Below are 56,871 nucleotides of genomic sequence, written 5' to 3'. Positions count from 1 at the left end.
CCGCCCAAGGCAGCTGCAATGACTGTCTGCACATCGTCTATGGACAGTCCGTACCGCGCGATCTCGGCCCTCTTCGGTTTTATGTCGAGAAAATATCCTGTCATAACGCGTTCTGCATACGCGCTCCGCGTACCGGGGACACTCTTAACAGCATTCTCAATATCAATGGAGAGCTTTTCAATGGTTGACAGGTCAGGACCGAGCACCTTTACGCCCACAGGTGTCCTGATGCCGGTGGCAAGCATATCGAGACGTGCCTTGATCGGCATGGTGAATGAATTTGCGACACCGGGAATCTGGAGGGCATCGTTCAGCTCATTCTTCAGTTTTTCCGTGGTCATTCCAGGCCGCCACTCCGACTCAGGCTTCAGGTTTATGACCGTCTCGAACATCTCAAGAGGTGCAGGGTCTGTCGCAGTCTCTGCCCTGCCTGCCTTGCCAAATACCTGAGATACCTCAGGAATCGTCATCAGCAGGCGGTCCTGAAGTCTGAGGATCTTTGAAACCTCTGAGACCGAAGCGCCGGGGACTGTTGTCGGCATATAAAAAAGCGTGCCCTCGTCAAGAGGCGGCATAAATTCCTTGCCGAGTTTCATCAGCGGATAAACAGTTGCAGCAACAAGCAGAAGCGCTATCACGATAACAAACTTCGGGTGCTTTAGAGAGAACATCACCCGGGGCCTGTAGATCTTTTCAAGAAACCGGATGATCACATTATCATGCTCAGGCTTTATCTTCCCTCTGATGAACATGGTCATAAGGACCGGCGTAAGGGTAACTGCCAGGAACGCCGAAAAAAGCATGGCAAAGGTCTTGGTATAAGCAAGGGGCTTAAAAAGTCTGCCAGCCTGGGCCTCGAGCGTAAATACCGGGAAAAACCCGACAGTAATAACAAGCAGCGAAAAAAACAGAGACGGACCGACCTCTTTGCAAGCCTCTATGATCACGTCAGTCCTGCTGCCTGGTCTGTCTGCGTGCTCCCACTCTTCCAGCTTTTTATGGGCATTTTCTACCATGATGATCGAGGCGTCAACCATGGCGCCAACAGCAATCGCGATGCCGCTCAGGCTCATAATGTTTGAGGTAACGCCGAGGTAATACATGCAGATAAAGGAGATGATGATCGCAACAGGAAGCGTCAGGATCACCACAAGTGCGCTCGGCAGATGGAAGAGAAAGACGATGCAGACCACACTCACCGCAATGGAGAGCTTGATGATCTCCTCTTTCAGCGTATGTATGGACCTGAGAATCAGGTCAGAGCGGTCATAGGTCGTGACAATCGTAACGCCTTTGGGCAGGGACGGCTTGATATCCTTCTCGATCTTCTCTTTCACGCGGTCGAGGACCGTAAGCACATTTTCTCCAAACCGGACCACAACAATACCGCCTGCAACCTCGCCCTTGCCGTCGAGATCGGCAATGCCCCGTCTCATCTCCGGTCCCAACTGGACCGAAGCGATATCGCGCAGGTAGATGGGCGTTCCTGAAGGCCCGACACCGACTGAGATAAGTTCGAGGTCCTGCAGACCCTTCACATAACCTCTGCCGCGAATCATATATTCGACTCCAGACATTTCAAGGACCCTTCCCTCAACATCGCGGTTGCTCTTCCGCACTGCCTCCATCACATTCATGATTGAAAGGTTGTAGGCAGAAAGACGGTTAGGGTCGATATGCACCTGATACTGTTTTACAAAGCCGCCGATACTGGCAACCTGAGAGACGCCAGGGACACTCTCTATCGCCAGCTTGATGTTCCAATCCTGGAGCGACCGCAGCTGAGAAAGATCATGGGTGCCTGTCTCATCCACCAGCGCATAGGAAAAACCCCAGCCAAGGCTTGTGGCATCAGGCCCAAGCACAGGGTTCACATCAGCGGGCAGCTTGGAGCGGACTGACTGAAGATATTCCAAAACACGGCTCCTCGCCCAGTAAATATCAGTCCCTTCTTCAAATATCACGTAAATGAAAGAACTGCCAAGATAAGAAAAGCCGCGCACTGCCTGAACTTTAGGAGCAGCCAGCAAGGTAGAGGTAATCGGGTAGGTCACCTGGTCTTCGACCAGATCGGGGCTCCTGCCTCCCCACTCCGTAAAGATGATCACCTGCGTGTCGCTCAGGTCAGGTATGGCGTCCAGCGGCGTCCGCTGCAGAGACCAGTAGCCCCAGAGGCAGAGAAAGCCGACTAGAAGCAGGACAATGAACTTGTTCCTGCCGCTGAACTCTATGATTTTAGCAATCAATGGTTATGTCCGGAGGCAAGCGGTTTTACACCCTTCAGCTGCGCCTCGGAATCTATCAGGAAGATCGCTGAAGATGCGATCTTCTCACCGGCCTTCAGTCCATCAAGGACCTCTGTCAGCCCATCCACTCCCGCGCCTGTCTTTATCTCTCTTGGCTCAAAATTGCCGTCGCCCTTATCAACATACACAACCTTGCGCGTCCCCGTGTCCAAGACAGCCTCGGAGGGAACGGCAAGTTTCCTTCCCAGAGAAATAGCGATCTCCACATTCGTAAACATCTGCGGCTTCAGCTGATTTCCGGGATTAGGCAGGGTAAACCGCACCTTTGCCGTTCTCGTCTCTGCCGAGAGCGTTGGATAGATATAATCGATCACGGAGTTCATCTCCCTGCCCGGGAAATAACTCAGCGTTATCTTCGCCCGCTGTCCCTGCTTTATCAGCGGCAGTTCGCTTTCATAAATATCGGCAAGCACCCAGATATTGCTTAAATCAGCGATGTCGAAGAGCTTTTCACCTGGCATCACCCGCATTCCCCTGACCGCCATCTTCTGGACCACATATCCGCTTACCGGACTGTACAGCGTAAGAGTCCTTACCGGCTTTTCGGTCTCTTCTATTTTTTTAATCTGATCATCCGATATGTCCCAGAATTTCAGGCGTTTGCGCGCAGCCTCGACCAGAGAGGACGCGTCCTTTGACAGCAGCGTCTTCATCGTTTCGCTCTTTCCGTTATTATTGCTTTGATCAGCCCATCTGAGGGCATTGATAAACTCCTGCTGGGTTGCAACAAGCTCAGGACTGTAAATCTCCGCCAGTGCTTCACCTTTCTTAACATATCTTCCGCTGAAGTCGACATGGAGCTTCTCAATCCATCCTTCGAATTTGGCATTGACCGTTGCAATCTTCCTCTCATCGTATTCGATCCTGCCGACTGTTCTGATAATCTTCTTAAGTTCATGAACAGCGGCATCGACTGTCTTTACTCCGATCATCTGCTGTTTGTCTTCGGGTATCTCCACCGTGGCCGGCTCCGCTTGAACCTCCTGCTGTTTCGGCTTCTCAGCAGTCTGGGGATTGGCAGCCTCATGGCCCCGGTGCTCTGCTTCCTGCGTTGGAGTCCCTTTCTTCGCACCACTTCCGTTTCTGGCAGCGTACACTACTGCGACGAGTGCCATTACCGCCACAACAAGACCGACAAGATAGTGCCTCTTCATTGAACTGTTCCCCCTGTTTCATGCACGCCGGTCATCGCCTCGAACCGGGCTGAAGCCTTCTCGTGCTCGGCGACCTGCACCCAATACTGCGTTTCGAAATCTATCAGCGCCTTCAGCCTGTTTATGACCGTGATCGCCTCTGTTTTTCCAGTGCTGTAGCCTGCCAGGGCCGATTCAAAGTCCTGGTATGTCTTGGGCATAAGTCCGTTTTTATAAAGGTCAATCAGTCTTTCAGAGGCTGCATACATGGAATACGTATCCCTGATGGAGGAGGCGGTCATAAGACGCGCCGCCTCAAGTTCTCTCTGCGCCTCCGCAAGCATGGCCTCTGCCTCAAGTACTGCCTGCCTCTGTTTTGTCCTGTAATAAAGCGGTATATTGATGGTAGTTGTCAGGCTCCACATATCCATGAACTGCCCGCCGCCTCTCGTGAAATAACTGGCAGCAACGGTAAAGTCAGGATAGTACTCTTTCTGTGCCATCTTGACTCTGGCCTCGGCAGCAGCAGCCATCCTCTGTTTGATCCGTATCTCGGGAGAATGTTCATAGGCCTTATGAAGCAGTTCATCCAGACTCCTGGCCCCAAGAGAAAACTTCTGTTCTGCCGGCCTGCCAAGCGGCACAGGCACATCCCTTCCGACCGTGGCATTAAGCATAGCCTCAAGAGACTGGACCTTCTGCTTCTGCATCTCTTCCTTTTCAAGCAGCATATACTTTTCGGTCTGCGCCATAAGCACCTCCTGCTGCATGCCCATGCCGGAGGAATACCGGGCCAGCGCAGCATCCTCGATGCGGGAAAAAAGTACGGTCCGCTCCCTTATGAGGTCGATGGTCTTATAGGCAAGGAAAAGATCGAAATAGAGTTCCCTGATCCGCGCGATGGTCTTGAGCCTTACCGATTCATGGAGTATGGATACCCCCTGCGCATCCTGCCTCGCCATCTCCTCTTTCAGGGACCTCTTGCCGGGAAAAGGGAACATCTGCGACGCAGAAAACATCCACTGGGCGTCCGGCTCCTTGGCAAAAGTATACCGCTCCCATCCTTCATTCTGATACCCGAACATGAACATGGGATCAGGAAGGCTTCCTGCCTGCGCCACGCGATGCAGGGCAGCCTGGGCGCGAGCCTCAGACGCACGGATCTCCGGACTGTTGTTCAGGGCTTCCTGGATAAGATCATGCAGCACAAGGCCATCAGCTGACGCGGGGATACAGGTATAGAAGAGAAAAAAAACAGGCAGAACCCGCAGCATACCAGCCATTACGTGATGGCAGCGATTCTGCAAGATGCCTGTCTGTCGCTTCATGGCTCGATATTACCTGGCGTCGATGCTGAATTTGGCGGTCGATGTCTTGCCTGCCTTGGAGATCTTTATCGCAATATTCCAGGGACCGGACATCGAAAGATTCATGGTGGCCTTATATATATTGCCCTTGAGTTCGGCATCCGTCTTATAATTCATGGCAGGCATTCCCGGCATTGCGGGCATGGAATAATCAACCAGCACCTTCGCATCGGCAACAGCCTTGCCTGCCTGCTTCACCTCTATGGCAATAGTATTGTCACCCACAACCGGCGGGTTCTTGTCTATCCTCACTTCCACGTCAAAATCGCCTGCCTTCTTTTTCACTTCGTAGTCTTTTGCCAGAGCAACGCCAAAGGCGAGAACTACCATAAGAACACCCATCAGTATTTTTTTCATCACATCCTCCTTTTGTAGTGCACGCGTTTCGTGCCTTGATATGCAATTATGATACTACGCTTTTTTGAAGAAATAATGAATATTATTCAATAATATTTTCAGCATTCGCCTATAATAGATTATGACTGACGAATTCGAGAAATTTGCGCAGCAGATCGGCAGAGGCAGCGCTGACAGCCCCTTCAATAACAGGATTCAGCAGTGCCCGCACTGCAAAGAAATCCTGAGCGACGCATATCTTGAGCAGAATCCATTTTCTGAAGTTCCCTGCTCCTCCTGCGGATCGTTAGTGACGATAAAGCGTCACGACGCCGAGAGTCCGTATCCGGATCAGAGGGTTGAAAGCCGCTGCCCTGTTTCCTTAAAGGTCTCCTACAGGACCTACAACGAGTTTATTGACGAATACACGAGAAACGTAAGCAGGCAGGGCATGTTCATCAGGACAATACGGCAGCATTCGATCCATGAGCTTGCAGAACTCCTGCTTCATGTACCTGATCTTCCTCATCCGGTCAGGATCAAGGGGGAGATCGTTCATATAAAACGCCATGCCCCGCATGCAGAGAACTGTGGTATCGGCGTCAAATTCATTGATATTGATGACCAGAGCAGAGAAGCGCTTATCTCCTTTATCAGATCCAGGGAAAACGGCGAATAGTCAGCGCGTTGTTCAGCCTCAATTCGTTCTCTCCTTCGCATAACGGTCTTGACGGAGAAGAAAATGTTCTGTTAGTCTAAGTAAATTCATGAGGGGAGCTATTATGCCAACGAAAAAAAAGAGCATTAAGACTGCAGCTAAAAAGGGTCCGCAGTCATCACATACTGCAAAAAAAACGGCAGCGGCATCACCGGTAACGGCGGCAAAAAAACCGGCGAGAAAAGTCGAACAGCCGGCAAAGGCAGTTTCGAAACAGACTCAAACGGTCAATGCTCCCGCGAAAAAACCTTTATTGAAAGGCCCGAGCAGTTCAAAGTTTCAAAAAATAAAAGGCATTCTTCTTCAACAGAAATCGGCACTTCTCAACGAGGCCGAGGTAGCGCTTAATGAACTTCCCGGACAGACTACGTTCCCTGATATGGGAGACCAGGCATCTGCCGAAACAGATACGAATTTTATGCTTCGACTTCGCGGCAGGGAACAGCGCCTCCTGAAAAAGATCGAAGAAGCCCTTGAACGCATCGACAACAACACCTTCGGCATATGCGATGATTGCGGACTTGAGATCGATGTAAAAAGACTTGAGGCCAGACCGGTAACTACCATGTGTATCGAATGCAAAATGCATCAGGAGGAGGACGAAAAACGCAGGGAAGTCTGATTACGTTCTTTTGAATTCCCGAGACCTGAGATTCTTTTCGGTAATATATCTGCTATGCTCGTCTAAAAGAAGAGACAGCTCTTTCACGATGCCTTCATCAGGCTTTAGTCTATCCAGTTTTGAGATCTCCCATTTCATCAGGCTCGAATAAAATGCCGTAACCCCCGGCGAAAGCCTGCTGCTTATATCTTCATCTTCCGAGCATTGCAGACACAGCACGGTTCCGTGAGACAGATGGAAGGCATTGCTCCTGCCGCCACACCGCCCACAACTATGAAGCCCCGGCAAAAAACCGGTTATTTCCAAAAGTTTAAGTTTGTAAAACAGCCCGATGAGCGGATTCCGGCAGCCTGCTTCCATGATCGCCAGTGTATTCATAAGAAGGGGAAAGACATTTCTGCCCGTATCCCTTTCAGGGACAAGATGCAGTGTCTGTTCAATAAGCTCAGACACCCTGATAAAACAGTGCAGCGATTCCCTCAGCGAACTGAACGGATGGACAATATCAGCCTGTGTCAGGCGGGGCTGGGTCAGGCGGGGCAAGGCAGCGTCCTCTTTTCCCCAAAATGCAATACGTGAGAAGGTCAATGGCTCAAGACTGCTGCCGAACCTGCTCTTTGTCTTCCTGGGGCTCTTAGCGAATACTTTTACGATTCCAAGGTCTTTGGTGAGATACGTGGCAATGAGGTCTGCTTCACCATACGGGATTGTCCGGAGTACGATGCCCTCGGTCCTCTGAAGCATTACATGATATTGCCGAAGTCTTCAGGCTTACGGTTCTTCAGCCATTCGTCACGTTCGTCAGCGGTCTTGGTGCCGAGGATCGATTCTTCCACAAAGATCGGCACATTGACCCTAAGCGCGATCGCCACGGCATCACTCGGCCGCGAATCGATCAGGGCCTCTCTCTGGCCGTCGGCAATATGGATGAGCGCATAAAACGTATTGTCAATGATCTCCGTGATAACGACCTTGGTAGCCTTCACGTTAAGACCGTCAATCACGTTCTTGACAAGGTCATGGGTAAGAGGCCTGGGCGTAGAAACCTTGCCGAGGGCAAGCGCTATCGAATCCGCCTCAGGCTTGCCTATCCAGATGGGAAGAGTCCCTGAACCTTCTACCTGCTTCAGCAAAAGTATGTACATATTGCTCCTGGGATCAAAGAGAAGCCCCTCAACCTTCATCTCGACAAACATTTACCGATACCCCAGTGTCTGCAGAATTTTTTTATCATCGCGCCAGCCTTTCTTCACTTTTACCCAAAGTTCAAGAAACACCTTTGAAGCGATCAGTTTCTCGATATCCCTGCGCGCCTGGCTGCCTATCGTCTTCAGCATTTCACCCTTCTTCCCGATGATAATACCTTTCTGCCCTTCCCGTTCGACGTAGATGGCGGCACTGATGCTGACGAGACCTTTTTTCTTTTCCTTCCATTCCTGTATCTCAACCGCAACAGCATGGGGGACCTCCTCAGAGGTGTTTTTGATGATCTTCTCCCGGATGATCTCAGCGGTCATAAACCGCTCATACTGGTCAGTGACCGTGTCATCGTCATAATATTTCGGCCCCTCAGAAAGAAGACCTTTTATTTTTTCGAGCAGAAACTCGATGCCTTTTACCTTGAGCGCCGACAGGGAGAGAAACGCGCTGAACGGAAAAAGATCGCCATACGCATGGATAATATCAGAGATCTCGGAGGGACTCTTTGTCTCAGCCTTGTTCAGCACAAACAGGACAGGCGTCTTCAGTTTCTTAAACAAAGCGATAATCGCAAGGTCTTCATCACGCTTGTCGGCGTCGGTCACGAAGGCAACAACATCAATATCCTGCATCGCCTCTTCCGCAGTCCTGACCATCGATTCCCCAAGGGCATGGCGCGGACTATGGATTCCGGGCGTATCGACAAATATCATCTGCGCATGCTCAAAGGTCTTTATGCCCAGCAGTTTATTCCGTGTTGTCTGCTGCCGGTTTGCCACAATTGCAATCTTCTGGTCGAGAATCGCATTGAGAAGCGTAGACTTGCCGACATTCGGCCTGCCGATGAGCGCAATAAAACCTGACCTGAAGGTATCGGTCATCTACTTCCTGAACTCAAGGTTCTGCAATGCCTGCCTGATCCTTTCCAGTCCCTTCGTGATAGCGTCCATGGACGTAGCATAGGAGATTCGCACATAGTTGTCGTCACCAAAGGCCTCGCCATGGACCAGCGCGACCTTCGCCTCTTCAAGGAAATAGAGCGCAAGGTCTGTCGAAGAGTTGATCGCTTTGTCCCTGAACATTGCCCCGTATATCTTTGCCGTGTTCGGAAAAGCGTAGAACGCACCGTTGGGCATGGTACAGCTCATGCCGGGAATCGTATTGAGTTCGCTCACAATACATTTTCTCCGTTTGTCAAACTCGGCACGCATGGTTTCGATAAAATCCTGAGGACCGTTCAGAGCTTCCACTGCCGCCTTCTGTGTCATGGAGTTGGGATTGGACGTTGACTGGCTCTGGATGTTGGTCATGGCCTTGATCACATCGGACGGCCCTGCCGCGTAACCAAGCCTCCATCCTGTCATGGCATGGGACTTCGAAAGACCGTTTACCACAATGGTCTTTGCCCTGACCTCTTCGCCAAGGGAGGCTATGCTGACGTGTGCAAAGTCGTCATACACCAGCTTTTCATAGATCTCATCAGATATCACATAAAAATTATGTTTGACCGCAAGCGCTGCGATCTTCTCAAGCGCTTTTTTGTCATAGAGCATGCCTGTGGGGTTTGACGGCGAGTTCAGGATCAGTGCCTTCGTATTTTTGGTGATACACGCCTCAAGCGCCTCAGGCCGCACCATAAACGAGTCAGACTCAAGCGTCTTCACAAAGACAGGCTTTGCGTCGTTCAGAAGGACCTGATCAGGATAGGACACCCAATACGGTACCGGGATGATCACCTCATCACCGGGGCCATAAAGCGCCTGGGCGATATTATACAGACTGTGCTTCGCTCCGCAGGACACAACGATCTCTTCCCGTTTATAGGTTAGGCCGTTGTCCCTTTGAAACTTCTCGATGATCGCATCCTTTAGCGGGTCAATGCCGCCCACCGCAGTGTATTTGGTAAAGCCGTCCCGGATCGCCTTGCAGGCAGCCTCTTTAATGTTGTCCGGTGTGTCGAAGTCAGGCTCGCCAACTCCAAAGTTAATGACGTCGATACCCGAAGCCTTCATGGCCTTTGCCCTCGAATCAATCGCGAGGGTCGGTGATGGTTTTATCTTCTGTGCCCGTGGAGAAAGCATGATTGTATCCTTTCTGCTGCGTGGTTTTGTTTATTGTAAAACATTTGCAGGAGGCATGAAAAGCCTTTACCGGATTTTTCGCGCTTCGTCTTATATTAATAAAATATCACTTGATAAAATTTCCGTAATACGCGATTATAAATAGAATTATGATCGAAGCACTTTTGCCATTAACCATAAAGGGAAAGACGATACCGGTACCCATCATCCAGGGCGGTATGGGAGTCGGCGTTTCCCTCTTTCCTCTTGCCAGTGCTGTTGCGAAAGAAGGCGGCGTAGGCATTGTTTCAAGCGCCTGCCTTGACCGTCTGGTGTCGGAGCGCACAGGCAAGAAACTCAATTCCTATGAGGCTGCGTATGAAGAGGTTTCCCAGGCTAAAGCCAATGGCGGTTTTGCCGGCATCAACATCATGTGCGCACTTTCCCGTGACTACAATGATTCGGTAAAAGGAGCCCTTGACGCCGGCGCTGATGTGATCATTTCCGGCGCAGGCCTTCCGGTTTCACTCCCTGCCATACAGGATCCGAAAGATACAGCCCTTATCCCGATCGTTTCATCAACGCGGGCTCTCGAGATCATCTGCAAAAAATGGGAGAAACTCGGTTACCGGCCTGATGCCATCGTGCTGGAGGGACCTCTTGCAGGCGGCCATCTCGGCTTTAAAATGGACCAGATAGACATTGAGGCGAACAAACTTGAAAACTTATTGCCGCCGGTCAAGGATGCAGCAAAAAAATATGGTGATTTTCCGATCATCGTTGCAGGCGGCATCTATACGCACGAGGATATTGCACGGTTTATGAAGGCAGGGGCTGACGGAGTCCAGATGGGAACCCGCTTCCTCGCTACCGAAGAGAGCAGCGCATCTCCGGATTATAAGCGCTCTGTCGTTACCGCTCAGGATGAAGACATTATCGTTGCCTTTGATCCTGGTTCGCCCTGCGGCCTTCCCTTCAGGATCATCAAGCAGTCTCCCATGTATGTCTCTGCACTTTCAAAGCTGCGAAAACCGAAATGCGACAAGGGATATGTATTGCAGAAAGACAGCGAAGGCAAATACAGCGTCTGTCCCGCAAAGGCCAGCAACGATCATCACTTCTGTATCTGTAATGGTCTGCTGAGTTCAGCCAACTATAATGCCGATAAAGAGGAACCTCTGTATACCGTCGGAACCAATGCTTCACGGGTAGATAAAATCGTCAGTGTTCAGACCCTGATGCAGGAACTGACTGGTAAGCTCTGACCCACCGCCTGATCCTTTTTAACTTTCTCGTTTCGCAATATTCGGGCCGCCAGCCTTAACCGTTCTCAGAAGAAAAAAACCTCCGATAAAAAACAGGGAAACAGCGAGTATTGCAGGCCGCTGACTGCCGAAGGTCGATGAGATATAGCCAAATACCAGAGGGCCGAGCACAGCAGACGATTTCCCGACAAGAGAGTAGACCCCGAAGTATTCGCTTTCTCTTCCGGCAGGTATGAACTGCGTGAAGAATGCCCTGCTTGCAGCCTGTACCGTCCCAAGCCCAAGGCCGGCAACTGAGGCAAGAATAAGAAACGGTCTCTTGGCCTCGATGAAATAGGCAGCCACCGCTACCGTAGACCAGAGCATCAGAGAAAGGGTCACGACCTTCTTCGGCCCCCAGGAGTCAATAGGCTTTGCCATAACAAATGCTCCGGCAAGGGCAGTCACCTGGACTATAAGATAAAGGCCAATCAGCTCCTGGGAGGAAAAACCGAGCGTTGTCGCGGCAAAGATGCTCGAAAAGACGATGACCGTATTGACGCCGTCCTCATAAACCAGGTAGGAGATCATGAACTTCCTTAATTGACGGGTTGCAAAGATCTCCCTGATGACTGACAGAAAATAGGTCCACCCTTTCATTGCAGAACCGACAACAGACAATCCTGTTGTTCTGTCTTTCGGGAGAAACAGAAACGCGGGAAGGGAAAATAACGCAAAGAAGAACGCCACCATGATCCAGGTCTCGGCAAACCGTCCTGCCTTTACCAGCGGAAGTGCAAAAAGCAGTGAAAGTATCGAACCGGCGTACCCTACGCCAAAACCCCATGCAGATACGCGGCCCTGGTATTGCCTCTGTGCTATCTCCGGAAGAAAGGAATTGTAAAAAACCAGACCACCTTCCATACCGATATTGGCAATGAGGACGAGGAAAAAACCCTCAAGCACCATCCCTTTCCCAAGAATAGGAAACATGGATATGGCAATGACACAGGCCATTGTGTAGAGAAAGAGAAGGCGCTTCCGCCTTCCGCTGTAATCAGCAATACCGCCGAGCAACGGAGAAGAGAGGGCAACGAATGCCATGCTGAGCGATATGGTCCTTCCCCACCAGACATCTCCCTGGCCCGAGGCATTGCCGACAATGGCGGAGACATAGAATACCGGGAATATGACTGCAGCGATGACTGCTGAATAGCTCGAATTCGCAAAATCAAAAAGACACCAGCTGAGGATCTGCCTGCGGTTATGCACGGTCAGGGGAATGTGGAGACTGCAGGCTGGTCATTTAGTATCAAGGTATATCCTGATATAGGCCTTCTTTCGGAGGTCGCTCAGAGTCTCCTTAAGACGCTCGTTCAGTTCCTTTTCGGTAAGAAACATGTCAATCTCGTCCCGCACATCCTCATACCCTTTATCCTGAAAATTCTGCATATTTGCGTTATAGAATTTTTCTATATCAGCGTCATTCACCCGGATAAAGGCACGGATCTTGATGTCAATATACTCTTTCAGCACCTCGTCGACCGTCGGGGCCTCAATGCGGTATTTCTTCGCCTCCTTAAGAAGAATCACCCGGTTAATCATGGTATTGAGGACTTCTTCACGCGTTATGCTGCGGGAAAGGATACTCGCAGCCTTGTAGCTCTCCTGCAGCTCGCTCTCGGTAATGGCATGATCGTCAACAAAGGCGATGACACGATCGCTGATGGCAGAGCAGGTGCCCGTGATGAGTGATGAGTGATCAGTGATGAGAAAAAGAACCATTAACGAGACTTTTAGTATCCTCATGAGCATTTTACAAACTCCCGTTTTTCGTCTTTCACTCATTACCCATCACCCATTACGGCCTCTAAAACGCATGTCCGATGCTGAAATGGATTGCGCCGCGGCTTTCCGGAGAACACTGCGGCGGCAGCGGGGGCGTCCGGTCAATGCAGACCACATCCCGCTTCAGCTTATATCCATAATCAACTCTTAACGGCCCGACAGGAGTAGCATAGCGCAACCCTACACCTGCAGTATATTTTATGTCAGTCGGCGAAAAATCATTCGTATTGATCCAGACATTGCCGAAATCAACGAATGGCACAATACTGATGCCCTTGCCGACATCTGTTCTGAGCTCGACGCTGCCCATAACAAAGGCATTGCCTCCTGTAGGGTTTCCGTCGCTGCCCTTCGGCCCGAGCATGTCCTGATCATATCCCCGCACGGAAGATCTGCCGCCCAGGAAATAACGCTCAACAATGGGCAGTTCTGTCGTTTTACCGAAACCATAGGCAATGCCGCCACGGGCAGAGATTCCAAGGACCACTCTCTTATGCAGTTGGTGGAAGAAGCTTGTAAACATTGTCACCTTGATAAAATGCGTTTCTGAAAAAAGCAGCGGCGAGGCAATCTTGGCCGTTATTCCGGCAAGCATGCCTTTTTGGGGTTCAAAAGGATTGTCACGCGTATCAAAATAAAGAGAGGACCGCACCGAACTGATCGCAAGAGTTCCGACGTCCTCCCTGCTCAGCACCACATCAGGCTGTACGTCAGTCGTCTTCACCAGAGAAAACTCGTAATAGAGTTCTCCCTTAAGAGAATCGGCCAGTTTCTTCTCAACGCCGACGTTGACCGTGTCGCGCTCGAGCTGATACCGGACCACCCTGTCGGGGATCCTGAGTTCCTTTTTGTTCTCATGCATGAATATCACCCTGAGCGGCAGTGAGGTCCCCAGGAACCAGGGTTCGTGATACTGCAGAATAAACCTTCGCTCAAGAGAACTGAGTTCAGTTCTGAAGAGCCCCTGCCGGTTGAGGCCGAATAAATTTTTGTAGCCTAATTCAAAATAACCACGAAAATGTTCATACTCGGCATACCCCAAGCCGAATTCAAAGGTGCCGGCATTGCCTTCCTTAACGCGGACAAGAAGGTCCTTCCGGTCACCATCGGCATCGGAGGCCTCTATCTCTACGTCGGTAAACAGACCAAGCCTGAACAGCTTCTGCCGTTTCTCGGCAAGGATGCTGAAACTGTAGGGAGAGCCTTCAGCATTGGCTATCTCTCTTTTGATGACCCCATACCGTGTCTGCTCGTTGCCTGCCACGACAGTCTTGCCGATTGTCTTTTTCCTGCCCTCCGAAACGGTAAAAAGGACCTGGGCGCGGTGATTCTCAATCGTACGCTGCACCAAAACGTCGATGTTGGCATATCCCTCCCGCGCGTAGAGATCGATAATTCTGAAACGGGCATCGGATATCTCGACCTCATTGTAAGGCTGCCCCTGCCTGAGCGCGATCAGGGCAAGCAGTTGTTCTCTTCTTGACGGCTCAACACCCCTGATATCAAGGATGTCAATGGTTGTGAGCCTGCCCTGGTCAATAGGGACGATCAGGTCTATCCTGCCGGAGGTCTCATCAGTACGCAGTTCTATCTCCCCAACCGAGGCTTCGAGATACCCCAATGCAGCATAGTATTCCCTGAGCGTATCCCTGTCGCGCTGTCTGACGTCCGGATTATATGGCGCGCCCTCTTTCAGTTCGAGCACACTCTGCAGTATGCGTGGAGGAAGCTCAGCACCGCTGAACTGGATCGTCCCGATCTTAGCCTGTCTGCCTTCATACACGAAAAAAGTCAGCTCGAGCTGCTGCTGATCCGACTGCACCACGGGCGCTATCTGGGCAAGGGAATACCCCTCCTTATGATAAAGGGAGAGCATCCTGTTTACCGCTTCATCAACAGACTCGTCATTAAAGACCTCGCCTTCAAAAAACGGCAGCTCCTTTACAAGACGCCCGGTCGATAGCGCACTATTGCCCTGAAGCTCCACCGAAAGCTTCTTGCCAGGTTCAATCGGCACGCTAAGGATACCATCCTGAAAAGAATAAGAACCTGCCTTCGGTTTGACATAGCCGTCCTTCTTCAGCCTCTCCCGTATCCTCTGCAGCTCTTTTCTGATCCTGACCTGATCGTAGATATCGCCGGAAGATACCCTGAGGTCGCCCGCCAGGACAAGGTCAGTGCCGGTGACCTTCACCTCTTTTATGACAAGAGGGGGACCGGCTTCGATTGTAACCGTAAGCGTTACCGCATGGTGATGCTCTGCAGTCCGGGACGCACTGATCCCGATCTTCGCCTCGGGAAATCCGAGGGAGGCAAACTGAGCCTTCAGCTCTGCGGCTGCCTGATCAATAAGGTCAGGGCGCATCACCCCGCCCTCCTTCAGTGCAAGCAACTCTCTTACCGTTCCGGCAGAAAGAGAATAGTTCCCCTGCACGTCAACCTTCCGGATCATATCCTTCTCGCGTATCTTCACCGTCACAAGGCAGGGCTCGCCGTCTGTGACCTCGATCGAAATATCATCGAAGATCCCCTTTCGGAAGGCCCGTTTAATAGCAGTCCTGATGATCTCGGCATCGACAGGATCACCAGCCCTGAGGCCGAGCATATCGACCATCTCCTGCTTTTCAAGCGAATGGAGCCCCTCGATCTCCAGCGTGCCGACGGTAGCGGCAGCAGCAGGAGCGGCAGACAAAAGCAGGCACAGGCAGGCAGAGAAGGTCGTGATCAGGGCGACCAGTCTGCTTACGCTGCGCGTCTTTATGTCAGTTCCTGCTTTCAACCGTTTCCTGTCCTTTAAACCCGTCTATTTTACTTAAACTCGAATCTGAAACGAATATCGCCGCCTGCGATGCCGCGCTCGTCGCGGATGCCGACCAGAGATATTTTTTTATTCACGAAGTATTCCAGCTTTACGATCTGCTCTTCCCTGCTGCCCAGAGCGCTTGAATAGGTCACAAAGAACTTTTCCCCAAGCATGCGCTTGGATACTGTCACCATGGGTTCGACCGTTCCCGTGGTCTTTGAAACATAGGGATCGATCTGAAAACGGTCGAGGCCGGTTATCGAACGCACCCGCTCCTCGATCACATCCTGCATCTTGCCGGTCACAAAAGATGTCGCCTCGCCGGCGCCTATGCCAGCCTCAAAGCCCTTGACGCCTCCTCCGGCCTGTCCGACCGTCAGCAGGGAAAGCACATCCATCTCCTTCAACGGCGGGTCCGAAACAAGTGACATATTAAAATGGTCAAGCTGCCCCTCAAGGTTCATCTTGATCCGGTAGCCCTTGACCGTTGTCTCGGCCGCGATGGCAATAACAGGATTGAGACGGTTCGGATCTGCAAAATCCGTGCTGGCATGCAGAATTTTAAATTCATTATTCCTGAAGTATACTGTCCCATCCTTTGTTTCGAGCCTGCCAAACAGTACCGGACGATTCAGGGTCCCCCGCAACACCATATCAGAACTTACGACCGCCCGCGCGACATTGTTATCAATCGAGATGTTATCCTTTCCGGTGATCTTGATATTCAGGTTCGCCTTCTCATAACTCGCAATGTCTGTCCGGATTTTTTCCGCCTTCTTTGCCTGGAGCAGCCAGCTCTTCCATTCCACGCGTTCCTTGTACCGCGCACGATTTATATCAATATTGCCCGATACTATCTGCGCAAGAGGAGTCCCCTTGTAAAGAAGGCTCCCGCCAAAGTTCACCGAAAACTCCGGTGATATGATGCTCGTGATATTATTCATCTTTGCTTCCACATAGAAGCGCGAGAAAGCGAACTTCTTCAGATACAGGACACCGGACAGATCCAGGTCTCCGCCGCCCAGTTTGCCGCGAAGGTCCTGGAGTACGACCCTGTCATTGTCCATATACAGATATCCCTTGAGGTCCGTAATGCGATAAGAGGGGTAATCCTTCAGTCCGATGGAGCCGTTGGCAAGACTGATGCCGCCGTTTACCTTGGGGTTTTCCCAGTCACCGTTTACCCCGATCACGAAGACAGCATCGCCCCTCAAAACACCAAGCCTGGTCGAAAAGCTTTTAAACGGAGAGAGTGCAGAACTGCCTTCCACCGAAATATTATAGCTCCTGCCAAAGTCAATACTGCCGCCGGCGCGGAAAACCGTGCTGCCGCTTCGCAGGGCCATTTTGCCCAGAGAAAGCGCCCGGTCTTTCAGGTCCAAAGATATCTCCTCCTCATTCGTAAAGCTGTAGCCATACATCGAAAGCACGACATGGCGAATCAATGCAGCACCCGCAATATGATTCCGGGTGCCGTGCAGTGAAACCGACCCATTAAGGTTCAGAATAAGATCCTCCGGGATATCCTTAAGCAGAGACGTTATCAGGAAATCGTATCTTCCTGTCTGAAAATCGGCAGAAGCCTCCCAGGGCATGAGGCCGTCCGTTCTGCCCCTGGCCGACATGGTGATGCGGTCATTGATGAGCTTTGCATTTGCAACAAACTCTTTATCCTTCAGCGAGGCGGTGATCACCCCTTTGCCGATCTGTTTCCCCTTAAGCGCTCCTTCAATCATCCTGGCATCGATCGAAATTGTCGGATTATCAAAGGCTCCCCGGCCTTCCGAGGTAAGAGTCGCGATCACCTCTCCCTGGAGTGGCCGCCTGATAATATCACTCAGTCTGATGTTGTCAGCCGATGCGGTATAGGAGAATGTCTCGTCCGGATAGATCGTCAGCTCGCCACGGGCAACAGACTCTCCCTGCCTGACCGTCATGGCGGTAAAAACGATTTTTGATGCTGCATACGCGAAATGAAAGGACGCTGCATGAACAGGGACATCGAAGACGGTGGCCGTCTCAAGCGATACCTCCGCCTTTACGTCAGGCAGTTTGCCGAAGCCTTCCAGCCGAGCCGTTGCAAAGAACCGTCCGCTGCCAGAATACCCCGGGAAAAATATCTTTACGAATTTCCCGCTCTCGATATTCTTCATTACGGCCCGCAGCCCCCAGGTGGGGCGTGCAATATCAAAGAGCTCTTTTGCATCCTTAAACGCTATGGTGCCGGATACATGGGCGCTGCCGCTGCCGTCGCCTGCGGCCAGATCCTTTACCTCAAGCAGATGTTTACGGTACGCGAGATCTGCCGTAATACGTTCAGCCGGATATCCTGAAAGGGAGGCCTTTGCAATCGCCGCTTTTCCGCTGATCATGGGGTCGTCAAAGGTCCCGGTCACCTTTCCTCTGAACTCACCCTCGCCCTTCAAAGGCTCAAAGTATGGAGCGGTTATTTCATGCAGGTCTGTAGTTGTCATCACGACAGGCAGGTCGAGTGTTTTGTGCTTAATATCAACCATACCGCCGGCAAGGGCCTCGGACTTTCCGGTCCTCACCGTAAGATCCCGAAGTGCCAGCAGATCACCTTCAAGGTCATAGCTTCCTGTCATGCTCCTGACACGTCCAAGGACGTCGTTGCCGGTTTCAGCGCTTACATAGTGAAAAATTCCCTTGGGGCTGAACCGTTCACCTGCGTGGTGAAGCGTGCCTTTCACTTTACCGGGCGGCACGCCCGGGTCCCAGCCGATCAGCTTGAAGAGGGGCTTGCTGTCTGCATCGGCAAAATCGATATCAAGCGTGAAATGATTGACAACAGGCAAGGCTATAGCAGCCGAGGCCGTCGCCCTTCCATTATACAGCCTGCCGTCGCCATCGAAAAAACGCATCGTCCCCTTTTCATAGTGAACTTTGCAGGCAACCTTATCAATCTCAACGTGGTACAGGTTTCCTTTTGTCATGACAGCGCTGCCCTTTGCCACGATATCCTTAAGCGGTCCCTTCACGTCTCCCTTGAACTCTACCAGGCCTTCCAGCTTTTCATTGACCTTAAGGAGTTCCATCAGGGTCTCGAGATAAAAATTGCCGGCCAGAGAAAGATCCAGGGTAGTATTGTCCTTTGCGTACTTCACCATGCCGCTCACGCTGACCTTCCCTTCACCGCTCTTCTTCAGGCCGAAGAGCTCCTTGACCGACGAGACGACAACCGAGGCAGCAGTCTTCAGGTCAGCGCCGCCCTGTTTAACATCGCCCTCTGCAGTAACCTGCGAACCGTGGGTTGTCACGGCGATCTTCTGAATAGAAACCGTATTGCCCTTGACAAGGACCCCTGCAGATATGGCGGCAGTCAGCTCTGGAAGCCCCTCCCTGCGCATTGAAACGCTTTTTGCGTCAACACGAAGCCGCTGTGTTTCGCTCAGAATGGCTTCCCCGCTTACCCCCTTTATATCCAGAGCGGTCTTGAGCTTAAGGGAACTGAGGCGCGCACTTCCCTGCTGCAGGTCCAGGGCAATCACCTTCACCTTCAGACTATCCTTGCGCGTTGTTGCAAGATAGTCCCGAATATTCTTTTCTATTGACTCAGCCTGCTCCTGAGTCGCCTCCAGGACCGGCTCCCTGATCACAAGCCGCCGGATCGTGAGAGACCGGTTGAAGAGTCCCGAAATGTCGAGATATGCCTTGACCCTTCTTGCAAGAAGGATCTTGTTTCCCTCGTCGTCAAATATTTTGAGGTCTCTTGCCTCGATAAACAACGGAAAGATATTGATATAGATCTTCTGGGCGATCACCTTTTTTCCTGTGGCCAGTTCCAGTTCAGGAAGGATGACCTTCTTGAGCGTATTGGAGATATGCGGGCCCCGGAGTACCAGGCCGATGACGAGCATGACCAGAAGAAATGCAATCAGCAGTGAATAGTTCTTCAGTTTTTTAGCATATTCCATAAGTCTCTCAGAATCTCAAGCGCCGTCTCATAATCCGCCTTATTGTCACCGCAGCGAATCGTGAATATGTCCTGCGCAAGGCCTGCCTCCGTATTGATGCGGGCAGATACAACGCCTGCCCCCTTCTGATAAAAAATCCTCGAAATATCATACAGTAATCCAATTCTGTCCTGCGAAAAGATCTCCACAAGCGTATATACATCCGAGGATTCGTTGTCGATCTCCACAAAGGCATCGAAAAGCCCGTGCTTCTCATGGGTCAGGCCGGTAAACGGTATATCTGTCCGCTTCAGCACCGCAGCTTCGAGGCCGACGACGATATCTGACTCAAGCCCGTCCCACCAGACGTCCTTCCAGTTGGAGACCGCAATTTTATCAATAACAATTCCGCTCTTTCCAGTAAATATTCTTCCATGAACAATATTTAATTTTTTCATGGACAGGAAGCCGACGATCCGCGAGAAGATTCCGGGAGCATCCGATGCACTGATAACGATCTCCGCAATGCCGTCGGGCATGACTTCAATGCGCACTGCTGCGCCCCGGTCCGAGGCCTTCTGGTAAAGCAGGAAATCCTCTTTCAGTCTTGCATCGGTCGTTGAAAGGAGATACCGCTCAGGCATGGCCTCAAGGAACAGGGAAAGACCCTTCTGCAGGGCAGTCTTGCCCGGAAAAAGGGCTGCGACATCATGGTTTTTTGCAACGCCCCCGGAGCCCGAGAGATACTGTGAGGTCCTCTCATACAGTTCCGACAGAAGAGAGGATTTCCAGGCATTCCAGAACTGGGGGTTCACCGCAGACATATCGGCATACGTAATAAGATAGATCGCCCTGAGGTTCTCACGGTCACCGACTGCATCGGCAAAAAGCGCGATCACCTCGGGGTCATCGATCTCCCTGGTCATGGCGATCCGCGACATCAGGACATGGTTTCTCACAAGAAACTCGATCCTGAGTCTTTTTTCCGGGGGCATATTCAGCCTGCCCATGATAGATTTCAGCCTCTTATATCCCTCTTCCTCGTGATGCTTTCCGACTGCCTTGCCGATGTCATGGAACAGGATCGAAAGAAATAGTACATCAAGCTGCCCCATGCCGAGAATAATCTCTTTCAGCGCTTCAAGACTTTTTACCGTTGTCGTCCTGAGGCGTTCCAGATTCCTGATCGCCAGGAGGGTATGCTCGTCGACCGTGTACATATGATATGCCTCATGCACCACAAGCGAACGCAGAGCGCCGAACTCCGGGATGAACCTGCCTAACACGCCGCTGTCATGCATCTCTCTGAGCGTCTCTGACACACGGCTCCCCTTCATGATCTCGCGGAAATGATGTACGGCAGCAGGAATGCTTCTGGTGCGGCTGTTTATCCTCGGCAGGCTGTCCCGTATCAGCGCGCGCAGCCTGTTGCTGAACCGCTTATCCGTTTTCGATAGATGGTAAAACGCCTCCATGATCTTCTCAGAATGGCCGGAAAAGACGGCTTCATTCCTGGCGATCAGTTTTCCCCCGGACAGGGAAAAGTCCCCGGTGATCTTCTTCTTCGTGAAATCCCTGAAGAGCGGTGCATACTGCCTGCTGCACTGTACCATAACCGCATGCGATATCTCCTTGATAATCCTGCCCTTAAGGTAGTAGTAGCGCATCATCCGCTCGGCTCCGCTGAATTTATTTGAATCGCGAAAGCCCAGTCGGGAGGCCACAGCCCGCTGATATTCGAAGGAGAGGATATCGTTCTGGCGTTTACTTTCAGCGTGGAGACAATACCGTATCTGAATCATAAAGTCATAGGCATCAAGAAAGCGTTTATAATCATGGCGGTCCAGGATTGCGCCGAGACCGTCAATATCCTTTATACGGAATACTACCCGGGCCAGCCACAAAACGGCATGAATGTCCCTCAGTCCGCCGTCGCCTTCCTTGATATGGGGCTCAAGAAGATAGATCGAATCTCCGGTGCTGATATGACGCTTTTCCCGTTCGGCGAGCTTTTCCGACACGAACTGCTTCTGCTTCCGGTGGGCAATAGCAGGATAGACCTCTTTCGTAAACCTCTCATAGAGCCTTCTGCTGCCGGCGAGATAACGCGACTCAAGAAGCGCAGTCCTGGTCCGGATATCCCTGAATGCCTCCTCAGTACACTCGTTGAGCGTCCTGAATGCATGACTGATGTCCAGCCGTTCGTCCCAAAGCCGGTACAGGACCTTTTCTGCTGCAGCGGTATTTTTCCTGCTCTCGGAAAGAAACATGATGTCAATGTCCGAATACGGTGCAAGCTCTTTTCTGCCGTAGCCTCCGGTCGCAACGAGAAGCAGTTCAGGATCATCCGCCAGGGAATTAAATATGCCAACGACCTTCTCATCCACAGAGGACGTATAGTGACCGGCCAGCTGCCTTCCCCGGAGGCCCTGATCCATCCATGCGACTATCCTGGTCAGCTCAGTGTCATTCATATCTGAGGGCAACAATCGGATCATACAGAGATGCCTTGCGTGCAGGGTAGACACCGAAAAACACGCCGACTGACGCAGAGAAGAAAAAGGCAAGCAGCACCGACCACCACGATATCTCCATCGGAAGATAGGGAATAAAGAGCTGAAATCCAAGCGACACCATGCCGCCAAAGAGCACTCCCCCCAGTCCGCCGATAAGACTCAGGGTCACGGACTCTGCCAGGAACTGGATAAGGATATCTTTGTTCTTTGCACCGAGCGCCTTCCTGATGCCGATCTCACGCGTCCGCTCACGCACGGACACCAGCATGATATTCATGATGCCGATGCCGCCCACAAGCAGCGATATGGCGGCGATGCCCGCAAGTACGGCAGTCATCACGCCCAGCACCTTGTTCATGACTCCCAGCATCTCATCCTGGCTCATCACCGTAAAGTCCTCTTTGTTTGCATGGCGCTTCATCAGGATCTGGCGGGTCTCTTCTATGGCAGGCTCTATTTCGGCGGCCGACTTCACCTTGATCGTTATATTAAACAGGTCGTCCGTATCCAAAAGCCCCTGCGCAGTCGTGGTGGGGATGAAGACGATGTCGTCAAAATCGATGCCGACTCTTTGACTCAATGTCAGAGTTACCCAGGAATCTGCCGGATTCGACCGAAAGGTTCCTCAGGTCGAAATAGGTCTCTGTGCAGCCGACCACGTTATTGTCCCTGCTCTGGTTGAGATATTTGACTTTTGAGGAGCCAAGGATCAGCGGCACGGCATCGGCAATATGACGGGCCCGCTTTTTTAAAATAATCGCATCATCGTACACCAGCTTGCGGACCGTGCTTGCCGTGGGAGGATGAATGCCTCCTTTGGTGGAGGTCTTGCCAGGCACAACGATAAGGATGTTCGTGCCGAGATTGCCCAATTCGCGGTGTATATAGGTCTTGGCGCCCGCCCCGATGGCAACCAGCATAATCACGGAGGCAACCCCGATGATCACGCCAAGCATGGTCAGGAGAGACCTCATCTTGTTGCTCAGCCGTGCGTCTTTCGAAAGGCTCAGGACCTCACGCGCATCCACTATAAGCACACTCCGTCGCGCATCGTTATGGTCCTCTTCGCAAAACCGGCTATCTCAAGCTCATGAGTCACCAGGATAATGGTAACGCCCCCCCGGTTCAGTTCGGAAAATATCTCCATAATCTCCCTGCCGACCTTGCTGTCGAGATTACCGGTAGGCTCGTCAGCAAGGATAATGACCGGGCTGTTGATCAGGGCACGCGCTATCGCAACGCGCTGCTGCTCGCCGCCCGAAAGCTCACTCGGTTTATGGTCTGACCGGTCACCCAGTCCCATGCGTGAAAGCATCTCGACAGCCTTTTGCTTCCGCATTCTGGGTTCAACTCCGCCGTACAGGAGAGGGAGTTCGACGTTCTTCCATGCCGGAAAACGGGGCAGGAGATTAAAGCTTTGAAACACAAAACCGATCGACCGGTTTCTGATCTCTGCAAGCTCATTGTCGTTTTTGGTAGATACGTCGATATTATCCAGAAGATAGCGGCCCGAGGTAGGCCTGTCGAGGCATCCGAGAATATTGAGGAGCGTTGATTTGCCTGATCCTGATGGGCCCATGATGGCGATAAAATCCCCCTGCTCTGCCTCAAGATTGATCCCCTTCAGAACTTCAACCGTGATCTTGGGAAGCTCGTAGGACCGGTATATATCCTTCAGGACGATCATTTCTCTGAAACAAGCACCTTTATCCGCGCATTATCCTTCAGACCGGCAATATCCGGATTGGTTATGACAATGTCCCCTTCCTGTAACCCCTCCGTCACCTCTGTATACGTCCAGTTGAATTGTCCTGTTTTTATCTGTCTGAATACTGCCTTATTGCCATTGCCGAGGTAGACGTATTTGGCGTTATTCTTCTCGACGATAGCCTGGGACGGAATAATCAGCACCTGTTCCTTCCTGCTCACCACCACCTCAACATCCGCTGACATGCCCGGCTTTGTCAAGATCTTCCTGTCAAGAAGTCTGACCCTCGCCTCAAAGGTTCGTGCCTCCTGCTTGTTGCCCAGGACCACGGGAGATATCAGATATACCTCTCCCTGCATATGCTTTTCCGGATACGCATCCATCGTGACATTCACCTGCTGTCCGATCACAATCTTGGCCGCATCGGCCTCGTCGATAAAGGCTTCGACATAGAGAGAATCGGTAGAGACCACCGAGGCGATCAGAGCACCGACAGGTACGGTCTCCGCAATTTTTACCGGCCGGCTTGTGACGATACCGGCAATGGGTGATTTGATAAACGAGTAGTCGAGCATGAGCTTTGCCAGATTGTATTCTCGCTGAGACTGTTCGACTGCTGCTGCCTGGGCCTTTATCTCTGCCTCCCGCGCTCCTATCTGCTGCCTGGCGGCACGGGCAGCCACAGAGGAGGCCTTGGCGACCTCATGCTCCCTTTTAACAACGTCAAGATCGCTCTGCGATACAAAGCCCTTATCTTTCAGTTCCTGGAAACGTTTTAAGCGCGCTTCAGCTTCATCGAAAACGGCCTCTGCCTTTATAATATTCGATTCTACATCGGCTTTAAACGACGTCAGCCCAAGCTTCAGACCATCGAGCTGGGCGTTCATCCGCTGCAGAAACGCTGAGGCAAGAAGGAGCCTCTGCTGCACCTCGTCAGACTCGAAATCGGCAATGCTGCTGCCGGCACCGACTCTTGTGCCCTCTTCCACATGGAGTTTTGCAATTCTGCCTATCCTCTGCGCCGAGAGCCTCACTTCATTGTCAGCCTTGATCGTTCCAGTGGATGTTCCGGTAACGCTGATTACCAGATCCTTCTTCTTCAGGAGGTACCCGTTGACATCCAAACCGCGTAATGTGGCTCTGTAGAGAAGAAAGGCAGGTATGATTATGACCATCAGAATAAGATAGAATGATATCTTTTTATAAAAAACCATAGCATCTCCCGAGCCTGATATTATACAAAAAAGTCCTTTTATTCAGGCATGTTACCGTATCAGCATGCATAGTAAATATCATACCCGATGTCACTTTATTAAGATAGACGAAAAAATCTCTTGACATCATCATATCATTATAATAATATGTTGTTATGATCCATTCTGAAACATCACTGTCTCAATCTAAAACAGTAGACAGATTCAATCAGGAGAAGCTCTACATCCAGCTTACCAGGATCCTTCTTGAGGAGATCAACTCAGGCAACTGGAAGCTCAACGACAGGATCCCCTCAGAGGATGAGCTGAGCAGGACCTATAACATCAGCAAGATCACGGTCCGTCAGGCCATCAATAACCTCACCGCAGACGGTTACCTCATGAAGATCCAGGGCAAGGGGACCTTTGTCACAAGCGTCCTGCCGGTCGTGGGCGTTGCCATGAGAACGATATTTACCGAAGAAATGTTTGGAAAGGAGGTGAAAGCAGAAAAGGAACTCCTGTTCAGGGGGATTAAGGAGCCTGCTCCGGACATCCGGTCCTATCTGAAGACTGACGGAGATATTTATTATATGCTCAGCAGAAGACTTCTTAACGGACACCCGGCGTATGTCGACGAATCCTTCATCCCATACCGCATTACCCCTGAGATAGACCGCCTTGATATCGCAGGAGTATCGCTCTATTTCTTTCTTCAGGAAAAGGCCCTGAAAAAGATCTTTAAAGTTATCCAGACGGTTGAAGTGTCTCAGGCAACAGGGGATGCAGCACGATACCTTGACCTTGAAGAAAACGTCTCCGTGCTGGTTGTGCACAGATTGCTTCTCAGTTCTGACAACACACCTGTCGCCTATACCAAGCTGCAGGGCCGAAGCGACAGCTATAAATTTCAGTCTGAATTTGAACGACTCAGATAATACACAAGGAGGTTTTACTATGAGTTTTCCGCGAAGGTTGTACGAGTTTCTCATGGCAGGTTCTGTTGCCTATGCCAAATGGGACTTCGAAGTCTCCATGAACATCCTGAAGAACCGCAAAAAGCTGCTGCTGCTGCTGGTAATGATACTGCCGATCCTGGTGGTCTCATCGCTGAACGCCGCAGACATGATCGGAGGCAAGACAGCGTATGCTCCGGCACACTATTCCAATCTCATCTTTATGGTATCCATTGCAGTGGGTCTCGCTGCAGGCCTCATCACCGGCTGTATCGGTGCAGGAGGAGGCTTTATCATCACCCCGGCCCTTATGGCTGCCGGCGTGAAAGGCATACTCGCAGTCGGCACGGACGTATTTCACATATTCGCCAAGGCGATCATGGGAACGACAGTCCACAGAAAACTGGGTAACGTCTCTGTCAAGCTTGCCGTATGGTTTCTGGTCGGCTCAGGCGTCGGAACCTTTGTCGGCGGCGCAATCAACAAGGCACTCTATAACAAGGACCCCTTGCTGAGCGAGGCTTTCATCAGCACGGTCTACGCTGTTTTGCTTGGGTTTCTCGGCTTCTATGCCTTCATTGACTTCATGAGATCAACCAAGAAAAGCGGTGACGGCGGTGCACACAGCGGACCAGACACGACACCGGCACTGGCCATGAAAGTCCAGTCTGTCAAGATCCCTCCTTACATCACGTTTGACGAACACCTTGTGGTAGGCGGCAAAAAGATATCTGCCATCTTCCTGATCATGGGGGGCTTCGTAGTCGGTATGCTTGCAGCGATCATGGGCGTAGGCGGCGGCTTCGTCACCTTCCCCATGTTCGTATACGTCTTCGGCGTCTCTGCAGGAACGACCGTCGGCACTGACATCCTGCAGATCATATTTACGGCAGGACTTGCATCAATCGCCCAGTATGCCATCTATGGCTATGTTTTCTACACGCTTGCGATGGGCATGCTGATCGGATCACTCATCGGCATCCAGGTCGGCGCGCTCGTAACAAAGGTCGTTAAAGGCACACATATCCTCGGCTTCTATGCGGTCTCGATCATTGCCGGCTTCATCAACAGGGTAAGCACCCTGCCAAAGAAGATGGTAGAACTCGAATATATTTCCATGTCAAAGTCAGTCGTGACCAACATCGAATTTGCCGGCAACATCATCTTCTGGATCGTGGTAAGTATCTTCGGCATCTGGGTCATGAGCAAATTCTTTCTTAATATCGGCAAACTCAGAGGGGAGGAATAGTCATGGCAAAGACAAACAAGACATCGTTAACAATAGGCGCACTGCTGGCCGCATCATTTTTTGGGGTGCTCCTGCTGATCTTCTCGCCGGTATTCGGCGATGGCAGAAACGGACTCACCTATGCTGACGACATGTTCAATACGCTCTCGAAAGGGTCATCCTATTTCATCCCTGAACTCAAAAAGAGTGCCGATAAATTCAACGGCCAGGTCCTTTCGGTAAAGATCAGCGGGGCAAAGGCAGATGACAAGCCGGGCGACACAGAGGCCCGGATCCAAAACATAAGCAAGGTCCTCACCGCTGCAGGCGCCAAAATCGAGGTGGCCGGAACAGACATGAAGATCGAGGGCGACCTCGGAGCGATACTCGCATCGGCGCTGCAGGATTCTGACGCCATGTATAAAAACCAGGGAGAGGCGGTCAAGACCCGCTACAGCCACGATGACGAGAAGAAGATCTTCAGGCAGTGGTATAACGCATTCACCGCCATGGATAAGGCGCTGAAGAAGGACGGCAAGGTCGAGCAGGCCAAGATCATCTCTGATGTATCAAAAAAGGCTATTGAAACTGCGTACAACTATTATAAGGTAGAGCCGGTCCAGGTGAAAGAAAAGGCCGTGCTTATGACAGCACTCCTCGTCTTCTACGTTATCTACACCATGTGGTGGGGATTCGCAATTTACTTCTTATTTGACGGCGTCGGTCTGTCGATGAGCAAGGCCAAACATTAATAAAAGGAGGAACACCATGAAAATACTCGTTCCGGTTGACGGATCAACATATTCGGCAGAGGCCCTCAAGATCGCTGCAGACTATGCAAAGACCAAGGGAGCAAATATCTGTCTCATCAATGTCATGCCGTATCTTGAGGTGTTCGAGACTGAAATCTCGGCGTCAGCGCGTGACAAGGTCAAAGAGTCAATGGAAAAACGCGCCGAGTTTATCGTTCAGCAGGCATGCGGCATCCTGACCATCGATGATATTAATGCTACCTGCCGGCATATTGTGGCTGCAGAGTCAGTTCCTGACGCCATCATAGAATATGCCGAAAAGGAGAAGATTGATCTTATTCTTATGGGCAGTCGCGGCACCGGCGCTTCATCAAGATTCAAAATGGGCAGTGTTGCATCCAGGGTCGTAAAGCACAGCCCTTGTTCTGTCTATGTCGTAAAGATATAATAACGCCGGAAGGAGAAAGGACACTAAGCGCCCTTTCTCCTTCCGACCCGGTTACCACACGATGAACATATTCAACAGGACATCCAACGCCGCACCTTCAGGTCGGCATAATTCCTTCAAGCCGCTTAATAAGTATTTTTCAAAAAATCCGATACGAAAGACCGTTATTATCTCCGTCGTCCTTCTGACGATTGTGCTGCTTTCAGGCTGGCAGTTTATGGCCAAGGTCAAGGAGGTCGTGACTGACGACTTCAACCAGCAGCAGCTCGTTCTGGCCCGCCATGCGGCAGAACAGATCAAACAGCATATTCAGACAGTCCATAAGGAACTGCTTCTTCTTTCGCTCTCCCCGTCAGTCCAGTATTATGAAAAAAGCTTCCTGCCCAAACGTATGCAGATAGCGTTTTCAAGCCTGAGACAGGAGGGAGCGATCGCGATCCGCTATATAGACTCAACAGGACAGCAGTCCTATACCGTCACCGATTCGCGTTTCGATATCCTGCAGACCGACCCCGAGGATATGAAATATTATCAGTGGGCAAAAGACAGCGTAAAGCGTGATGCCATTCTTGCAAGCGAGGTCTACCCCCTGCCGCAGGGCAATGACGAGCAGCTGCTGGTCATGAAGATAGCCGTGCCGGTCTGGCAGGTCTCTGTTGACGACTCGCACCCCGTTGCAACCGACAAGTTCGCCGGCAGTATCGTTATCGTCATTGACGTGACGTCACTGATACAGAAACTGACTGAAGGGATCAAGTCCGGCAAGACCGGATATGCCTGGGTCATCGACAGCAACGGCACCTTTCTGTATCACATAGAAAAAAACCTGATCGGCAGAAACGCCTTTGAAGCCAGAAAGGAGAAGATGTCGACCATCTCCTTTGCCCGCATAAACGAGATCCAGAAAAAGATGATGCTCACCGGCAAAGAGGGCACAAGCTGGTATGTTTCGGGCTGGCACAGGGGCAAAGAAGGCATCATCAAGAAGCTTATCGCATACAGCCCGATCGTGCTTTCAGACCTGGCTGAGACCAGGATCTGGTCGGTTGCTGTCGTAGCTCCGGTCAGCGAGGTGGAAGGCGCGATCCACGGAATCCAGATTCGGCAGTTCATGATGCAGGGGGTCCTGATCTTCATCATCCTTGCCGGCTCATTGACCGTCATCTCACTTATGGTCCGCTGGTCGTCGTCACTGCAGCAGGAGGTCTCACGTCAGACAAAGGAACTGAAGAAATCCGAACAGCGATACCGCTCTCTTGTCGAAAACGCGGAAGACATCATCTTTACCATAGACCGGGAGGGCAACTTCGCCTCCATTAACCGTTATGGCTCAAAACTCTTAGGCAGGCCTGAGGACCAGATCATCGGCCACAATATCGCCGAGATCTTTTCCTGGCCGACGGCCGAGATGCTCCTTCAAACCATCAAGGAGGTCTATGACATCAAGCGCGGCAGGCAGGTGACGCACCTGATCCGTGTCGGGGAAAAGGAGATCTGGCTGAACACCAACTTCAGGAGACTGCTGGACGATGCGGGCAATATCTACGCCATATTGGGCATCTCCCGAAACATTACCGAGCGGAAGAAGATGGAGGAGCAGGGCTACTACACGGAAAAGCTCGCCTCCATGGGTACGCTGGCAGCCGGTGTTGCCCATGAGATAAACAACCCCATTGCGATTATTCTCGGATTTACGGATATGCTTCTGGAGAAGACGCCGCCTGATTCGGAAAATCACGACATTCTCAAGACGATCGAGGGTCAGGGTTATAAGGCGAAAAAAGTGGTGGATAACCTGCTGACCTTCGCCAGGACCAAGGAACATACGGAAACGACCGTGGACATCAATAAAAATATCACCGAGGTCCTGACCGTGCTCGGCAACAACCTCCTTGTCCGCAAGGTATCGATTAACGCACTTGATCTGGGACAGGACCTCCCGCCGGTGAAAGGCGATCCGGATGAACTGCAGCAGGTATTTCTCAATATCATCAACAATGCGGTCTATGCCATGAAGGGCGGAGGAATGCTCTCTGTTTCGACTCGCGCGGTAAAAGAAGGGAAATGGATCGAGATCAGGATTACCGACACAGGCAGCGGCATCAGGAAGGAGCATCGAAAAAATATCTTCGATCCGCTCTTCACCACAAAAAAGGTCGGCGATGGAACAGGTTTGGGACTCTCCGTGTCATACGGTATAATAACCAGACATCGCGGGACCATAACCTTTGACACAAAAACAGCAGATGAGTCTGAATCACCAGGCACGACCTTCATCATAACGCTGCCGGCAATGCCTGACTCAAAAGACCCGAGAGGAAAAAATGCATAACCAGGAGGATACATTCATGTCTGCAAATATTCTGGCCGTTGACGACGAACCCGATATGCTGAAACTTCTCAGCATGATCATACGGGAAAAAACACCGCATACAATAGTCACCACAAACAATCCGCTTGAGGCCCTTGAGATCGCAAAACAGGGCGGAATTGACCTGTTGATCGCAGACCTTAAAATGCCGGGGCTCGATGGCAGCGAACTGTTAGACGCAGTCAAGGCAGTGAATAAGGATATCCCCGTGGTAATCATTACTGCCTTTGCGACTGAAGAGGCTGCGGCAGAGACGCTCCAGAAAGGCGGCTTCGACTTCATCATTAAGCCCTTTCGCAAAGAACAGATCCTCTCGACCATTGACAAGGCCCTTAAATGGACAGAGATGCAGAAAGAGAACAGGGAGTTAAAGGCAAAACTGAAAGGCTCAGAGGCATGATTCACTGAATATGTGGTTCAGTAATGCCGCCTGAAATTCATAGAGAAAAGGTAAGAGGCCTTGTATTTGCTTTTCGTTTATTCACGTATTGTTCTTAACCGCGTCACTTCATCATCAAAATCCGAGTTTATCTGGGCCGTCACCGCAAACCCAGACTGCTGCCGTTAACACTGTTCATAATTTAAACACCACCCGTTTATTTCTCTAAACCAACCGCTCGATCTCCAATTAATATTTATTTTTCAATGTATTAAATCTTACGTTCAGCATATGGACAGCGCATAAAATTACTGACTTTGCTGTTCATATTCTAAACACACGATTGTAACGAGCAATCTTTTCACTTTACTTTCAGCAAGTTACAGTCTGGCATTCAACATGCACTATACGTAATTGATTTTGGACCAAGGAGGTCAGCGATGAAACGAAATCTATTATTTGTAGCGTACAAAGAAGGAGGACTTGACGAGGGTCTTACCTATGCCCTTGATCTTGCAAAGATGATGGACAAGAACATGGCCGTGCTTTTGGTGAACAAGAAGAAGTTATCAAAGAAGATCGAGGACATCATGTCAGCGGTCGCCTTCGCAGAGGAGAACGAGCCTGCAATAGCGCAGCAGATTATGACGTCAGACGAAGACAGGACTGACATCAAGGACGCCATCGAAGAAACGTGCAGGACCTCGGGGGTAACAACCGCAATCTATACCGCGGTCCAGGATGCTGCGACTTCGCTGAAAGATTATCTGAAGAGCAACAGCAGCGTGGACATGGTGCTTCTGAGCCCGAACATTACAGAAGACGGAAACCTGTCTTCACGGCAACTGAGCAGACTGGTAAGGACAGCATCGCGGCCGATCGTGACCATGGCAAAGCAGCCGCAAACCGCATAATTACAACACCATAAAGGAGGAGTTTGATTGATGTATCTGTATCTGCCGGTAGCACTCACCAGCGTAAATATTCTCATCCCGGTCGGACTCGGGCTGGCTGTCGGCCTGCTCTCAGGCCTGTTCGGGGTCGGCGGGGGCTTTCTTATGACACCGCTTCTCATTATGCTCGGCATACCCTCAACCGTAGCAGCGGCAACGGATTCGAATCAGATCGTGGCAGCTTCTACATCAGGTACGTACGCACACTGGAAAGTCGGCAATGTCGATTTCAAGATGGGGGTCCATCTCCTTATCGGCGGCTTCATCGGCGGCCTGCTCGGCGTGCAGGCGATCAAGATACTCAAGGCCATGGGGAATGCCGATTTTGTGATCAAAATGACCTATGTGCTGATGTTAGGCTCTGTCGGCACCTATATGTTTATCGAGAGCCTCAGCGCCCTCCGCAAGAGCAAGAACCAGATTGAAACAGCAAAATCGACAGAAGAGAAAAGCAATGCCTTTACCCGGTTTTTACAATCCCTGCCTCTTCAGACACGTTATGAAAAATCAGGCGTGACACACTCAATGCTCCTTCCGATCATTTTCGGCGGCTTTGTCGGTGTGCTCGCAGCGCTCATGGGTGTCGGCGGCGGGTTCCTGATGGTCCCGGTCATGATCTACATCCTCAGGATGCCGATGCATGTGGTGGTCGGGACAAGCCTCTTCCAGATCCTCTTTAACTGCATCGAGGTTACGTTTCTTCAGGCGTACACAAACCACAGTGTCGATTTTATCCTTGCGGTGCTGCTTTTGATCGGTTCAACGGTCGGAGCACAGGTCGGAGCGGTCTTCGGCAGAAAACTCAAGGGCGAACAGCTCAAAATAATACTCGCGATAATCGTTTTGGTGGTCACGGTCAAAATCGTCTTCGATCTGACGCTCACCCCATCATTACTCTTATCACAGGCAGGAGGACACTAAAATGAAAGCAGTGATCAGCGTAAATATAATAAAACCGATACTCATCGTTATCAGCATGCTTGCATGCATCGGCACGGCATCGGCGGAACTGACCGCTAAGGCCAACCATGACCATATCAATATCGACTTCTTCTACCACGGCAGCACGGTAAGCGTCAGCGGCATCACTGACCCCGGCACTGACCTCATCATCAAGATTGCTTCTCCGGAAGGTCATGAAGCGCTGAAGGAAAAGGGCAAGGTCGGCGGCATTCTCTGGATGAACGTCGAGACCATGAATTTCGAATATGTGCCGAACCTCTATTCCATCCACAGCACCAGGAAACTTGAGGACCTGATCAGCAGGGATGAGATGGATAAATATGTTGTCGGGTATCCTGCACTCGGCAGGCATGCAGCAATCGAGCCCATTGCTAATGCTGTGGAAAAAGAAAAATGGTTCAGTGAATTCATCAAGTACAAAGAACAATCAAAACTCTACAGCACAACTGACGGCAAGATTGAGCTGAAGGAGAAGGACGGCAAACAGTCATACTACATCCTGACGCAGTGGCCGTATCAGGCGCCTCCCGGAGATTATATCGTGACCGTATACGCGGTGAAAGACGGCAAGGTGGTAGACCAGGCAGTCTCAAAGGTGCAGGTGGAACAGGCAGGAGTGGTAAAGACCCTTGCAGGCATGGCAAAGAACAGTGCGGCCCTGTACGGTCTGCTCTCGATCCTCTCTGCTCTTGGCGCAGGCTTTGGCGTCGGCCTGGTCTTCAGACAGGGTGGAGGTGCGCATTAATCATGTATGAAACAATGGTAGTAGGTTTCGATGATTCGCCGTCGAGCAAGGCAGCTCTCATCGAGGCATCCAATAGAGCCCGCAGGCAAGGCGGCAGCGTAATCATGGTGCATGCGGTCTTCTTCGATTCCGAGGAGTTCGGCATAGCTCCCGAGCAGCTCGACAAAAGGCTCACAATCGGAAATAAAGTATGCATGCAATCAAAGGAGATGGTCGCTTCAGAATTCGGCATAGAGGTGCAGTCGCTGCTCTGCGAAGGCGATCCTGTGGAGGTGATCCTCGACGTTGCACAGGGGAAGAAGGCAGACCTTATTGTCCTTGGCACCTACGGAAGGAAAGGTCTGAACAGGCTGCTGATGGGAAGCGTTACCACTGGAGTTATAGCAGGAGCTGCGACTGATGTGCTTGTTGTAAAGAAACCCTGCACCGAATGCACAGGAGAATATGCATCTATCCTTGTGCCCTATGATGGGTCGGACTTCAGCAAACTGGCAGTGAAGCGTGCCTGCGAGATCGCTAAACAGGACCATAGTTCGGTTACCGTTCTCTACGTTATCCCCCGCTATGAGGAGATGCTTGAATTCTTCAAGACAGATTCGATCCGCAGCAGCATGATGCAGGAAGCGGAGAAGATAACAAAATCTGCAAAAGAATTTGCGCTGCTCCAGGGAACAACAGTAAACACACACGTATCCGAAGGTCACGCTCCTGACCGTATTGTGGAGATGGCCAAAGAGCAGAAGCACGACCTGATCGTTATGGGCAGCCACGGATACCACGGAGTGAATAAGGCAATTTTAGGCAGCACAACAGAACGGGTCATCATGAATGCAGCCTGTCCAATTCTGGTAGTGAGGTGAATGCAATGAAAGGCTACAGAAAAGTCCTAATCGCAATAAAGGGCTCGAAAGAAGTGCTCTCGCAGGGGATCAACCTGGCCTGCGATGAAAAATGCTGGATAACGGTAGTCAAGGTCCTGCCGCCCAACGAAGGCGATCTGAACCTCGTTGGGATAAAGAATATCGCGGACGTGCTCGACAACGGGTCCCGGCTCGAAGCTGCCGAAATCAGAAAGCTTGCCGATACGGAAGGAGTAATGGTCAAAACAAGGATCGAGGAAGGCGATGCCTCACAAAAGATCCTCGAAGTAGCCGGGGAGGAACGGTGTGATGTGATCGTCATGGGAGCAAAAAAGCGGAGCTGGCTGAGAGGGATCTTCGGCGACAACACGGTCGGCAAAGTGATTCATCAGTCCCCCTGTCCGGTATTGGTAGTAGGCGCCTGATGTCTTTCAGCCCTCGTTAAGGGATCGCGTTTGGCGTCAGGGGCATTTTTATTTTTGCCGTTGATGGTGCTAATATAGCTCATCATGTCCCTGCAGAAGAAGATCATTCTCAGTTTTCTGATCAGTTCTACGCTCATAGCCATTTTGGCGATCTTCGCATATGTGAACTTTATCGAGATCAGAAAAGAGATACGGAATCTTGAATTGTCCGATACGCTTCGCAGCAAAACGCTCCAGCTCCGGCGCCACGAAAAGAATTTCCTCCTGTACAGGGATGTGCGCGAGATCGAAAGCGTCCATAGTTATATCAAAGAGATCAAGGACATCCTTCAACAGAATAAGCACCTTGATACCAATGGACAGATACGCAACCTTCAGGCAAGCATTGAGGATTACGAACGGCGCTTCAGCAGGATCGAAACCCTTTCATGGGAATTTCTCGACAATATAGGAAAACTGAAGGCCCGCAACACACACTATGCGATCTTTTTCCCGCTCATGGAGGCAACATTTCTCGAAAGCCCTGCCGTCAATGCCAGGCAGATCGAGATCCTGTTTAAGCCGGGATCAGAATCGGCAATCCTGGGTAACCTCAGGGATCTGGATACCGAGTTGACCGCGCTTCGAAAGATCGGCAGCGAGGAGATCCTGACGCTCTCAAAGGGCCTTGACACCGTGACACGGGAAAAGGTTGACCGCACGGTCAGACTTTCGCAGACCGCACTTCTTATTCTGTTCCCGCTCTTTCTTGTCGTCGGCTTTACCGCATTATTTGGGATTGTCCGCAGCGCAGTCAACCAGATGAAGATGCTCACGAGCGCTATCGAAAAAGCCGGCAAAGGGGATTTTTCTTCCCTCCCGGTCCCGGCCAAGCATGACGAAGTCGGTGTCCTGATCAGTGCCTTTAACAAAATGGAAAACGACCTTATCGAAAGAGACCACGAGATCGAAAAAAAGAACGAGGAGTTGCTCCAGGGCCGGAAGCTTGCCTCTCTGGGGACGCTTGCCTCAGGGGTCGCCCATGAGCTGAACAATCCGCTCAACAATATCTATCTTGCAGCGCAGATCCTCACAAAGGAGATCGATGCCGAGACCTGTCCCGGAATCATAAAAGAAACCGTCGGGGATATCTATTCGCAGACGCTGAGGGTAAAAAGAATCGTGAGCGACCTCCTTGCCTTTGCGCGCGAAAAGCCTCCAGAGCTTGCCCCGGTCCAGATCACCGTCCTGATCAAGGGTTTACTGACCCAGATGGCGGCGACCGACGATCTGGGAGACGTCCGCTACGAAGTCCAGGCGCGGGAGGATGCCACGGTCCTGGCTGACAGTCACATGATGGAGCAGGTCTTCATCAACCTGTTCAATAATGCCGTTGACGCGATGGAAGGCAAGGGGCTGCTGACCATTACGATTGACCGCGACGGTCCCCGGGTAAAGATCGCGGTCTCAGATACGGGCAAGGGAATCCCCGAGGAAAAGCTCCAGAGAATTTTCGATCCTTTTTTCACCACCAAGGACCACGGAACAGGCCTGGGCCTTGCCATTGTGTACAGTATACTGGAGAAACATAAAGGCAGGATCGAACTGAAAAATACATCAGAGAAAGGCTCGACCTTTCTGATTACGCTGCCCGGAGGAGTATGAGCCAGAGAATATTGATAGCAGAGGATGAAGCAATATCCCTGAAGCACCTTGCGTATGCCCTCGAAAAGGAAGGCTATGAAGTCACCGGCACAAAAGACGGCATATCTGCGTTCGCCCTTTTCGAAGCAAACTTCTATGACGTGATCATTGCGGATATCAAGATGCCGGGCATGGACGGACTGACGCTGCTTGAAAAGATCAAGACGAAGGAGCCCGACGCAGAAGTGATCATCATCACCGGTTTTGGCAGCATTGAATCTGCAATTGCCGCCATGAAAAAAGGTGCATCAGAATATGTGACCAAACCTTTTAATCTTGACGAACTGAATCTCAAGATCAGGAAAGTCCTGGAAAAAAAAAGGATAGAAAAAGAGAACACCGCACTTAAAGTCACCCTCGGCATCGATCAGGAATTTCCGTTCATCGCAAAAAGCCATACCATGCAGCGCGTTGTCGAGGTGATCAGGAGCATCACCAATTCCGACTGCAATGTACTGCTTACCGGCGAAAGCGGCGTCGGGAAAGGACTTGTCGCAAGGATGATCCATCATACGAGCGCCCGGGGAGATAAACCATTTCTCGGCCTCAACTGTGCCATCTTCACCGAAGAGCTTCTTGCCAGCGAACTTTTCGGCCACGAAAAAGGAGCTTTTACCGGCGCAGCATTTTCGAAAAAGGGACTGATCGAGGTGGCGGACACCGGGACTCTCTTCCTGGATGAGATCGCGGAAATGACGCCCTCGCTCCAGGCCAAACTCCTGAAAGTCATCGAAGACAAAGAATTCATGCGCGTAGGAGGGACACGCTCGATCAAGGTTGATGTCAGGCTTATCGCCGCTACAAACCAGAATCTTTCGGCGATGATCAAGGAAGGTAAATTCAGGGAAGATCTTTATTACCGCCTCAATGTCATGGATATATTTATTCCGCCCCTCAGGGAACGAAGAGAAGACATTACACCCCTTATCAAACATTTTCTGCAGAAGTATGCGAAGAAAGAGAACAAGAAAATAACCGCGTTCAGCAAAGAGGCCCTGGATATTCTGATCTCCTACGGCTTTCCTGGTAATGTAAGAGAACTCGAAAATATCATCGAAAGAGCGGTCATACTCGAAAAGTCCGCAACAATTCAGCCCGGCAACCTTCCTCAGACCATTAAGCTTTTCGAGGTCGAGACCATTTCACCCAACAGGGTCAGGACGATCGATGAACTGAACAGGGATTATGCAGAGAGGATTCTTGATTTCGTAGACAACAACCGCTCAAAGGCAGCCGAACTCCTCGGTATTTCGCGCACCAGCCTCTGGAGAATTCTGAAGAAGTAATGTCGTGCGTCTCACAGACTGTGCATAAGATAGACCGCCAGAAACACGCCGATAATCAGCATTGAGAGCATAAGCATCAGATCAAGAATGCGCGACGGCTGATAGGCATCCTCGTCAATCTGACGTTCTACCTTCTTGTAGCGTATGAACGCAAGCACGCCCATGACTGCGCCGAATGCAACGAGAAGAATGCCAAGCACTGAAGAATATCCCTGCGGCTGACTGACAGAAGTCTGCAGTTCTGCCTGTGGCAGATGTCCCGTCTGGGCAAGATAATAAGAGAACTGCCTGACAAACAGCCCGAACTTCTCAACCACAAAACCGAAAGCCATTATTGCAATGCTTGTCCTGATCCAGGCCAGAAACGTCCTCTCATTCGCCATATGCACGCGCCTGTTTCTGACCCTGTCTGCCTGCCCGTCTGCCGGGGAATTCTTCTCCATCGTGATTTCATTATACCTCCATCCGAAGCAATAAATATCTGAAATAGTTTCCCGTATCTGTTTCACGCCTGTTTCAGTATGAAACAATACCACAACCTCTCTATTTCATATTTTCCTTCTAATTCGAACAGTTATGTCATGGCATGAAGTTTGGAATATACATTACGCAATTCAAAAAAGGAGATAGGGAAATGAAAGATACGATCTTATTCGTAACCAAGGGAGGTGAGCACTGCGATGAAGGCTTCTCCTATGTCCTGGAACTCGCAAAAACGCTTGATGCAAGCGTTGAAGCACTGATCATGAGGCCAATACATCTTGCGGACAATTTCGAAGATATCATGGCCGCAGCCACGTTCGCCGAGGCAGATGACATGAAAACCGCAAAAGAGATTATGGAGTGTCAACAGAGCAACTGCAGGGAAAAACTCGAGGGTAGGATCAGGGAGTTATCCAATAAAGCTCAGATTGTCTCTGTCGATCTGCTCTGTCATGCGGCTGATGGAGACGTAGCAGCTGCAATAAAGGCGATTCTGAAAGAAAAAGCATTCATAGATATGGTGCTCTTAAGCCCTTCACTGTCAGAAAAAATGAACTCACTTGATATAAAAAGGCTTCTGAGAAATATTGCAAAACCCATCGTTCATATCTCAAGGCCGGCAACGGCCCTAATATAAAAAAGGAGATCATCATGAAAACATCAGTATTGAGCAAGTTTGACAGGCTTATGGCAGCAGTAACATTCGCAGAGGAAAATGAACACACAACAGCGCGGGAATTCCTGCAGGAAGAAGAAAGCCAGGACAGGAAACTCTCCGACAGACCGGAACTTTGGAAGCAGCAGCCCCTGCAGGAATCACGCTCATAATAACGGAGGAACAATGACATCAATCGAGCAGAAAAAAAGAAAGAAACCTGTGACACCCCTGATCTTGACCGGCCTGGTTTCCGCCGGACTGTATATCGCGTTACTCTTAAATCAGGATTTCCTCAATAACACCTTCGGCAAAGGCGGGCTCTTTGCCTTCCTGCCGATTATCGCGGCGTTTATCTTCTCATACTTCCACGGCACCTTTACCGGTCATTTCTGGACGATGCTTGGAGTTGAGGCATCAAAAAAGAAAATGGAGGTTAAGTAAGACATGCACGATTTAGCCCAAACAGCAGCGAATTTCATAAACCTTGATGCGATAACCATCATATATCTGTTTCTTGTCGGTTTTGTAGGAGGCCTTGTCAGCGGATTTATCGGCTCAGGAGGAGCATTCGTCCTTACCCCAGGCATGATGAGCATGGGCGTGCCGGCACTCGTGGCAGTGGCAAGTAATATGTGCCACAAATTTCCGAAGGCATTGGTCGGAGCCATTAAGAGAGCCAAATATGGTCAGGTCGATGTAAAGCTCGGTATTGCCCTCGGCGTTTCAGCAGAGGCCGGCGTTCTTTACGGAGCGCATATCCAGGAGAGTATTAAAAAAGCTTTCGGTGATGCAGGGTCAAACCTCTATGTCAGCGTTTCCTTTGTGGTGGTACTCGCCGTTGTAGGCATCTTTGTACTCAGAGATGCCTGGAAGACGTACAAGTCAGGGAATATGCATGCAGAAGAGAAGATGACCAAACTGGCGAAATGGGTCCAGTCAGTCAACATCCCCGGCACCATGGTATATTTCAAAAGTCTGAATGCAAGGATATCGATCCTCTTCACCATACCGCTCGGTTTTGCAACAGGCGTTCTTGCCGCAACGATTGCAGTAGGAGGCTTTGTCGGCGTTCCTTCCATGATCTATGTGCTTGGCGCACCGAGTCTCATGGCCTCGGCAACCGAGCTTGTCATCGCGTTTGTGATGGGACTTGGCGGCTCGTTCAAGTATGCGCTTCACGGCATGGTTGATATCCGGCTTGCCATGATCATTCTTGGCGGCTCGCTCTTCGGCATTCAGCTTGGTGCAATGGGCACCACCTATGTCAAACCCTTCATGATAAAAGTGGTAATGGGCCTGATCATGGTGATCGTGCTGTTCAGCCGTGCGCTGATGGTCCCGGTTTATCTTTCCCAGCTTGGCCTCATTTCACCATTAACCGAACAGACAACAAAGATGCTGAAAAGCACGAGCTTCGGCATAATGATCTTTGCCCTGGCCCTTGGCGCCTTTATCGTTCTCCGGGCCATGTGGCAGGGACGCAGGGCTGAACAACGTGAGCATCAGGAAGCACTTGCCCACTCAAAGGCGTAATCATGGGCAGATACCGGAAGATCCTCGTTGCCATAGACGGCTCGACGTCGAGCATGCATGCGCTCAGCGAATCCTTTAAATTTGCAGAGCATGAAAAATGCTGGATGACTGTGGTATCGGTCATCCCTCCGTACCTCGGCGATCTTGATACGACGAGTGTCGGTAATGTTATGGCAGCGATGCGCAAACCGTGCGAGGACTCACTTGCAGAGGCTGCACGTATTGCAGTGGGAGCGAAGATCATGGTCAGGACGGTCTGCGAAGAAGGCGAAACGCACGAGCGGATCGTTGACCTGTCAGATGCTGAAAATTACGACCTCATCGTCATGGGCAGGAGAGGTCAGCACAGGCTTGAGCGGGCCCTTGTCGGGAGTGTTACGGCAAGGGTCATCGGATACAGCCACAGGGATGTTCTTGTTGTTCCGAAGGACGCGGCAGTCGGCTGGCAAAAGATACTGATCGCAACGGACGGATCAAAATACAGTGACGCTGCAACGGAAAAGGCTATCGACTTTGCCCTGTCCTACGGGGGAGAGCTGATCATCCTGTCTGTGGTTGATATGCCGGCAGAGTTTTACGGGGAATCGCCTGAAGCCTGGGACAGGCTTGTTGTCAAGGCCCGATCATATGCGGACAAGGCAAAACAGAAGGCTGAAGCTTCAGGGATCAGGGTGCAGGCCTTTGTCAGAGAAGCAGAGACATGGCAGGCGATCATAGATATGACAGATGAAATGGAAGCGGATACTATCATTATGGGGTCCCATGGGCGAACCGGGCTAAAAAGACTTCTTATGGGCAGCGTAACAGAAAAGGTGATCGGTCATGCCCGCTGCCCTGTGCTTGTGGTAAAGGGATAACACAAAATAGGCTACGGCTGAAACTTTTTCGCCAAGGACAGCATAGGAGACCGCTATCAGAAAGACCGGGGTAAGAGCCAGAAAGGGCATGGTCAGGCTCAGAGGAGAACGTTTGAAGGCCTTAATATATAAAATGACAGTGATGAGTTCAAGGGGAAGCGCAGCGAAAAATGCCAGGTAGAAGTCCGCATCAAGCCGTGGCCATGGCACCAGAAACAATGTAACGACAAGGACCGGAAGCGTAAAGAGCATACGAAACCAGGTAACAAGGAATTCATTCTGGTCCTGCAGGGCCTTCTTGGCAAGCGCATCGCTCGTTGCAAGAAAAAAAGCTGATGTCCGCGACAGCGTAACCCACTCCACCGCACTATTTAAAAAGAAATGCGGGTAATTTGTGATAATATGGAAACATGAAAGCATTATATATTCTTGTTTGCCTTTTACCGGTATTATTTGTCGCCTGCACCGATAAGCCCAAGAACCCTGACGAGAAGCCAAATAACCCGATAGCTGTTCAGGGAGACAGGATGATCGATGCTTACCACCGGTCCAAGGACGCGCAGATTGAAGCAAACCTTGATGCAATCAAAAAAGCGATCCAGGCTCACCGGGCGGTAAACGACAGCTTCCCCCAGAGTCTTGAAGAGATCAAGCCGCTCCTCTCCGCACCTGAGCTCGATCTCTCAAAATACACGTATAACGCAGCTGACGGCTCAGTCGCCATAAAGAAGTAACTTCTCTCCTGCCGGGTGATGGTATGCAGTCCTGCTCAACAGGGGGTAATCCATCGTAAATTACGGTATCTTCTCAGTTTTTTGTCGTACCAGATGATTGACAAGGAAGGCTCTTTTGGTGTATAAAATATGTCTCTTGGGCGGATAGCTCAGCTGGGAGAGCGCTGCCCTTACAAGGCAGATGTCGCAGGTTCGATCCCTGTTCCGCCTACCATTTTTAATATATGTGGTGAATGGTAGTCAGTAATGGGCTGTAACACAAGGTAATTGAGTGTTTTCTGCTTTTTGCTATTACAGTTCACTCTTAAGAGTCTTTAAACGGGGGCGGTAGTTCAGTCGGTTAGAACGCCTGCCTGTCACGCAGGAGGTCGCGGGTTCGAGTCCCGTCCGCCCCGCCATTTTCCCTCTGGGTAGTACAGCATTCTCCTGAACCGCTGCAGTTTGCCCGTTCCCCTGAGTTCCTGTCCCTTTATGCCTGTTGCGTCTATTTTCTCTCGCATCCCGGACCATTCTATCCTATAATGCTATTAGGACAAAGACTTCGGTTGAGGAGGGATTTAATGGAAACGCACTTTGCATCGCCGGAGCGGTCAACGCCAGGAGAATTGTATCGTGATATCCACGAAGCGAGCAGTAACCCTGTTGTTGACGGCCTCCTCAAGACCGTAGGCGGCCTTATTGCCGTTTTGAACGAGCACCGCCAGATCCTCTCGGTCAATAGTGCTCTTCTTGATATGATCGGTATTGATGATCCCCGCAGCGTACTCAGTCTTAGACCCGGTGAGGCAATCGGGTGTATCCATGCCCATGATATGCCGGGCGGATGCGGGACCTCACGTTATTGCTCAACCTGCGGTGCTGCGATTGCCATTGTGACAAGTCTTTCCACCGATGGACCGCAGGAGCAGAAATGCGTTGCTACGGTCAGCAGGGATGGCAGACAGACAGATCTCTGCCTCCGTGTCAGGTCATGCCCGATATCACTGGAAGGAACGCGATTCCTTCTCCTCTTTGTACAGAACATAACCCTTGAGGAGAGCCGGGCGTCTCTGGAGCGCGCCTTCTTTCACGACATCAGCAATACCATCACGGCTCTGCTGGGAGCGAGCGAACTGATGGAATTTAAGGATCAGGAAGGCAAGAACAGGCTCGCCAGGCAGATACAGCAGATATCCTGTCACCTGGCAAAAGAAGTCGAAATCCAGCGGGCACTTTCGCAATCGGACCAGCAGACGTATGCAGTCAAAATGCAGGACTTCACGACTGATGACGTCATCAGGGAGATGCAGGCAGTCTTTACAGGCCACTGCGCTGCGAAAAACAAGATACTGTTTTCCCCGGAAGATGCTCCCTGCATCCCTGTCCGCTCAGATCTGCATCTGGTGCTGAGAATAATTACGAACATGCTCACAAACGCCTTCGAGGCAACGGAAGATGGCGGCACCGTAAAACTTTGGGTTGATCATGACCCGGATCTGACGTTTCACGTATGGAGTCGTCAGGCGATTGCCGATGATGTGGCGAGGAGGGTCTTTCAGCGCCATTTCAGTACCAAGGGCAACCATGGACGCGGCATCGGGACCTATGCCATGAAACTCTTTGGTGAAAGCGTGCTTGGTGGAAAGGTCGAGTTCACGACTTCCGGGGCCGACGGGACCACATTCAGGTTATCACTGCCCTCGCATCATATATCATGATGCTTACCCCTCTGTCATTCAAAATGTGATGAACCATGCCTGAATTCAAGGACCGTGAAGAATACGAGCGATGGAAAGCCGATAAACTCAAACAAAATGAGGCGAAAAGGAGTTCCGGAGATTCCGAAAAACCTCAATCCATTCCGCCTTCTTCATCTGATCAGGCTCGCCAGGCAGCTCCAAACGGCCTCCCGGAAATCGGTGACCTTCTCACCCGCTCCTGGGAACTCTTCAAAGCCCGGATCGGTGTATTGCTGCCGTTACAGCTCCTTTCGATAGCGGCCCTAATCGTCTGCATCGCTGCCGCTGCCGGCATCGGTGAGTTTTTTGCACTGCTGCTCCCTGCAGGTAAGACCCCCATCCTTGTGATATCGGTAATCACCGGAGTCACCGCAGGCATGACCGCCATGTTCTGGCCGATTGCAGCGCTCATCTTCGCCGTTGCAGACAGGTCACTGAGCGTCAGGGGGGCTCTTTCTGCTGGATGGAAAAAGTTTTGGGCTTTCTTCTGGCTTTTCTCGATCATGGCGTATGTGATTGCCGGAGGCTATCTTCTCTTTATCATCCCCGGTATCATCTTCACCATCTGGTTCAGCTTTTCGCAGTATATACTGGCAACCGAGAATGTATGCGGCATGAATGCACTGCTCAAGAGCAAGGCATACGTGAAAGACCGATGGTTTGACGTTTTTATCAGATTTCTTGTTATCTGGGCAATCTCAACAGGCCTCGGCATGATCCCATTTCTCGGCATAATCCTTTCCTTCCTGGCCGCCCCGTTCACCATGATCTACTCCTATCTCCTGTATGAGGAACTGAAGGCGCTGAACCCGGCCCCCCCTGACTACCCGAAAAACTCGGGGGAGAAACTTAAATGGATAGGCATTGCGACTCTCGGGTATATTGTCCTTCCCCTCATTATCATAGCGATTGTCGGCGCTGCCTGCATGCTTCCCTTATTGATACTTAAGGGCATAAACCTGCAACAGGTTCCGCCTCCGCAGCGCTTCTTCTAAGCAGTGCAGGGACAATTCCGAAGCAGGGAGATGCGCCGAAAACGAGCCCAAACTATATTCCTCTGAATCTTTCAGCAGGCATCCAGGGACCTTTTCATCCTGATTTGTATCTGCCCGCCTATGCCATCTGTTTCATCATCAAACTTCAGGACTTCCAGCGTGCCGCCTGTCGGCTTCCATACGCGCGGGTCAGTCGGGCCAAATAATACCACCCCTCTGCAATGCATAATGCCGGCAAGGTGGCTGATGCCGGAGTCATTGCCGATATAGAACCGAGACCGTTCAAGCAGTGCCGCTACACGTATCAATGGCACGTCATGCAGATGAACGATCCTTCTGCCCGTCCTTGCCAGCTGCTCCAGCATCCGTACTGTTTCCGCATCTTCTGCAGGACCTGACAACAGCAGGCAGAATAAAGACGGGTTGCTCATGACCAACGCGATCAGTTCAGCATACTCTTCAAGCGGCCAGCATTTTTTCTTCCCGCCGCTTCCGGGATGGACAATGAAGAGACCATGTCCGGCAGCAGCATAGCCCCGCCCGTTCAAAAACTCAGCCGCCCATACTTTTTCTTTATCCGAAATGCGGACCAGGACCTTTTGCTGCGCTTCGATCCTGCCAAATCCGCATTGCTTAACCCTGAATTCAGCCGCATGCTCAGGGATGTTGTCCGGTGGAATGGTCTGTATCGCCCGGGTGGCAGGAATGATGCGTCGAATAGTATGAAGAAGCGCGGATTCCGTATTGGCCGTAAAAAAAAACGATCGGTAAAAACCGGAAAGAAAAGACTTCATTGAATCATCCAATGATTCGGAATAGAGCGAGCTATACCGCAGGCTGTCGGCAGACGAAATCTCATCAACAATTCCGGCTTCTTTCAGAAAATGCACTACATCTCTTCGGCCTGCCAGATGTATTTGAGCGGCAAACTCCCTGATGATCTGAATGCAGGGAAGAGAAAGAAGCATATCACCTAACGCCCCATCATGATGAATGAAAATGTTCCCCGGTTTCATCGATACATAGCCTTTCCTTATAATTTTGCCAGGATTGAATATTACCATGCCCTGTGTCGGCACGGTAAACTAAGGGATAAGAGCCTCGACTCTATGATATAGTATATGGTAAAGCGTTCTCCCGTATAACTATGACAAAAAAGGTTACCGTATACACATTAAGCACCTGCCCCGTCTGCAAGAAGGTAAAGAAATTTCTTGAGGAAAACGGGATCAGCTATACGTTAATCGAGGTCGATACGCTCGATGGCTCGGAGCAGTGGGCCGCAACAAGGGAACTTGCCAAACATAACCCTCAGGCTTCATATCCGACCACCGTGGTAGAGGATGTAATCTCAGGGTATGATATCGATGCGTTGAGGGGAAAGCTGCAGTAGCATGACCGTCACGGCAGAGCATCTGTATGAAATCCTTTCGGGCTATGCAGCTTCACGGGGCATGCAGCTGAACAACGACAGAGAGTTCGTCCTCGACATTCTGGCGGGGCTTCTGAAAAACGAAGAGCGCTACGGGTATCGCTCCTGTCCCTGCAGGCTGGCATCAGGGTTCAGGGAACGTGATGAAGATATCATCTGCCCCTGCAGATACCGGGATGATAATGTCAGGGATTACGGGAGCTGTTACTGCTCGTTGTATGTTTCAGAGGCCTGGAATAACGAAACGGTCCCTCACGGCGTTGTCCCTGAGCGGAGAACACAAAGGAGATAGCAATGGATCAGGAAGATACCACCGAGAAAACCATCTGGGAGCTCCAGGGGTTGAATGAAATCAGGAAACGGCCGGACATTCATGCAAAGCTCAAGTATGATGTGACACCGCGCATGGTCATGGAACCGCGTTTTCACGCCAAGCCCGAAGATCTGGAGAAACTCAGACAGATTGCAGGCTACATGTTCTATATCGAATCACAGTGCAACCCGCCGGCCCTGATGGTCATGAAGGTCGGCAATACCGATATCACTACCACCATCGGCAAGATCGACGAGGTCCCGGCAGAACTGCTTGAAAAGGCCATTACAGATCCGGCTGAGCCGCCATCTCACGGCATGTACGCCATTACCGAGGATATAAGGGTATGGCTGAAAAAGGAACTGCAAGGGTAAGGCAGCATCGCCGGCTCAATCGGCAGCGTCCATGACAGGGCAACAGTATCCATGATTTCTGAGCATGAGTTCCAGGGGATTGGGATAGAGATAATACTGTGGTTCCACGACCTTAAGAATAGTAATTCTTTGTCGAAAATACTCCCGAGAAAACATCACCGGAAACAGCCAAGCAGGTCAATGAATTTTTTGCGACGTATCGCGTCTTGAAGGCTCTCTTCATCTTCAACTGCAACAAGAGGAAAGCGCGCCATAAATGCCGCACAGAAAATACCTGTGCCTTTGCTGATCGGCTGGCCTGAACGGTTGAAAACTTCAACGCCCTTTATGCCGCAGCTCGGAGATCTGCTCTTAAATACAAATCCGCAGAGGTCCTGGCTCTCCAACTCCCGGAGTTTTTTCCCCGACCATTCCTGCATGAGATCCGTGATGTCGATCCCTGTTTTGATTGTCACCAGACGCGGAGACCCGGGATCGCCGACAAGCCGCATTGCCTCGCGCGGAACAGGCAGCCCAGTTTCAATCTCAGGGCAGACAGCCTGCCACTCAACATATTCGCTGAGGGTATTTTTCAGAAAAGGATCAAGTTTGTGCCTGCCGTCGTAGCGGACATTTTCACCCAAAAGACAGGCACTGATGCCTAGGCGAATTTTATTATTCATATCACAGACCGTTCCACCTGCTCAAAGCCATTCAGCCTGATAGTAAGACGTCAATAATTTAATGGGAGTTATTTCTTTCCCTGGTTCGCGACCTTCTCCATGGCAGCGGCTATCTCCTGCTGATCGCCGAGGTAATAATGCCGGATCGGCCGGAGCGCTTCATCAAGTTCATAGACAAGGGGAATGCCGGTAGGGATGTTCATGCCAACAATCTCGCTATCAGAGATCGTGTCGAGGTGCTTGACCAGGGCTCGCAACGAATTTCCATGTGCTGCTATAAGCACCCGCCTGCCCGATGCGATTTCCGGGACAATTGTCTCCTGCCAGTACGGCAGAAACCGCTCAACCGTACTTTTCAGGCTCTCGGTAAGGGGGATATCCTGCTCAGCCAGCCCGGCGTATCTCGGATCGCTGCCCGGATACCTGCTGTCGTTTTTTTCAAGCGCCTGCGGCATAACATCATAGCTGCGTCTCCATATGCGCACCTGCTCTTCCCCGTATTGGGCGGCCATCTCGGATTTATTGAGTCCCTGAAGCGCGCCATAGTGCCGCTCATTAAGGCGCCAGGAGTTCCTGACCGGCAGCCACATGAGGTCCATCTCATCCAGAGCAAGCCAGAGCGTCCTGATCGCCCGCTTCAAGACAGAGGTAAACGCAAGGTCAAAGACAAGACCTTCCTCTTTGAGCAGCCGGCCCGCCTTCTTCGCCTCTTCCATGCCTTTTTCAGACAGATCAACGTCAGTCCAGCCGGTAAAACGGTTCTCCCTGTTCCAGATGCTTTCGCCATGCCTCAGAAGCACAAGTTTCGTCATATCAGGACCCCATTATTGTGAGATATCAGACGCCCTATTCTACCTTTATTGTCCCTTAATTCCCTAACAGCTTTTTTGAAACCCCCTATGGTAAAATTCCCTATGATCGAAGAGATAGGCACCGTACTAAGCGTTGAAGGCCTGCACGCCCGTGTCTCTGTTCCAAAAAAAAGTTCCTGTCAGGGCTGCTCCTCAGGCACCTGCGTGGCAGGCGATCAGTCAATGGAGATCGAGGCAATTAATAAGGCAGGGGCAGTTGTTGGCCAGCAGGTAAAGGTCCTGGTCCATACCTCTGCATATATGAAGGGCTCCATGGTCATTTACGGCTTCCCGGCATTGATGCTCGTAATCGGTGCAGTCATCGGCAAAGAAGTCATGCCCCGCTTTTTCTCGTCTGCAGATGCGGACTCCCTCTCTGCAATTTTCGGATTCAGTTTCCTGGTCGCATCGTTTATTTTTATAAAGATCTGGTCGGCTGCCCAGCCCGGAAAGACTGCAACATCACCGGTAATTGAAGAGATATTGAAAGAGCATACGTCGGACTGATCAACGATAAGCATTTCAGTTATAACGCTATTTTACGAGGGGGTTTTATGGCTAACTTTGAAGTTGGAAACATCAGGAATGTCGCTCTCATCGCCCATAGCGGGGCAGGAAAAACGTCTCTCGCCGAGGCAATGCTCTTCAGCTCAGGAATGACTGACAGGCTCGGCAATGTTCAGGACGGCACAACCGTTACAGACTTTGAGCCCGAAGAGATCGAACGGAAGATCAGCATCACGTCAGCTCTCGCCTTCTGCAACTGGAACAGATATCGGATAAATATTGTTGACACTCCCGGCTTCATCAACTTCATCGAGGACACCAAAGGCTGCCTCAGGGTCGTTGACGGCGCGGTCATCCTGGTAAGCGCCATCTCCGGCGTAAAGGCAGAGACCGAGCGGGTCTGGAAATATGCCTGCGAATATGAGATTCCAAGGATCGTCTTTATCAACAAGATGGACAAGGACACGGCCAATTTCGAGCGCGCCCTTGACGAAGTGCAAAAATCCTTTGAGACAGAGCCGATCCCCCTCCAGATACCGATCGGCGCCGGCGATACATTCACCGGTATTATCGACCTTGTAAAGATGAAGGCCTTCATACTGAGCGGCGGCAAGATCACCGAGCAGGATATCCCGGCAGAACTCGGGGATGAGGCCGATAAATACCGGAAGAAACTGGTCGAAAAGATTGCGGAGTCAGACGACGCCCTGCTCGAAAAGTATCTTGAAGGAACAGAACCGACCGAAGCAGAGATACTGAGCGGCATCAAGGAAGGCTCCCTCTCCAGAAAGTATATCCCCGTCTCCTGCGGAGCTGCCACGAAAAATATCGGGACATCAAACCTGCTCGACACAATCGCTCTCTGTCTGCCCTCACCGATCGAGATGGCAACGATTGCGCCAGTAAGCGGAAAAAATCCGAAAGACGGCGGACTGATCTTCAGAAAACCTTCTGAAACTGAGCCTATGTCTGCGTTTATTTTTAAGACCATCGCAGATCCCTATGCGGGTAAGCTCTCCCTCTTCAGGGTCTATTCAGGCACGCTTAAGGCAGACTCCGCGGTTTATAATGCTACGGCTGACACCAAAGAGAGGATAGGCCAGGTATTCTATCTTCAGGGCAAGAAGCATGTGCCTGTCCAGACGCTCGGCGCAGGAGAAATAGCGGTCGTGGCAAAACTGAAGGAAACCAATACCGGCGACACTCTCTGCGATGAGGCAAAGCCTATCATTTTGGAAAAGGTGACGTTTGCCAATCCGATCATCTCCTATGCCATAGCGCCAAAATCAAAGGGCGATGAAGAGAAGGTGAGCGTTGCACTCCATAAAGTCCTCGAAGAAGACCCGACACTCAGGTTCAGCAGGGACGAGGAATCAAAGGAGATGCTCATCTCCGGCATGGGACAGGTGCATATCCAGGTTATGCTCGATCGTCTCAAGAGAAGGTTCGGCGTTGAGATCGAAATGAAAACGCCGAAGATCCCCTATCGTGAATCGATCCACGGTTCTGCCAAGGTTCAGGGCAAGTATAAGAAACAGTCGGGCGGGAAAGGTCAATACGGGGATTGCCACATCGCGGTTGAGCCCCTTCCACGCGGCGCAGGCTTTGAGTTTATCGACAAGATCGTCGGCGGCTCCATCCCGCGACAGTACATCCCTGCGGTTGAGAAGGGCATTATTGATGCAATGCATGAAGGCGCTATTGCAGGTTATCAGATCGTCGACCTTCGCGTCACGCTCCTTGACGGATCATACCATACGGTTGACTCCTCTGAAATGGCGTTCAAGATCGCGGGCTCCATGGCGATCAAGAAGGCTGTACAGGAAGCAAAGCCCGTACTCCTTGAACCGCTTATGAAGACCGAAATAACCATACCTGAAGAATCATTAGGCGCGATCATTGGCGATCTGAATTCAAAAAGAGGCAAAGTGCAGGGAGTCGAGCCGCAGGCGGGCGGCAATCAGAAGATCAATGCCCTGGTGCCGATGGCCGAGATGCTCACCTATGCAAATCAGCTCCACGGCCTGACCTCAGGAAGAGGCCTTTACTCCATGGAGTTCTCTCATTATGAGGAGGTGCCCTCCCATCTGGCACAGAAGATTGTTGCCGAGCGACAGGCTCACAAACAGGAGAAGCATGTCTGACAGAATTTCTCTTTCATTGCTTTGCCTGCTTCTTGCTCTTGCAGCGGTAATGCCTGCATCAGCGCAAAAAGCGCCTCAGGCTCCTAAGCCTGAGGCAGCTCCATCCTCTCAGGAAGATCAGGAGCCACAGCCCGAACCGCCAAAGAGCGTTCTCAAGGTGGAGATCAAAGATGATCGGCTCAGTCTGGAGCTCGAAAATGTGGACTTCGGCGCCGCTATCAAGGCAATTGGCGACAAGGCAGGATTCAAGATAGACGGAAGAGGAGAGGTCTTAAGCCGGAAGTTAAACACCAAGTTTACGGATATGGAAATCGAGCGGGGCGTGCTCAGGCTTTTCACGCTCGTAAAAGAAAACAACTATATGCTGCACTATGATACCAGGGGCATGATCAGTAAAGTCGAAATTTTCGGTATAGAACAAGGGAAAGCTCCCGGTGTCGCGACCAGTTCCAAACAGCCATTACGCCCCGCGCCGGCATTGCGCCAGCCTGCAGAGTCAGCGCCGATTCAGAGGCCGGTGACGGTAGCACCCGTGCCCCGGAGACGAATCGTTCCTGCGCTTCCCGAAAGGAGACCGGTTATTTCGCGGCCAGTCACACCATCGCAGCCTACGGCCCAGCCGTCTGCCGCTCCAAAGACGCAGGCTGCGGATGAGAGCAATGGGGATGAGGAACCTGTGGCCGAGATACCCTATGTTACACCTCAGCCGAGACTGGCTCCGGCCCCTGTCAGATGAGTTCAGTACACACTCCGCCATTTGAATTTCGCCGATCCTTTCCGCTATGATAGACCGGATGAAGGCCCTTATCCTAAGCGGCGGCAAAGGTACGCGACTCAGACCACTCACCTATTCAGGCGCTAAACAGCTCGTCCCGGTAGCCAACAGACCGATCCTCTTTTACTGCATCGACAATATCGTCAATGCCGGCATCCGGGACATCGGTATCGTCATATCTCCTGAGACCGGCGAAGAGATCAGGGAAACGGTCGGCAATGGCAAGACCTGGGGCGCCAGGATAACCTTCATACCCCAGGATAAACCGGCGGGACTTGCTCATGCAGTAAAGATCTCCAGAAGTTTTCTGAAGAACTCCTCCTTTGTCATGTATCTGGGCGACAACCTCATTGGCACGGACATCAGAAAGTTTGTGCTGGACTTTGAAAAAAAACAGTCAGACGCTCTCATCCTTCTGAAGGAAGTTGACAATCCAAAACAGTTCGGCGTCGCTGAAGTTTCGAAAAACGGGACTATTCTGCGGCTTATAGAAAAACCTGAGCATCCTCCGTCGAACCTTGCGCTTGTCGGGGTCTATCTATTCTCTTCAAAAATCCACAAAGCTATCGACCGTATCAAGCCGTCAATGCGCGGTGAACTCGAGATCACCGATGCGATCCAGGAGCTTATCTCCATGGGTCATCGGGTGAAGAGTTTTACCCTGAAAGACTGGTGGCTCGATACAGGCAAAAAAGATGACCTGCTCACCGCAAATGCGATTGTTCTCGATGAGTGGGGACGCAAACAAATTGAGGGGACGATTGACAAGGCGTCGAAGATCCTGGGCCGGGTCTCGCTCGGCAGAAATTCATGTATCAGGGCAAGCACGGTACGGGGACCTGTAATTGTCGGCGACAACACCGTAGTGGAGAATTCATTTATCGGGCCGCATACCAGCATCGGTGATAATGCCAGGATTATCAACTCCTCGATCGAGCATTCGGTCATCCTGAGCGGCAGCGAGATTATCGATGTAGAGAGAATGGAAGAAAGCCTGATCGGCAGGCGCGTCAGGGTCTTCAAAAACCACCGCCACAAAGCACTCCGCCTCATGCTGGGCGACGACTCGACCGTCGAAGTCTGACGACCGCAGCAATGATTCGCCGGAGCATCTTAACGCGGGCGAATTACATCTCCAGCAGACGTTTCTTGATATCCAGTGCAGCGATAGCGCCCTCGCCTGCCGCAATCACAACCTGATCATGTCCGCAGAGCGGGCCGACAATATAGAGGCCAGGCAGGGATGACTCGAAGTCCCGGTTGACCTGATAGGTCCGGTTGTCAGACTCTTTTTTCAGTTTAAGTCCATCAAGGAACTTGTCGTTGAGCTTGAATCCGAAATGAGACATCACCATCTCGCAGGGGATGATCGTGCCGTCCTCCATCTCAAGAGATTCGACCGCAGTTTCGCCATGGAACCTCTTCGGTCTGCCCACTACAAGACGTATGCCCTCATCCCTCAACTCCTCCTTGTAGTCCTCCGGCAGCTTGTCCGTGCAGAGCACAAGGGTCATGTCCCTCGAATACATCTCTCTCATGCCGATGGCGAGGTTCGCGGACTTTATGGAGTTGCCGATTATCAGCGACTTCTTCCCGGTAAAGTGGTAGCCGTCGCAGTCTATACAGGTAACGACCGTCTTGGCGAAAAACTTGTAGATGTTTTCGATATCGGGGATGTTTTCCCTGCCGCCTGTTGATACGATAACAAACCGACCGATAAAGGTTTTTTCGCCGGTAGAGACCTCGAAAACACCCCTGTTTTTCCGGACATCCGTCACCTCACTTTTCATGACCTCGACGCCAAAGCTCTCTGCCTGCTCTATGCCGATTCTGATGATTTCCTGCCCTGAGATGCTTCTATGTGCAAGGTAGTTCTCAATGGATTTTGCATGAGTTGTTCGGCCTGCGCCCCTGTCTATGAGGAGAACCGGGCGATTAAAACGGCCGAGATAGACCGCAGCCTGCAAACCTCCCGGCCCTGCGCCCATGATAATGCAGTCGTATATTTTTTGTTCGTCCATCGAATCCCCCCTACACATTCCGCGACGGGCAGAGGTCAGCCAACACGCAGTTTTCATGCATGGGCTTGCGCGCCTGGCATACTTTTCTGCCGTGATCGATCAGCATATGCGTGAGATCACCCCAGTCCGCCTTAGGCGTTATGACCATCAGGTCCTTCTCGATCTTTACCGGATCTTCGTGCTTTGTGAGGCCAAGCCTGCCCGCAAGCCGTTTTACATGCGTATCGACCGCAATGCCCTCAGTTATGCCATAGGCATTATAGAGAACGATATTGGCAGTCTTTCGGGCAACGCCGGGCAACAGAATCAGTTCTTCCATGGTCTTTGGCACCCTGCCCTGAAACTGGTCTATGAGCATTCTTGCTGTTTTCTGGATATTTTTCGCCTTGTTGTTATAGAAGTTCACCGAGCTGACATCTTTTCTGAACTGTTCAGGGTCAGCCCCCGCAAAATCACCGATCGTCTTATAGTTTTGAAAAAGGCCCCTGGTCAACTTGTTGACCTGAATATCGGTCGATTGCGCAGAGAGTATCGTCGCAACAAGAAGCTGAAAGGGATTTTCGAAATTCAGGGCACACCTCAAAACAGGATATTGCTTCCTGAGCCTTTTTATCACTGTCTGCATCTTTTTCTTCCCGTTCATGCAACCCCCTCGAAACGCTTTGGTTTTCATTATATCAGACGTCCGCCATCCCACGAAAATTGACAAGCCTCACTAATCTGCTATGATGAAATTATATCTTACATGCTGTTCGACAAGAGGAGGAATCATGAAAAAAGGCAAACCCGCAGAAATGTCAGGCAAACTCGTAAAGGTGCTGAGGGAATGGCAGAAGCTCGAAGACGAAACCATTAAGCATGCCGAATCCGCTACAAAGAAGAGCAAAAATAAGCTGGTAAAGATGACCATGGAAATGATAAAGCACGATTCTCAGAAACACCGGGCTATGCAGCAGATGCTCATCGACAGCCTGACCAAAGAAGCCTTTATTTTGAGTCCGGAGGATCTTGCGTCGCTTTCCGAGGGGCTGAACAAACACCTCGCAGCCGAGGCAAAATCCCTCGAGCTTGCTGATGAGGCTCTCCAGAACAGCGAACTGTTCGTTACCCGCTATATTCTTTCCTATCTCATTGCTGACGAACAGAAGCATCATTCCCTGTTAAGCAAGCTCAATGAGCTGAAGCGGGCAACGGTATTCGTCACATAGGATATAGAAGTGGGAACATTCTTCAGAAGCCATGTGGCAAGAGGCATGAACGGATCGATGGAAGTTATCGTATAATCCTCAACGTAAGGAGAGCAACCATGAACGGCCTCAAGATCAGTGCTGCATGTTTATGTGTCCTTGCCGCATTCGCCCCCGCATTCGCCATACACGACACAGTCCCGGCAGAAACACAGCTCACCCTTCCCGGAACTGACGCTGCGCAGTTGTATGTATACATAACCAGGAGCAGGCCGTATACGCTCTGGGACTTATGGCCGGGCAAGGGAAAGATGTATCTCGGTACGCAACCCCACGGCGATTTCCTTACAACATACGTCAATGACACCGCCATGTTCGGCATAAGGGAGAAGAAAGGGGTCATGCCCGAAGGCACTATTATCGCAAAAGAGAATTACGATAAGGACAAAAAGTTCAATGCTCTGTCCGTCATGTACAAAGTCAAGGGCTACAACCCTGCGGCTGCCGACTGGTTTTGGGCAAAATACGACAAAGACGGCAAGGTGCTCGCCTCAGGAAGGGCAGAAGGGTGCATCAAATGCCATGAAAAACAGAAAAACAATGACTACACCTTCACAGGCCAGTCAAAGAAATAGGATTGATGATCTATGTCATAGTGAAACATCGTGATTCGTATTACACTATTGAATAAGTGCGCAGATACTATTGATGATTATCTCAAGGAGGAACCATGTTAGAGAAAGTTCAGGCAGCATTAGACGAGATCAGACCCATGCTTCAGAGAGACGGCGGGGACGCCCAGCTTGTGGAGGTAACCCCTGAAGGCGTCGTCAAGCTTAAGCTTGTCGGTGCGTGCGGGCATTGCCCCATGTCTCAGATGACGCTCAAGATGGGCATCGAAAAGAGGCTGAAGGAGAAAATACCGGAGATTAAAGAGGTCATTTCAGCATAGGACAGTCACATCTATCGCGATAGAAGGAGGATCAGATGATCAAGGTCAAGACCTTTGGCATGGAACTGAAACCACTCGAGGCCATGCACGAACTTTCGGAACTCGATGAAATGGTGAACACCTTCATCGCCACGAACAAGATCAAGGATGTTATCTCGGTCTCTGATTCACCCACAACCGATGACAAGGGGGAGACAATAGGCCTGATTCGTGTTCTTTGCTACGAAATCCTATGAAGCTTTTTTCATGGAGAGAATATAGGGAAGGAAAGAGTTCAGTTCCAGATAAAATAGTGATGCCCCCGGAGTCCGAGCCCTTTGGACCTGCACTGAGATAGGCATAAAATGAAAAAGGCTCCCCATAAAACAGGGAGCCTTTTTCGATTAATTACTGCTTGACTACGTTGACTGCCTTAGGACCTTTCGGGCCTTTTTCAGTATCAAAGCTAACTTTGTCACCTTCAGCAAGAGTTTTGAACCCATTGCCCTGAATGGAAGTGTGGTGAACAAAAAGTTCACTGCCGTCTTCGCCCGTAATGAAGCCAAAACCCTTACTCTCGTTGAACCATTTCACTGTTCCTTGTGCCATTTCCTTTACCTCCTTATCTCTTAAACTGGAATGTTAGAAGACTAAAACGGAAAAAAGACCACAAAGTCAA

60 protein-coding genes and 2 tRNA genes (1 of these 62 only partly in view) are annotated in these 56,871 nt (G+C 51.0%); 37 read left to right on the top strand and 25 right to left on the bottom strand.

The window, feature by feature from the left end; translation table 11 throughout:
- The 4 genes in view from HZB31_05605 to HZB31_05590 are tightly spaced (at most 9 nt apart) and all read right to left on the bottom strand, a layout consistent with a single transcriptional unit that may run on beyond the window.
- On the bottom strand, positions 1-2,246 hold the 5' portion of the coding sequence (locus HZB31_05605; GenBank protein ID MBI5847415.1) for an efflux RND transporter permease subunit. Its footprint begins 943 nt before the window's first position; only the first 2,246 of its 3,189 coding nucleotides appear in the window; its start codon is at positions 2,244-2,246; its stop codon lies beyond the left edge, outside the window.
- The gene (locus HZB31_05600; protein ID MBI5847414.1) at positions 2,243-3,460 is read right to left on the bottom strand and encodes an efflux RND transporter periplasmic adaptor subunit; all 1,218 of its coding nucleotides are present in this window, start codon (positions 3,458-3,460) and stop codon (positions 2,243-2,245) included. Before HZB31_05600 ends, HZB31_05605 begins: the two co-directional genes overlap by 4 nt.
- Complete coding sequence (locus HZB31_05595; protein MBI5847413.1) at positions 3,457-4,767, bottom strand: TolC family protein; 1,311 nt, start codon at positions 4,765-4,767, stop codon at positions 3,457-3,459. The genes HZB31_05600 and HZB31_05595 overlap by 4 nt, the downstream gene beginning before the upstream one ends.
- 9 nt (positions 4,768-4,776) lie before the next feature.
- Complete coding sequence (locus tag HZB31_05590; GenBank protein MBI5847412.1) at positions 4,777-5,163, bottom strand: FixH family protein; 387 nt, start codon at positions 5,161-5,163, stop codon at positions 4,777-4,779.
- 121 nt (positions 5,164-5,284) lie between these two features.
- Between HZB31_05590 and HZB31_05585 the strand changes: the two genes are divergently transcribed.
- Both HZB31_05585 and dksA read left to right on the top strand, forming a co-directional pair.
- Positions 5,285-5,821 carry a PilZ domain-containing protein gene (locus HZB31_05585; GenBank protein ID MBI5847411.1) on the top strand — a complete coding sequence of 179 codons (537 nt, stop codon included), beginning with the start codon at positions 5,285-5,287 and terminating at the stop codon, positions 5,819-5,821.
- A gap of 103 nt (positions 5,822-5,924) precedes the next feature.
- Complete coding sequence (gene dksA / locus HZB31_05580) at positions 5,925-6,482, top strand: RNA polymerase-binding protein DksA (protein MBI5847410.1); 558 nt, start codon at positions 5,925-5,927, stop codon at positions 6,480-6,482.
- On the opposite strand, the gene recO is transcribed toward dksA, so the two are convergent.
- From recO to HZB31_05560, 4 genes are read right to left on the bottom strand one after another with little or no spacing between them, the layout of a single operon-like run.
- Entirely contained in the window at positions 6,483-7,226 is a 744-nt protein-coding gene (gene recO / locus HZB31_05575; protein MBI5847409.1) for a DNA repair protein RecO, read from the bottom strand. It abuts the gene before it with no gap.
- Complete coding sequence (locus tag HZB31_05570) at positions 7,226-7,678, bottom strand: bifunctional nuclease family protein (protein ID MBI5847408.1); 453 nt, start codon at positions 7,676-7,678, stop codon at positions 7,226-7,228. The genes recO and HZB31_05570 overlap by 1 nt, the downstream gene beginning before the upstream one ends.
- Entirely contained in the window at positions 7,679-8,563 is an 885-nt protein-coding gene (gene era / locus HZB31_05565; GenBank protein MBI5847407.1) for a GTPase Era, read from the bottom strand.
- The gene (locus HZB31_05560; GenBank protein MBI5847406.1) at positions 8,564-9,763 is read right to left on the bottom strand and encodes a pyridoxal phosphate-dependent aminotransferase; all 1,200 of its coding nucleotides are present in this window, start codon (positions 9,761-9,763) and stop codon (positions 8,564-8,566) included.
- Between the two features lie 149 nt (positions 9,764-9,912).
- On the opposite strand from HZB31_05560, the gene HZB31_05555 reads away from it, so the two are divergent.
- The gene (locus HZB31_05555; protein ID MBI5847405.1) at positions 9,913-11,007 is read left to right on the top strand and encodes a nitronate monooxygenase; all 1,095 of its coding nucleotides are present in this window, start codon (positions 9,913-9,915) and stop codon (positions 11,005-11,007) included.
- 18 nt (positions 11,008-11,025) lie between these two features.
- Here HZB31_05555 and HZB31_05550 read toward each other — a convergent pair whose 3' ends face one another.
- From HZB31_05550 to HZB31_05510, 9 genes are all read right to left on the bottom strand, one after another.
- Positions 11,026-12,258 (bottom strand): MFS transporter, encoded by a 1,233-nt coding sequence (locus HZB31_05550; protein MBI5847404.1) that lies wholly within the window; start codon positions 12,256-12,258, stop codon positions 11,026-11,028.
- A gap of 30 nt (positions 12,259-12,288) precedes the next feature.
- On the bottom strand, positions 12,289-12,795 hold the full coding sequence (locus HZB31_05545) for a SurA N-terminal domain-containing protein (GenBank protein ID MBI5847403.1): 507 nt from the start codon (positions 12,793-12,795) through the stop codon (positions 12,289-12,291).
- 61 nt (positions 12,796-12,856) lie between these two features.
- The gene (bamA, locus tag HZB31_05540; protein ID MBI5847402.1) at positions 12,857-15,613 is read right to left on the bottom strand and encodes an outer membrane protein assembly factor BamA; all 2,757 of its coding nucleotides are present in this window, start codon (positions 15,611-15,613) and stop codon (positions 12,857-12,859) included.
- A gap of 29 nt (positions 15,614-15,642) precedes the next feature.
- On the bottom strand, positions 15,643-19,572 hold the full coding sequence (locus HZB31_05535; protein MBI5847401.1) for a translocation/assembly module TamB: 3,930 nt from the start codon (positions 19,570-19,572) through the stop codon (positions 15,643-15,645).
- Positions 19,551-21,989, bottom strand: a complete 2,439-nt coding sequence (glnD, locus tag HZB31_05530) for a [protein-PII] uridylyltransferase (protein MBI5847400.1) — start codon at positions 21,987-21,989, stop codon at positions 19,551-19,553. The genes HZB31_05535 and glnD overlap by 22 nt, the downstream gene beginning before the upstream one ends.
- A 28-nt stretch (positions 21,990-22,017) precedes the next feature.
- Entirely contained in the window at positions 22,018-22,647 is a 630-nt protein-coding gene (locus HZB31_05525; GenBank protein MBI5847399.1) for an FtsX-like permease family protein, read from the bottom strand.
- Positions 22,619-23,104, bottom strand: a complete 486-nt coding sequence (locus HZB31_05520; GenBank protein ID MBI5847398.1) for an ABC transporter permease — start codon at positions 23,102-23,104, stop codon at positions 22,619-22,621. The genes HZB31_05525 and HZB31_05520 overlap by 29 nt, the downstream gene beginning before the upstream one ends.
- On the bottom strand, positions 23,095-23,754 hold the full coding sequence (locus tag HZB31_05515) for an ABC transporter ATP-binding protein (GenBank protein MBI5847397.1): 660 nt from the start codon (positions 23,752-23,754) through the stop codon (positions 23,095-23,097). The genes HZB31_05520 and HZB31_05515 overlap by 10 nt, the downstream gene beginning before the upstream one ends.
- On the bottom strand, positions 23,751-24,989 hold the full coding sequence (locus HZB31_05510; protein MBI5847396.1) for an efflux RND transporter periplasmic adaptor subunit: 1,239 nt from the start codon (positions 24,987-24,989) through the stop codon (positions 23,751-23,753). The genes HZB31_05515 and HZB31_05510 overlap by 4 nt, the downstream gene beginning before the upstream one ends.
- A 155-nt stretch (positions 24,990-25,144) precedes the next feature.
- On the opposite strand from HZB31_05510, the gene HZB31_05505 reads away from it, so the two are divergent.
- The 13 genes from HZB31_05505 (at position 25,145) to HZB31_05445 (ending at position 38,017) form a co-directional block, all read left to right on the top strand.
- Positions 25,145-25,906, top strand: a complete 762-nt coding sequence (locus HZB31_05505; GenBank protein ID MBI5847395.1) for a GntR family transcriptional regulator — start codon at positions 25,145-25,147, stop codon at positions 25,904-25,906.
- Positions 25,907-25,925: 19 nt separating this feature from the next.
- Positions 25,926-27,173 carry a sulfite exporter TauE/SafE family protein gene (locus HZB31_05500; protein ID MBI5847394.1) on the top strand — a complete coding sequence of 416 codons (1,248 nt, stop codon included), beginning with the start codon at positions 25,926-25,928 and terminating at the stop codon, positions 27,171-27,173.
- A 2-nt stretch (positions 27,174-27,175) separates the two neighbouring features.
- Positions 27,176-27,904, top strand: coding sequence for a hypothetical protein (locus tag HZB31_05495; GenBank protein MBI5847393.1), 729 nt, complete (start codon positions 27,176-27,178; stop codon positions 27,902-27,904).
- Between the two features lie 16 nt (positions 27,905-27,920).
- Positions 27,921-28,352 carry a universal stress protein gene (locus HZB31_05490; GenBank protein ID MBI5847392.1) on the top strand — a complete coding sequence of 144 codons (432 nt, stop codon included), beginning with the start codon at positions 27,921-27,923 and terminating at the stop codon, positions 28,350-28,352.
- A gap of 61 nt (positions 28,353-28,413) precedes the next feature.
- A complete protein-coding gene (locus HZB31_05485) occupies positions 28,414-30,684 on the top strand; it encodes a PAS domain S-box protein (GenBank protein MBI5847391.1) in 2,271 nt (756 codons plus the stop codon).
- Between the two features lie 16 nt (positions 30,685-30,700).
- Positions 30,701-31,123: a response regulator gene (locus tag HZB31_05480; protein MBI5847390.1), complete on the top strand. Its 423-nt coding sequence runs from the start codon at positions 30,701-30,703 to the stop codon at positions 31,121-31,123.
- A 419-nt stretch (positions 31,124-31,542) separates the two neighbouring features.
- Positions 31,543-32,016 (top strand): hypothetical protein, encoded by a 474-nt coding sequence (locus HZB31_05475; GenBank protein ID MBI5847389.1) that lies wholly within the window; start codon positions 31,543-31,545, stop codon positions 32,014-32,016.
- 30 nt (positions 32,017-32,046) lie between these two features.
- The gene (locus tag HZB31_05470; protein ID MBI5847388.1) at positions 32,047-32,976 is read left to right on the top strand and encodes a sulfite exporter TauE/SafE family protein; all 930 of its coding nucleotides are present in this window, start codon (positions 32,047-32,049) and stop codon (positions 32,974-32,976) included.
- A gap of 1 nt (position 32,977) precedes the next feature.
- Positions 32,978-33,763 (top strand): TIGR02186 family protein, encoded by a 786-nt coding sequence (locus HZB31_05465; protein MBI5847387.1) that lies wholly within the window; start codon positions 32,978-32,980, stop codon positions 33,761-33,763.
- Positions 33,764-33,765: 2 nt separating this feature from the next.
- Positions 33,766-34,623, top strand: coding sequence for a universal stress protein (locus HZB31_05460; protein ID MBI5847386.1), 858 nt, complete (start codon positions 33,766-33,768; stop codon positions 34,621-34,623).
- A 5-nt stretch (positions 34,624-34,628) separates the two neighbouring features.
- The gene (locus HZB31_05455) at positions 34,629-35,048 is read left to right on the top strand and encodes a universal stress protein (protein MBI5847385.1); all 420 of its coding nucleotides are present in this window, start codon (positions 34,629-34,631) and stop codon (positions 35,046-35,048) included.
- An 84-nt stretch (positions 35,049-35,132) separates the two neighbouring features.
- Positions 35,133-36,692 carry a hypothetical protein gene (locus HZB31_05450; GenBank protein MBI5847384.1) on the top strand — a complete coding sequence of 520 codons (1,560 nt, stop codon included), beginning with the start codon at positions 35,133-35,135 and terminating at the stop codon, positions 36,690-36,692.
- Positions 36,689-38,017: a sigma-54-dependent Fis family transcriptional regulator gene (locus HZB31_05445; GenBank protein MBI5847383.1), complete on the top strand. Its 1,329-nt coding sequence runs from the start codon at positions 36,689-36,691 to the stop codon at positions 38,015-38,017. The genes HZB31_05450 and HZB31_05445 overlap by 4 nt, the downstream gene beginning before the upstream one ends.
- Positions 38,018-38,028: 11 nt before the next feature.
- On the opposite strand, the gene HZB31_05440 is transcribed toward HZB31_05445, so the two are convergent.
- Positions 38,029-38,460, bottom strand: coding sequence for a DUF202 domain-containing protein (locus HZB31_05440; protein MBI5847382.1), 432 nt, complete (start codon positions 38,458-38,460; stop codon positions 38,029-38,031).
- Between the two features lie 191 nt (positions 38,461-38,651).
- Here HZB31_05440 and HZB31_05435 point away from each other — a divergent pair, with 191 nt between their 5' ends.
- The 5 genes from HZB31_05435 to HZB31_05415 are packed head-to-tail and all read left to right on the top strand — an operon-like array spanning position 38,652 to position 41,548.
- Positions 38,652-39,137: a hypothetical protein gene (locus tag HZB31_05435; GenBank protein ID MBI5847381.1), complete on the top strand. Its 486-nt coding sequence runs from the start codon at positions 38,652-38,654 to the stop codon at positions 39,135-39,137.
- Between the two features lie 14 nt (positions 39,138-39,151).
- Entirely contained in the window at positions 39,152-39,328 is a 177-nt protein-coding gene (locus tag HZB31_05430; protein ID MBI5847380.1) for a hypothetical protein, read from the top strand.
- Positions 39,329-39,341: 13 nt separating this feature from the next.
- Positions 39,342-39,599: a hypothetical protein gene (locus HZB31_05425; protein MBI5847379.1), complete on the top strand. Its 258-nt coding sequence runs from the start codon at positions 39,342-39,344 to the stop codon at positions 39,597-39,599.
- A gap of 3 nt (positions 39,600-39,602) precedes the next feature.
- Complete coding sequence (locus tag HZB31_05420) at positions 39,603-40,691, top strand: sulfite exporter TauE/SafE family protein (GenBank protein MBI5847378.1); 1,089 nt, start codon at positions 39,603-39,605, stop codon at positions 40,689-40,691.
- Positions 40,692-40,693: 2 nt separating this feature from the next.
- Positions 40,694-41,548: a universal stress protein gene (locus tag HZB31_05415; GenBank protein MBI5847377.1), complete on the top strand. Its 855-nt coding sequence runs from the start codon at positions 40,694-40,696 to the stop codon at positions 41,546-41,548.
- Here HZB31_05415 and HZB31_05410 read toward each other — a convergent pair.
- The gene (locus HZB31_05410) at positions 41,468-41,968 is read right to left on the bottom strand and encodes an EamA family transporter (protein ID MBI5847376.1); all 501 of its coding nucleotides are present in this window, start codon (positions 41,966-41,968) and stop codon (positions 41,468-41,470) included. The two genes, HZB31_05415 and HZB31_05410, sit on opposite strands and share 81 nt — an antisense overlap.
- On the opposite strand from HZB31_05410, the gene HZB31_05405 reads away from it, so the two are divergent.
- The 5 genes from HZB31_05405 to HZB31_05385 all read left to right on the top strand — a co-directional run bounded on the left by HZB31_05405 (position 41,959) and on the right by HZB31_05385 (position 44,995).
- Entirely contained in the window at positions 41,959-42,282 is a 324-nt protein-coding gene (locus tag HZB31_05405; GenBank protein MBI5847375.1) for a hypothetical protein, read from the top strand. The two genes, HZB31_05410 and HZB31_05405, sit on opposite strands and share 10 nt — an antisense overlap.
- 138 nt (positions 42,283-42,420) lie before the next feature.
- Positions 42,421-42,496, top strand: a tRNA-Val gene (locus tag HZB31_05400).
- Between the two features lie 107 nt (positions 42,497-42,603).
- Positions 42,604-42,680: transfer RNA gene (locus HZB31_05395), tRNA-Asp, on the top strand.
- A 162-nt stretch (positions 42,681-42,842) separates the two neighbouring features.
- Complete coding sequence (locus HZB31_05390; GenBank protein MBI5847374.1) at positions 42,843-43,979, top strand: HAMP domain-containing histidine kinase; 1,137 nt, start codon at positions 42,843-42,845, stop codon at positions 43,977-43,979.
- Positions 43,980-44,014: 35 nt separating this feature from the next.
- Complete coding sequence (locus HZB31_05385) at positions 44,015-44,995, top strand: hypothetical protein (protein ID MBI5847373.1); 981 nt, start codon at positions 44,015-44,017, stop codon at positions 44,993-44,995.
- A 71-nt stretch (positions 44,996-45,066) separates the two neighbouring features.
- Here HZB31_05385 and HZB31_05380 read toward each other — a convergent pair whose 3' ends face one another.
- Positions 45,067-46,011, bottom strand: coding sequence for a glycosyltransferase family 9 protein (locus HZB31_05380; GenBank protein ID MBI5847372.1), 945 nt, complete (start codon positions 46,009-46,011; stop codon positions 45,067-45,069).
- Between the two features lie 131 nt (positions 46,012-46,142).
- Between HZB31_05380 and HZB31_05375 the strand changes: the two genes are divergently transcribed.
- Genes HZB31_05375 through HZB31_05365 form a run of 3 tightly spaced genes read left to right on the top strand, consistent with a single transcriptional unit; the run spans position 46,143 to position 47,114 of the window.
- The gene (locus tag HZB31_05375; GenBank protein MBI5847371.1) at positions 46,143-46,388 is read left to right on the top strand and encodes a glutaredoxin family protein; all 246 of its coding nucleotides are present in this window, start codon (positions 46,143-46,145) and stop codon (positions 46,386-46,388) included.
- A gap of 1 nt (position 46,389) precedes the next feature.
- Positions 46,390-46,719, top strand: coding sequence for a ferredoxin:thioredoxin reductase (locus HZB31_05370; protein ID MBI5847370.1), 330 nt, complete (start codon positions 46,390-46,392; stop codon positions 46,717-46,719).
- Positions 46,720-46,721: 2 nt separating this feature from the next.
- A complete protein-coding gene (locus HZB31_05365) occupies positions 46,722-47,114 on the top strand; it encodes a hypothetical protein (protein ID MBI5847369.1) in 393 nt (130 codons plus the stop codon).
- A gap of 155 nt (positions 47,115-47,269) precedes the next feature.
- Here HZB31_05365 and HZB31_05360 read toward each other — a convergent pair whose 3' ends face one another.
- A complete protein-coding gene (locus HZB31_05360) occupies positions 47,270-47,776 on the bottom strand; it encodes a DUF523 domain-containing protein (GenBank protein MBI5847368.1) in 507 nt (168 codons plus the stop codon).
- 68 nt (positions 47,777-47,844) lie between these two features.
- A complete protein-coding gene (gpmA, locus tag HZB31_05355) occupies positions 47,845-48,588 on the bottom strand; it encodes a 2,3-diphosphoglycerate-dependent phosphoglycerate mutase (GenBank protein ID MBI5847367.1) in 744 nt (247 codons plus the stop codon).
- Between the two features lie 87 nt (positions 48,589-48,675).
- On the opposite strand from gpmA, the gene HZB31_05350 reads away from it, so the two are divergent.
- Genes HZB31_05350 through HZB31_05335 form a run of 4 tightly spaced genes read left to right on the top strand, consistent with a single transcriptional unit; the run spans position 48,676 to position 53,137 of the window.
- The gene (locus tag HZB31_05350) at positions 48,676-49,134 is read left to right on the top strand and encodes a SoxR reducing system RseC family protein (GenBank protein MBI5847366.1); all 459 of its coding nucleotides are present in this window, start codon (positions 48,676-48,678) and stop codon (positions 49,132-49,134) included.
- 47 nt (positions 49,135-49,181) lie between these two features.
- Positions 49,182-51,278: an elongation factor G gene (gene fusA / locus HZB31_05345; protein MBI5847365.1), complete on the top strand. Its 2,097-nt coding sequence runs from the start codon at positions 49,182-49,184 to the stop codon at positions 51,276-51,278.
- Entirely contained in the window at positions 51,271-52,014 is a 744-nt protein-coding gene (locus HZB31_05340) for a hypothetical protein (protein ID MBI5847364.1), read from the top strand. The genes fusA and HZB31_05340 overlap by 8 nt, the downstream gene beginning before the upstream one ends.
- 58 nt (positions 52,015-52,072) lie before the next feature.
- Positions 52,073-53,137: a glucose-1-phosphate thymidylyltransferase gene (locus HZB31_05335; GenBank protein MBI5847363.1), complete on the top strand. Its 1,065-nt coding sequence runs from the start codon at positions 52,073-52,075 to the stop codon at positions 53,135-53,137.
- A gap of 43 nt (positions 53,138-53,180) precedes the next feature.
- On the opposite strand, the gene HZB31_05330 is transcribed toward HZB31_05335, so the two are convergent.
- Both HZB31_05330 and nth read right to left on the bottom strand, forming a co-directional pair.
- Entirely contained in the window at positions 53,181-54,074 is an 894-nt protein-coding gene (locus HZB31_05330) for an NAD(P)/FAD-dependent oxidoreductase (protein ID MBI5847362.1), read from the bottom strand.
- A 10-nt stretch (positions 54,075-54,084) separates the two neighbouring features.
- Positions 54,085-54,717, bottom strand: a complete 633-nt coding sequence (gene nth / locus HZB31_05325; protein ID MBI5847361.1) for an endonuclease III — start codon at positions 54,715-54,717, stop codon at positions 54,085-54,087.
- Between the two features lie 127 nt (positions 54,718-54,844).
- Between nth and HZB31_05320 the strand changes: the two genes are divergently transcribed.
- The 4 genes from HZB31_05320 to HZB31_05305 all read left to right on the top strand — a co-directional run bounded on the left by HZB31_05320 (position 54,845) and on the right by HZB31_05305 (position 56,449).
- Positions 54,845-55,282 (top strand): hypothetical protein, encoded by a 438-nt coding sequence (locus HZB31_05320; protein MBI5847360.1) that lies wholly within the window; start codon positions 54,845-54,847, stop codon positions 55,280-55,282.
- Between the two features lie 98 nt (positions 55,283-55,380).
- Complete coding sequence (locus HZB31_05315; protein ID MBI5847359.1) at positions 55,381-55,896, top strand: cytochrome P460 family protein; 516 nt, start codon at positions 55,381-55,383, stop codon at positions 55,894-55,896.
- 95 nt (positions 55,897-55,991) lie between these two features.
- Positions 55,992-56,213, top strand: a complete 222-nt coding sequence (locus tag HZB31_05310; protein ID MBI5847358.1) for a NifU family protein — start codon at positions 55,992-55,994, stop codon at positions 56,211-56,213.
- Positions 56,214-56,248: 35 nt separating this feature from the next.
- Positions 56,249-56,449, top strand: a complete 201-nt coding sequence (locus tag HZB31_05305) for a hypothetical protein (protein MBI5847357.1) — start codon at positions 56,249-56,251, stop codon at positions 56,447-56,449.
- 151 nt (positions 56,450-56,600) lie between these two features.
- Here the strand turns inward: HZB31_05305 and HZB31_05300 are convergent, their stop codons facing one another.
- A complete protein-coding gene (locus HZB31_05300) occupies positions 56,601-56,801 on the bottom strand; it encodes a cold-shock protein (protein ID MBI5847356.1) in 201 nt (66 codons plus the stop codon).
- Between the last annotated feature and the right edge of the window lie 70 nt (positions 56,802-56,871).

The organism is Nitrospirota bacterium (genome assembly GCA_016235245.1).
Classification (GTDB): Bacteria; Nitrospirota; Thermodesulfovibrionia; order Thermodesulfovibrionales; family UBA6898; genus UBA6898.
The sequence above is the reverse complement of the archived record's forward strand: the minus strand, read 5'-3'. Positions and strand labels throughout refer to the sequence as shown.

Bases quoted from the DNA above. Each gene is read 5' to 3' on its own strand.
- HZB31_05415 (MBI5847377.1), top strand. From the start codon at position 40,694: ATGGGCAGATACCGGAAGATCCTCGTTGCCATAGACGGCTCGACGTCG.
- recO (MBI5847409.1), bottom strand. From the start codon at position 7,226: ATGCTTCAGAGGACCGAGGGCATCGTACTCCGGACAATCCCGTATGGT.
- HZB31_05350 (MBI5847366.1), top strand. From the start codon at position 48,676: ATGGTAAAATTCCCTATGATCGAAGAGATAGGCACCGTACTAAGCGTT.
- HZB31_05590 (MBI5847412.1), bottom strand. From the start codon at position 5,163: ATGAAAAAAATACTGATGGGTGTTCTTATGGTAGTTCTCGCCTTTGGC.
- HZB31_05315 (MBI5847359.1), top strand. From the start codon at position 55,381: ATGAACGGCCTCAAGATCAGTGCTGCATGTTTATGTGTCCTTGCCGCA.
- HZB31_05430 (MBI5847380.1), top strand. From the start codon at position 39,152: ATGAAAACATCAGTATTGAGCAAGTTTGACAGGCTTATGGCAGCAGTA.
- HZB31_05585 (MBI5847411.1), top strand. From the start codon at position 5,285: ATGACTGACGAATTCGAGAAATTTGCGCAGCAGATCGGCAGAGGCAGC.
- HZB31_05335 (MBI5847363.1), top strand. From the start codon at position 52,073: ATGAAGGCCCTTATCCTAAGCGGCGGCAAAGGTACGCGACTCAGACCA.
- HZB31_05375 (MBI5847371.1), top strand. From the start codon at position 46,143: ATGACAAAAAAGGTTACCGTATACACATTAAGCACCTGCCCCGTCTGC.
- HZB31_05510 (MBI5847396.1), bottom strand. From the start codon at position 24,989: ATGGTTTTTTATAAAAAGATATCATTCTATCTTATTCTGATGGTCATA.
- HZB31_05560 (MBI5847406.1), bottom strand. From the start codon at position 9,763: ATGCTTTCTCCACGGGCACAGAAGATAAAACCATCACCGACCCTCGCG.
- HZB31_05370 (MBI5847370.1), top strand. From the start codon at position 46,390: ATGACCGTCACGGCAGAGCATCTGTATGAAATCCTTTCGGGCTATGCA.
- HZB31_05440 (MBI5847382.1), bottom strand. From the start codon at position 38,460: ATGGAGAAGAATTCCCCGGCAGACGGGCAGGCAGACAGGGTCAGAAAC.
- HZB31_05405 (MBI5847375.1), top strand. From the start codon at position 41,959: ATGAAAGCATTATATATTCTTGTTTGCCTTTTACCGGTATTATTTGTC.
- HZB31_05490 (MBI5847392.1), top strand. From the start codon at position 27,921: ATGAAAATACTCGTTCCGGTTGACGGATCAACATATTCGGCAGAGGCC.
- HZB31_05545 (MBI5847403.1), bottom strand. From the start codon at position 12,795: ATGAGGATACTAAAAGTCTCGTTAATGGTTCTTTTTCTCATCACTGAT.
- HZB31_05475 (MBI5847389.1), top strand. From the start codon at position 31,543: ATGAAACGAAATCTATTATTTGTAGCGTACAAAGAAGGAGGACTTGAC.
- HZB31_05555 (MBI5847405.1), top strand. From the start codon at position 9,913: ATGATCGAAGCACTTTTGCCATTAACCATAAAGGGAAAGACGATACCG.
- HZB31_05420 (MBI5847378.1), top strand. From the start codon at position 39,603: ATGCACGATTTAGCCCAAACAGCAGCGAATTTCATAAACCTTGATGCG.
- HZB31_05300 (MBI5847356.1), bottom strand. From the start codon at position 56,801: ATGGCACAAGGAACAGTGAAATGGTTCAACGAGAGTAAGGGTTTTGGC.
- HZB31_05445 (MBI5847383.1), top strand. From the start codon at position 36,689: ATGAGCCAGAGAATATTGATAGCAGAGGATGAAGCAATATCCCTGAAG.
- HZB31_05310 (MBI5847358.1), top strand. From the start codon at position 55,992: ATGTTAGAGAAAGTTCAGGCAGCATTAGACGAGATCAGACCCATGCTT.
- HZB31_05470 (MBI5847388.1), top strand. From the start codon at position 32,047: ATGTATCTGTATCTGCCGGTAGCACTCACCAGCGTAAATATTCTCATC.
- HZB31_05570 (MBI5847408.1), bottom strand. From the start codon at position 7,678: ATGTTTGTCGAGATGAAGGTTGAGGGGCTTCTCTTTGATCCCAGGAGC.
- HZB31_05385 (MBI5847373.1), top strand. From the start codon at position 44,015: ATGCCTGAATTCAAGGACCGTGAAGAATACGAGCGATGGAAAGCCGAT.
- nth (MBI5847361.1), bottom strand. From the start codon at position 54,717: ATGAACGGGAAGAAAAAGATGCAGACAGTGATAAAAAGGCTCAGGAAG.
- HZB31_05340 (MBI5847364.1), top strand. From the start codon at position 51,271: ATGTCTGACAGAATTTCTCTTTCATTGCTTTGCCTGCTTCTTGCTCTT.
- HZB31_05500 (MBI5847394.1), top strand. From the start codon at position 25,926: ATGAGTTTTCCGCGAAGGTTGTACGAGTTTCTCATGGCAGGTTCTGTT.
- HZB31_05595 (MBI5847413.1), bottom strand. From the start codon at position 4,767: ATGAAGCGACAGACAGGCATCTTGCAGAATCGCTGCCATCACGTAATG.
- HZB31_05380 (MBI5847372.1), bottom strand. From the start codon at position 46,011: ATGAAACCGGGGAACATTTTCATTCATCATGATGGGGCGTTAGGTGAT.
- gpmA (MBI5847367.1), bottom strand. From the start codon at position 48,588: ATGACGAAACTTGTGCTTCTGAGGCATGGCGAAAGCATCTGGAACAGG.
- HZB31_05515 (MBI5847397.1), bottom strand. From the start codon at position 23,754: ATGATCGTCCTGAAGGATATATACCGGTCCTACGAGCTTCCCAAGATC.
- HZB31_05410 (MBI5847376.1), bottom strand. From the start codon at position 41,968: ATGCTTTCATGTTTCCATATTATCACAAATTACCCGCATTTCTTTTTA.
- HZB31_05330 (MBI5847362.1), bottom strand. From the start codon at position 54,074: ATGGACGAACAAAAAATATACGACTGCATTATCATGGGCGCAGGGCCG.
- HZB31_05535 (MBI5847401.1), bottom strand. From the start codon at position 19,572: ATGGAATATGCTAAAAAACTGAAGAACTATTCACTGCTGATTGCATTT.
- era (MBI5847407.1), bottom strand. From the start codon at position 8,563: ATGACCGATACCTTCAGGTCAGGTTTTATTGCGCTCATCGGCAGGCCG.
- HZB31_05465 (MBI5847387.1), top strand. From the start codon at position 32,978: ATGAAAGCAGTGATCAGCGTAAATATAATAAAACCGATACTCATCGTT.
- HZB31_05305 (MBI5847357.1), top strand. From the start codon at position 56,249: ATGATCAAGGTCAAGACCTTTGGCATGGAACTGAAACCACTCGAGGCC.
- HZB31_05480 (MBI5847390.1), top strand. From the start codon at position 30,701: ATGTCTGCAAATATTCTGGCCGTTGACGACGAACCCGATATGCTGAAA.
- HZB31_05360 (MBI5847368.1), bottom strand. From the start codon at position 47,776: ATGAATAATAAAATTCGCCTAGGCATCAGTGCCTGTCTTTTGGGTGAA.
- HZB31_05495 (MBI5847393.1), top strand. From the start codon at position 27,176: ATGGCAAAGACAAACAAGACATCGTTAACAATAGGCGCACTGCTGGCC.
- HZB31_05320 (MBI5847360.1), top strand. From the start codon at position 54,845: ATGAAAAAAGGCAAACCCGCAGAAATGTCAGGCAAACTCGTAAAGGTG.
- HZB31_05390 (MBI5847374.1), top strand. From the start codon at position 42,843: ATGGAAACGCACTTTGCATCGCCGGAGCGGTCAACGCCAGGAGAATTG.
- HZB31_05425 (MBI5847379.1), top strand. From the start codon at position 39,342: ATGACATCAATCGAGCAGAAAAAAAGAAAGAAACCTGTGACACCCCTG.
- dksA (MBI5847410.1), top strand. From the start codon at position 5,925: ATGCCAACGAAAAAAAAGAGCATTAAGACTGCAGCTAAAAAGGGTCCG.
- HZB31_05600 (MBI5847414.1), bottom strand. From the start codon at position 3,460: ATGAAGAGGCACTATCTTGTCGGTCTTGTTGTGGCGGTAATGGCACTC.
- HZB31_05485 (MBI5847391.1), top strand. From the start codon at position 28,414: ATGAACATATTCAACAGGACATCCAACGCCGCACCTTCAGGTCGGCAT.
- HZB31_05505 (MBI5847395.1), top strand. From the start codon at position 25,145: ATGATCCATTCTGAAACATCACTGTCTCAATCTAAAACAGTAGACAGA.
- HZB31_05455 (MBI5847385.1), top strand. From the start codon at position 34,629: ATGAAAGGCTACAGAAAAGTCCTAATCGCAATAAAGGGCTCGAAAGAA.
- HZB31_05460 (MBI5847386.1), top strand. From the start codon at position 33,766: ATGTATGAAACAATGGTAGTAGGTTTCGATGATTCGCCGTCGAGCAAG.
- HZB31_05435 (MBI5847381.1), top strand. From the start codon at position 38,652: ATGAAAGATACGATCTTATTCGTAACCAAGGGAGGTGAGCACTGCGAT.
- glnD (MBI5847400.1), bottom strand. From the start codon at position 21,989: ATGGATCAGGGCCTCCGGGGAAGGCAGCTGGCCGGTCACTATACGTCC.
- HZB31_05450 (MBI5847384.1), top strand. From the start codon at position 35,133: ATGTCCCTGCAGAAGAAGATCATTCTCAGTTTTCTGATCAGTTCTACG.
- HZB31_05365 (MBI5847369.1), top strand. From the start codon at position 46,722: ATGGATCAGGAAGATACCACCGAGAAAACCATCTGGGAGCTCCAGGGG.
- fusA (MBI5847365.1), top strand. From the start codon at position 49,182: ATGGCTAACTTTGAAGTTGGAAACATCAGGAATGTCGCTCTCATCGCC.